The organism is Pseudomonas sp. WS 5532 (genome assembly GCF_012985445.1).
In the GTDB taxonomy this organism is placed as follows: domain Bacteria; phylum Pseudomonadota; class Gammaproteobacteria; order Pseudomonadales; family Pseudomonadaceae; genus Aquipseudomonas; species Aquipseudomonas edaphica.
This window is the reverse complement of the sequence record NZ_JAAQWK010000020.1, coordinates 57,672-115,342: the sequence shown is the minus strand read 5'-3', so window position 1 is coordinate 115,342 and position 57,671 is coordinate 57,672. Positions and strand designations below refer to the sequence as shown.

Genomic DNA, 57,671 nt, shown 5'->3' with positions numbered 1-57,671 from the left:
GGGTAGCACCAGCAAATCCGCCTGCTGGCAACCAGCGCCCAGCAAGCACAAGGCCGAGTTGATCGTGCTCACCAGGTTCAGGTTCAGCAGGCTGCCGAGCACCGGCGTCAGTGGACCCAACAAGTCGTTTACCGCCGTGTTCAGCCCCGACAACGCACTTAATACCGGCAAGCTCACGGTCACTTCAGTGCGCACCTGGGCGGTACGTACGTAAATTTTATTTGGCCCTGTAGGGTTGGCCGCCGCCAGCACCGGGTTGCCGATCGCTGACAACTGTGGCGGTTCGATCACTTTGACCTGGGTGGTGATATTGGCCAACCCCAGCACACTCACGGGCAAGGTCGCCGCCGCCGCGCTCTGGCTATTGGACAGTTGCACCACCCCTTGGATCAGTTGGAACACCTGCAAGTTGGCATTCAGCGCCGCAGCGGTGGTGCCGGTCTGCAATTGCAGAATCTGCCCGACGGTCAACGGTGCCTGGTTGATCGCGGCGACTTGCAAGCTGCCCAGGGCGGTGATCACGTCCGCCGTTGCGCCGTTGGCGGTCAGTACGGTGACCGCGGCCTGGATCAATTGCGCGGCGGTGACGTTGGTGTTGAGCAGCTGGGTGTAGTTACCGGCGGCCACGTTGAGGTTGACCGCCAGTTGGTTGAGGTAACTGAGCAGGTTGATATTGGTATTGAGCAAACCATTCCACCCGGCGACCGTCAGGTTGACGTTACCGCCGAGCAAGCCACTGAACAGCGGGTTCAACAGGCTCGCACTTGCGGTGTTGACGCTGGCCAGGGTGCTGTTGATGGTCAGTTGGGCCGAAGGTGGCGTGGGCACCGCCGCTACGGCGGTCGCGGTCAATACGGTATTGATGCTCACCGGATTGCCGGAGAACAACGCCCAAACCCCGGCGGCCACGCTGGTGGTCACGGTTTTGCTCACCACCACTTGAATCGCCGATGACACTGCAGGGTTGGCACTGAACATGCGCCGGCCCGACGCGCCGGTGGTCACGGTGCCGCATTGGGTCACCAGGGTATTGCCGCTGCCCACCACAAAATGATTGCGCGCCACACTCTGCCCGGCAAACGCCGCCGCGCTCAACCCGCTCAGGCACGTGCCGCTGCGGCTCACCGCTTCCAGCGCCGCCGTGTCTGCCACGCCTTGCAGCTTACGCTTCTCCAGGTACAGGCGGCCGCTGTCGATCATCAGCAATGTAAAGGCCAGCGCCACCGCCAACACGCCGGCGGCCATCAGGCCGATTGCGCCACCTTGCCTGGAACCAAGTCGGGGAGACATCGAGCACTCCTGTGCCGGCGAGTTGCCGAGCGCTTACTCTCCTGGGATGCTATTGAGTGTAGACAAGGGCTGGAGGTGGTGAAGATCAAAAATGTGGGGCTTGCCCGCGATGGCCATCGATATCTGTACAACCGGTTATTGGCAAGTGGGCTGTTGTGGCGTGCAGGCTTGTCCTGCGTTGGGTCGCGAAGCGGCCCCAGTATAGGCACTGCAGTTTTCCTGAAAGAACTCAGCGTCCGGGTTTGGGGCTGCTTCGCGGCCCAACGCAGGACAAGCCTGCTCGCCACAGGAGAAATTGGCTGCCTTCAAACGTTGTGTAGATACCTGTGCCACGATGGCGGCGGATCAGTCAATGCATCGGTGACTGACAGACCGCTATCGCGGGCAAGCCCGCTCCCACAGGGTTTGGCGGTGGTCTTTAGTGCGGTGGGTAGTTGGAGAGGATCCTGGTCACCGTGCTGCGAATGGCATCACTGCGATCCTGCGGGTTCGGCGTGCTGGCCATCATCTGCTCGTCGCTGCCACGCCATACCAGTTTGCCGTCCTTGCCGTCGAGCAGGTCGATCTGGATGGTCGCCACTTTGTAGGTGATGTTGCGCGTTTCGTTGTACATCGGCCCGCCCCAGTAGCCATTCCACGGGCCGCCCCAGGCGCCGCCGTAGTTGGTGGTGACTTGTTGCTGGCGCTCTTCGACGATCAGGTAGGCCTGTACATTCAGGTCGGCCCTGGTGCCTGCAGCGGCGGGGCGCAGGCCGCGCTGGTCGAGTTGCTCGCCCACGGCCTGGCGAATGCGTTGCTCGGTGAGGTCGCTCTTGATCCGTGGATCATCCGGGCGGTATTGCAGGGCCGGGTCTTTCCAGGCCCAGTTGCGGTACGCGCCAAAATCGCGGCTGGCATCAAAGTCATGGTTGACCTGGCTGGTCTGGCAGCCACTCAACAAGACCACTACAGCGAGTGCAGCAAGGCGACGAAGCATGAGGGTTCTCCAAAAAATGGAATAAGCCTGAGATGAGAATAGCTGCTAACTGGGTGGATAAGCGCTCATTGCCTTCTGCATCGCTTCGCGCAACGCATCAGCGCGTTCGCTCAGGCTACCCTGGCTGGTGGTTTCGGCGCTGGTGCTCCATACCGGCTGGCGCGTGCGGGCATCGAACAGGCTCACGCGGGCCACCGCAACTGTCACTTCATAGGTGCGTACCACCGGCACCGTGTTGTACATGCCGTAGCCATTGCCATAGCGGTTATAGCCACCGTAGCCGTAGCCATAGTCGTCCTGCACCTGGCGCAGGCGTTTTTCCAGACGCACGTCAGCAGTTACCAGCAGGTCGGGGGCGCGGCTGTCATGCAAAGGGCGCAAGCCGCGCTGATCTAGAGCGCCGCTGACCGCTTCGGCTATTTGCGCCGAATCCGCCCAGGCCGTCCCCGCGGGCAACTGGCCGTTAAGCCAGCCCCAACTGCGGTAGGCGCCATAGTCGCGCATCGGCGCCGGGTAGGCGCTGGCATCAAAGGTATTCGCTGCCTGGGCCGGAGCCGGCGGCATCGGGGCCGAGGCGGCCACGTAGGGGTTGGGCGTGGAACAGGCACCCAAGCCGAGGGATAACAGGATCAAACAGAGACGACGCATTTCGACCTCCGCAGACTGGGCCGCTTAAACCGGACGGCAGATCCAGTGCAAATAACGCCCAAGTCCGGCAAAGCTTGGGTGACGACGGTGAGCGAGTTCCATCTCCAACAAGTCCTGCAGATTGGCGCGAGCCTGGAACTCCATCGGCATATAGTCGTGGAACACCCGCACGCCGCTTTGGCTTTCGACCTGCCAAAGCCCTTCGAGTTGCGCCGCCAGTTCCCGTGGGTCGAGCGGTTGTTGCGGGGTAAGGCTTTGCTTCTCGCCGGCCATGTCGTTCTTGCGCATTTTGCGGAAGTGGCCTTTGAGCAGGTTGCGGTAAATCAGCGCATCACGGTTGTAGAACGCCAGCGACAACCAGCCGCCGGGCACCGTGAGCTGGTGCAGCACCGGCAGGATCGCGTGAGGTTCGGCCAGCCATTCGAGCACGGCGTGGCACAGGACCAGGTCGTAGGGCTCGGTGAGTTGGCCGAGCAATTGCTGCCAGGGCGCATGGATAAAAGTCGCGGTCTGCCCGGCGTCGGCAAACCGCTGACGGGCGCCTTCAAGCATCGGCTCGGCGGGCTCGGCCAGGGTCACTTGATGGCCGCGCTCAGCCAGCCACAGCGACATATGCCCCAGGCCCGCGCCGATATCGAGTACGCGCAAAGGGCGCTCGGGCAAGGCTTCAGTCAGGTCGGCCTGCAACACTGCCAGGCGAATCGCGCCTTTGGCGCCACCGTAGATCTTCTCGGCAAAGCGCGTGGCCAAATGGTCAAAGTGACGGTCACTCATGGGCAAACCGCCGTTCGCTGTCGGCCAGTTTGGCGCGTACCACTTCGTTCATGTCCAGGCCCAGCTCACTGCACAGCAACAGCAGGTACAGCACGATATCGCCGACTTCCTGCCCGGCGTGGGTGAGTTTGTCCGCCGGCAGTTGGCGCGACTGGTCTTCGGTCAGCCACTGGAATATTTCCACCAGCTCGGACATTTCCACACTGGCGGCCATGGCCAGGTTTTTAGGGCTGTGGAAGCGCTTCCAGTCGTTGGTATCGCGAATACGGTGCAAGCGTTCGGTGAGGTGTTCGAGGTTCATGCGGGGGCTCCTGAAGGTGTATAGCTTCGGGCGGATGCCGGGCGAAGGCAAGTGAATCCCTGTAACGCGTAAACCTCTATGCTAAAAGGGAACTCGCTTGGTGTAATAACGACCAAAGGCTCAGCGACGCCCACCTCTTCATCAGGACACACACATGCAGGTAGAAAGCTTTTTCGAATGGTTGGGCCAGGCACTGGGGTCCGTCATCCGCTTTATCGTCGACGGGCTCAGCGGGCTGTTCGGCGCCTTGACCCACGCGGGCGGCAACTTTATTGAAGGCCTGTCGCGCACATTGGGCATGGACACCTCAATCATCAGCATTGCCGCCCTCATCATCGGGTTGATGTTGCTGTACTCGGCGGTGCGTGCGTTTATGCGCGCCTCGATCATTATGGGAATTATCTGGTTGATGCTGGGTTTGTGGTTGCTCAGCTGGGTTGTGCATTAATACTTGAAAACACTCACCCTGCTGACAGATTGGCGCGACCGCCGCACCCATCGCCGCGTCTGGGCATTGGCGGCGCCGATGATCTTGTCGAACATCTCGGTGCCGCTGGTGGCCCTGGTGGACAGCATGGTCATCGGCCACCTGCCCCACGCCCATCAACTGGGCGCTGTGGCCGTGGGCGCCAGCCTGTATACCTTCCTGGCCTGGGCCATGGGCTTTCTGCGCATGGGTTCCACCGGGTTTGCCGCACAAGCCGCCGGGCGCGGGGATGGCGCGGCGCTCAGGCAAATCCTGCTGCAAGGTTTGTTGCTGGCGCTGGGGCTGGCCATGCTGCTGGGCACGGTGGGCATTCCGCTGAGCCATCTGGCCCTGGAGTGGATGCAGCCCTCGCCCGAGCTGAACCAACTGACCCGCGATTTTTTCCACACCCGCTTGTTCGGCCTGCCCGCCGCGCTGGCCAGCTATGCCTTGGTCGGCTGGTTCCTCGGCACGCAAAATGCGCGTGCGCCGCTGGCGATTCTGCTTACCACCAACCTCGTCAACATCGCCTTGAACCTGTGGTTTGTACTCGGTCTGGATTGGGGTGTGGTCGGCTCAGCACGCGCCTCCGTTATCGCCGAATGGACCGGCGCCCTGCTCGGCCTGGCCCTCACGCAAAAAGCCCTGCGCGCGTATCCCGGGCATATCGCCTGGGCCGCTTTGCAGCGCTGGCAAAGCTGGCGGCCGCTGTTGGCGGTGAACCGCGATATTTTTATCCGCAGCCTGGCGCTGCAGTCGGTGTTTTTCATGATCACGGTGCAAGGCGCACGCCTGGGCGATGCCACCGTGGCGGCCAATGCGCTGCTGCTCAACGGTCTGCTGTTGACGGCCCACGCCCTCGACGGTCTGGCCCACGCAGTGGAAGCGCTGTGCGGGCACGCCATCGGCGCCCATGATCGCCAGGCATTGCGCCGCTCGCTGGTGGTCGCTTGTGGCTGGTCATTGATCGCCAGCCTAGGGTTCGCCCTGCTGTTCACCTTCGCCGGGCACTTGTTTATCGCCATGCAAACCGATATCCCCAGCGTGCGCGAAACCGCCGATATCTACCTGCCTTACCTGGCCGTACTGCCGTTGATTGCGGTGTGGAGCTATTTACTGGACGGCCTGTTTATCGGTGCAACCCGCGCGCGGGAAATGCGTAACGGCATGCTGTTGACGGTGGTGATTGTGCTGCCATTCGCATGGGCCTTGCAGGGCTTGGGCAATCATGGGCTGTGGGTCACCTTCCTGCTGTTCATGGCCCTGCGCAGCCTGACACTGTGGGCAATTGCCTGGCGCCTGAACAAACAGGACCGCTGGCTCAGCGCCCGTTAGTAAAGAATGGCCGGTTTGCAGCGTAAGAAAAACTCACAACTGCGCGTGGAGCCTTTGCAAGGGCTACAACCACAGAGGATCCGCCTGGCCCACTCTCGCGAGCCAGAAGGAAACAGGAGCCTGCGTGAACACAGTACTTCCCCGCATTCCCCTCGGCGCATCCGACGCTCCGACATTGGCACCCCAGCCTGAAACGCCCAGCCCCTCGGCACCCACGCCTGACATTGGGCAACAGACACATACGTTGTTCAACGAAGCCAATGTACTGATCAAACGCGAAGTGGAAACCTGGCAAGACAGTGCCGGCAACTATCACTCAGCCAGCATGACTCACATCGTCACCGGCGATCAGGCAGACAATATAAAGATCACAGCCCATGACAGCAGGACATTGACGGCCATCATCAATGGGAAAACCTACCCCTTCCCAATGCCCGAAAGCACAGACCTGCACATGATAAATATTGAGACCCAGGGCGGAAATGACTCGGTGGTCATTGGCCCTGGCGTTAAGGCACCTGTTCGGATCATCACGGGCGACGGCAATGACCGGGTCAAGACCGGCGCCGGCTATGCACGGGTCAATGGGGGCAGCGGCAACGACTCCATTCACCTGGGTAGCGGCGGCGGAATCGCCTTGGGTGGTGACGGCGATGATCGGATGCGCGCAGGCACGGGCAGTGCCGTGCTGAGCGGTGGCAAAGGCAATGACGTGCTGCATGCAGGCAAGGGCGCCAATCACCGACTGGTGTATTTGAACGGCGACCAAGGCAATGACCAGCTGTATGCAGGCGCAGGCATCAACGTTTTAAATGGAGGCCGCGGCGACGATAAACTGGTGGGCGCCCGCAAGACCACGTTTTACGCAGGCGCAGGCCATGACGTGATTCACTCCACGAGTAAAAAAGATCGCATTTACGCCAAAGCGTCCGACAAGATTCATCACAATGGGCCTTCAAACGTCACGTTTATGGAGGTCAAGAACGTCGGGAGTAAAGGGCTGAAGATAGAAGGCAAACCCGAGTTCATCGACGCCGTGCAAGACGTTCTCGACCAGCTTCGAGGTTCGCCTGTCGGCCAGCGGATGCTTGAGCAAATGGACGACTTCGTGGACGACATAAGGTCTCCCGTCACCCTGCGAGAGTCTGCCGACATGAACGCCAGTTACTACTACTTCCGCAACGCCTACAGCGACGCGCTTTCCGCTTGGCAATCTTCGCAGTTTCAAAGCGAATCAGAATTGGGCTACATCAAAAATGAGGTGCCCGGTGCAGTCGCCACTCACGCCGAAATAGAGCTTCAAACCTTCCACTTCGGCCAACAGCTGTCGACCACACCGATGCTTGCACTCCAGCACGAGTTGGCCCATGCCTTCAATGGCGCCACTGGCACCTACCAACCCGGAAACCAACAGGCTTTTGGCCTCGATGGAAGCCCCATTGAGCGCTACGGTCAGCCGGTTTTCGTTAATAACGTCGAGTACCAAGCACTCGGCCTCGCCATTGAGGACGGGGAGCTGTTCGATCACGACAACAACCCGCTCACCCGGCCAACCACCCTCAATCCATCGCCCTTCACCGAGAATGCGCTACGCCAGGAAATGGGCGTGCCCTTGCGTGATCGCTACCTATGGGATGAGGCGCCGCACGCAGTTTAATCAATAGACGGGAGCCAACCTGTCAGTTCTCACAGGTTACAAACCCGACTTTCCGGCGTTGAATGGAGATCACCGCTGAAGAGCCTTCAGCTTAAGGCTGCGATCTTATTGCACTCAAGGAAGAACCCACATGAGTAACAACACCTACTTGATTATTGGCGCGTTGATAGTGGTCGCATTGATCGCCGCCGCTGTTATTCGCTCGTCCAAGAAGAAACCAGCCACCCCCCCTGTCGAAGCCGTCGCCGAGCCGTCCGTTCAGGTTCCCCCCGTCACTCCGGACACGGGCGAATGGACACTCAAACTGGACGACGCTCCGTCAACACTCCCAGCGCAGCCCGCCATCCAGAAAGGCGTGGAGGTTTGGAATCAAACGGATTTCCACGTCTTCGTGACACAACAAGGCATAAGAGCGACGCTGCCACCCCAGGGTCGAACACTGATGGACAATAGCGCTAGTCTGACAGTCAGCCCTTCAGCGCAAAACACGCTGCAGTCTGTAGCGCTGGAGGAAACCAGCCCCGAGAGCTCAGCGCAGTACACCCTGATAATCCGGTAAAGCCAGCCTCACTGGCCTGGAGTGGAGCGAATAAACGCCGTGACCCGATCCAGCACCGGCGCCAGCCAGCGCAATGGCTTGGCAATGGACGCCACTAATGTCGCGTGGCTGGTTCTGGTGAAATAAAACGCCTCGACTGGCACACCCGCTTCACGCAGCTTGTTAGCCAACCCGCCCGTATTGCGCGTGGGGTTGACCAGCGTGTCGCTCACCGAGGCGATCAACAGGCTTGGTGGAGCGTCGTAACTGACGTGGTTGATGGGCTGGGAATCGGGCGGTGAGTCCGGGAAGAAAAACACAGGGCGCACATCGCGGTTTTCAATCGGCAGGAAGTCATAAGGCCCGGCCAGGCCGATCCAGCCCTTGAGCATCGAGGGTGACAGGTTCACTTCTTTGAGCCAACGCGCATCCAGCGCCAGCATCGAGGCGTTGTACGCGCCGGAGCTATGGCCCATCAGGTAGAGCTGCTTGGGGTCGGCGCCATATTCGGCGATGTGCTGATGAGTCCAGGCCACCGCTTGGGCGCCGTCCTGGAGAAAAGCGGGGTAACGCACTTGCGGGTAGAGCCGATAGTCCGCGATGACCACCACAATGCCGCGTGAAGCCAGGGCTTCGCCGACGAAACCGTAGTCATCCTTGGAGCCGCTGTTCCAGCTGCCACCGTAGAAAAACACCACGACAGGGGCATTGGGCAAGGCAGTGACGGGACGGTAAATATCGAGTTTCTGGCGCGGGTCGGGGCCGTAGGCAATCGATGAGGTTTTGGTGAACGTGCTGGAAGGGGTCAGTGCGTTGAGCACTTTGATCGGCGAGCAGGCCGAGAGGAATGCGGCGACTGCCAGGGTTAACGCTTGCAGCCATTTGCTCGACATCGTTCAGACCTCACACAGAAGGTACGACCAAACGAAAATCCAAATGTGGGAGCTGGCTTGCCTGCGATAGCGGTGTGTCAGCCCTGAATGTGCGGACTGATACACCGCCATCGCGGGCAAGCCCGCTCCCACACTGGATCTCTGTTACTTGAAGATCTTGGTGGGAGCAGTGTACTTACGAGGACAGGTAGGACGAACGCGTCAGCCCCAGACGCAACGCATCCAGGAACTGCGTACGCTCGCTGGCACTGATCTTCGCGCTGGCGCACTTGTCGCGGTAGTGCGTCATCAACTCCTCCGGCGACAAGTGCACGTAGCGCAGCATGTCTTCGATGGTGTCGTGGGTCTCGATCCCGGCGCTGTACACCGAACCGTCTTCACGCTGGTAGATGTTTACCGAGTCGGTGTCACCGAACAGGTTGTGCATGTCACCGAGAATTTCCTGGTAAGCGCCCACCAGGAAGATGCCCAGCAAGTAGTCTTCACCTTCGTTCAAGCCATGCACCGGCAGGCTGGTCTCGATGCTCTGCTCGTCGACGTATTGCTTGATCTTGCCGTCGGAGTCGCAGGTCAGGTCTTGCAGCACGGCGCGGCGCAGCGGCTCTTCGTCGAGACGGTGCAGCGGCAGAATCGGCAGCACCTGGCCGATCGCCCAGGTGTCCGGCAGGCTCTGGAACACCGAGAAGTTGCAGATGTATTTGTCGGCCAGCTTGTCGTTGAGCTCGTCCAGCACTTGGCGGTGCGAGCGCTGGCGGGCTTTGAGCGAGTTGTGCAGGCGACGGCACACGGCGAAGTAACACTGTTCGGCCAGGGCTTTTTCCGCCAGGGTCAGCTTGCCGTCGGCGTACTGTGTAGCCACGTCGCTCATGTAGTGAGTGGCGCGCCAATACGTCTCGGTGACCATCTCGATGTCGGTCGGGCCCAGCAGGTCCACCAGCCATTGCACGGTTTCCGGCAGGCTTTCCTTGTTCTCGATCTGCGGCACGTCGTCGTTGTGTTTTTCAACGTCGGTGACCTGTACCACCAGCATGGCGTGGTGGGCGGTCAGGGAGCGGCCGCTTTCGGAGAAGATGTGCGGGTGCGGCAGGCTCTGCGCGTCGCAGAATTCCTTGAGCATGCCCACCACTACACCGGCGTAATCGTCCATGTCGTAGTTGATCGAGCTGGCATTACGCGAGTGCGTGCCGTCGTAGTCCACGCCCAGGCCGCCACCCACATCGATGTGGTCGACCGGCAGGCCGAGGTTGCGCAATTCGCCGTAGTAACGAATGGCTTCCTTGAAACCGTGCTGGTAGTCGGCCAGGTTGGCGATCTGCGAACCCATATGAAAGTGCAGCAGGCGGATGCCCTGGTCCAGGCCGGCAGCGCGGAAGCGCTCGACCACCGACAGCAATTGCGCCGCCGACAAACCGAACTTGGACTTCTCGCCACCGGTGTCGGCCCATTTGCTCGACGCCAGCGACGACAAACGCACACGCAGGCCAACCTGCGGCTTGACCTTGAGGCTCGCAGCCTCTTCGATCACCAGGCCGACTTCGGATTCTTTCTCGATCACGATAAACACATTGTGACCAAGCTTCTGGCCCATCAGCGCGAGGCGGATGAACTCACGGTCCTTGTAACCGTTGCAGACGATGGTGCCGCCCTTCGGCGCCAGGGCCAGCACGGCCAACAGCTCAGGCTTGGAGCCGGCTTCCAGGCCGATCGACACGTTCTGGGTGGCGATGATGTTCTCGATCACCGCTTCCTGCTGGTTCACCTTGATCGGGTACAGCGCGGTGTACTTGCTCTGGTATTCCAGGCGCTCGATGTTCGAATCGAACGCACCGGTCAGTTGGCGTACACGGTCTTGCAGGATGTCGGGGAAACGCACCAGCAGCGGCAAGGACAGGCCGCTTTTGCGCAGCTCGTCGACTTGCTCGTAGAGATCAACCGGCGTGCTGTTCGGGCCGTTCGGACGGACTTCAACGCGACCGGCATCATTGATCGCGAAATATCCGGCCCCCCAATGGCGAATCCCATAAACACTGCGGCTGTCCGCAACTGTCCATTGGCTGCCATCGTCTTTGCGTGTGCGTCGTACGGACATCGAAGTCCCCTATATAAAGTCGAAGATCACCACGCCCTTCTTGCAAGGCTGGCGAAGTCTAAAGAATGAAAATGACGATTTGCCTGTAAGGAAGGTAGACCCCACTCGCAGGACAGAGTTTAGACACCGGTCAGGAACAGGCTCTGTGAAAACCATGGAGACGACAGTTCGCGTTCAGCAAAGGGCCATCGGGGTGGGTTTCACAGAGGCTGCTAGCCGCCGGATTTCTTCGCTTTGTAACCCAGCTTGATCAGCTCGGCCAACAGCAACTCGACGTGATCGCCCTGGATCTCGATGACACCGTCTTTCAACGCGCCACCGGTGCCACAGCGCTTTTTCAGCGTGGTAGCCAGTTCCTTCAGGGCTTCTTCAGCCAAAGGCACGCCAGTGATGGTAGTCACCGTCTTGCCGCCACGGCCTTTGCTCTCGCGTCGTACGCGGGCAATGCCGTCGCCTTCAGGGATCAGGGTCTGTTTGCAGGTACACGAATCCACGGGCTGACGACAGTCCGGGCAGTGTCGACCTGCGTCGGTGGAAAATACCAGGCCACCAAGGGCGGCGAAGGATGCGGCTTTTTTGGCCACCGGCAATCCTCTTGGGAGGACAAAGACTGATCGGAACCCGGCTCTCGTTACAAAAGGCAGCTTACCGACCGCGAAGCCCCACTCAGGCAGGGGCAGCGCTACCGAAACGCCAAGGCGGTTCGGGTGAAAAGGCGCGCAGTGTAACGGCAAAAAGCCGCCTTGCTAAGAGCCAAATAGCGCCAATTTATGCAACTTTAGCGACGTGAGGCCAGATAGCGCCGCAAGCCCTCTTGAGCATCCGGGCAGTAAGGCTTTTGTTGAGCTTCCTGCAGGACCGTTTCAATGGGCAGAAACCGCGCTTCCATGACCTCCTCGGGCTGTAAGCGCAATGGGCCATCCCAGACTGCCGAGTAAGATTTGCACCACAGCCGGCTGCCCTCCTCCTCAAAGTAGAAGTGGTCGTGCTCGACCAGTTCCACACCGCCCACGCCGAGTTCCTCTTCCAGCTCACGGGCAGCCGAAACCGCGTAGGTCTCGCCCGCCGCCACCATGCCACCTGCCGCCGTGTCCCAAAAGCCGGGATACAGGGCTTTGCTCAGGGTGCGTCGATGCACACACAGTTCACCGGCGGAGTTGAACAGGAAGATAAAGGTGCAACGGCCGATCAGGCCGCGCTGGCGCAGGTCGGACCTGACAAGGTCGCCGAGCAGGTTGTCCTGCTCGTCCACCCAGCAGATCAGTTCAGCATCAGAGGCCACACGGTGTGCGACCTCCTTTTGAGAAGCGTCCATCATTACCCCTGGTTGAGGAGCTGACGCAAGTCGATCACTGCAGCGTTTGCCCGGGAAATATAGTTGGCCATGACCAACGAGTGGTTGGCGAGGATGCCAAAGCCACTGCCGTTAAGAATCATAGGGCTCCACACCGGCTCCTGCGAGGCTTCCAACTCGCGAATGATCTGACGCACGCTGACGGTGGCGTTTTTCTTGGCCAGCACGTCGGCGAAGTCGACTTCAATCGCGCGCAACAGGTGAGACAAGGCCCACGCCTGGCCACGGGCTTCGTAGAACACGTTGTCGATCTGCATCCATGGGGTTTCCACCACTTCTTCATCGACCTGCGGCACTTCACCCGGCGCCAGGGCTTCGGTTTTCAGTGCGGTGTTGAGCTTCACCCGACCCACACTGGCCGACAGGCGTTGCGACAACGAACCCAGGCGCGTGGCGACATCACCCAGCCAGTTGTTCAGGTTGTCGGCGCGGGCATAGAACAGCGCGCCCTTCTGGTTCGGGTCGGACAGTCGTGCCTCGTAGCGGCTCAGGGAGTTGATGCCTTCCTGGTATTCCGACTCGCTGGACGGCAGCACCCAGCTCTTGTTGTCGAAGTTAAAGCGCGGTTCAGCCTTGGCCAAATCCGCGTCTTCAGCCGACTGCGACTGTGAACGGGCGAAGTCTTTACGCAAGGCGCGGGTCAGGTCACGCACCTGCACCAGCACGCCATATTCCCAGCTCGGCATGTTATCCATCCACAGGCCTGGCGGGAAACGGTCGTTGGAAATGTAGCCACCAGGCTTGTTCAGCAAGGTGCCGACCACGGTCTTGAGGGTTTCGACGGTGGTGTAGCCAATCACCATCTGCTTGCCTTCCTTCTCGGCGGCAAGCTGGGCGTTTTGCTGGACCGGGAACAGCGCCGGCTCTTCGCTCCAGTACCAACCCAGGCCGCCGGTGACCAACAGGTACAAGGCCAGCACGCTGAGCAGCGCTTTGCTCATCAGCAGGTTGCGAAAGTAGCCGCGTTGGGTCGACTTTGGCTCAGGGGCGGGGCCTTTGGCACTGCCTGCACGGTTTTTCCAGTCCAGCATGGCGATATCCTTTCAATCACTTGAGTTCATGCACGTCAATTGTCCGGGTGCGGTCAAACACTCCGACCACAACCCTACCCCATCGTGCCCATCGGCGCGGGGCTTTTAACCGAAAGTGGCAGGTGGGAGACGTTCGACTATAAAGGATGCACGCTTTTTACGCAGCGTGACCATTGGGTCGGTAACTGAATCCCCAAGACTTGCACTTAATTGACGTATGACACTCATGCAACAGAAAAGAGGTGCTAGCATAGAGCCATCAGTCGACCTCAGCATGCACCCTCACTAGTAGTCAGGATATGACCGAGCCAGAAGACCCCAGCCGTGAGCGTCTCAAGCACCATTTTGCCCAGCGGGTAATTCATCAGGCACGTCAAATTCTTGAGATCTGGCAACGCCTGCAACGCAGCGAATGGTCGAACACCGATTTGTCCGAACTCAGCGAAGCCAACCTGCGCCTGCTGCGCTTTGCCGAGCGTTTCGAACAGCCGGAACACGGCCAACTGGCACGACACATCGGCGAATCGCTCAAGGTGGTGGACGAAAATCGCGGCCGGCTGAGCAGCCAGGTCATCACCGAACTCAACCGCCTGATGCAACGCCTGTCCCGCACCGGTCTGCGCCAGGGTGATCAGCTGGAACAAACCTTACTGCCGCCGATGCGCAAGCCCATCTACGTGATGCTGGCCGATCACGACCGCGCCGAACGCCTGGCCAAGCAGTTGGAATTCTTTGGCATGAGCGCCCAGTCCCTGGACAGTGTGCCGGCGTTTCGTGCCTCCCTCGCCGAGCGCCTGCCGTCGGCGATTGTGATGGATGTGGACTTCTGCGGGGCGGGCCTGGGCCTCAAGTTGGCCGCCGAAGCCCAGGAAGGCCTCGAGCAAAAGCTGCCACTGCTGTTTTTCAGCTTGCACGAAACCGACACGCCAACGCGCCTGGCCGCCGTGCGCGCCGGTGGCCAGGAGTTCCTCACCGGCACCCTGGAAGCGTCGAGCCTCTTGGAAAAGATCGAAGTGCTGACCTGCGTCGCGCAGTACGAACCTTATAAAGTGCTGATCATCGATGACTCGCGGGCACAAGCGCTGCACACCGAGCGCCTGCTCAACAGCGCCGGCATCGTCACGCGCACCTTGATCGAACCGATCCAGGCCATGGCCGAACTGGCGGATTTCCAGCCGGACCTGATCATCCTCGACATGTATATGCCTGCCTGTACCGGCACCGAACTGGCCAAGGTGATTCGCCACAACGACCGGTACGTCAGTGTGCCGATCATCTACCTGTCGGCCGAAGACGACCTGGATAAACAGCTGGACGCCATGAGCGAAGGCGGCGACGACTTCCTCACCAAGCCGATCAAGCCGCGCCACCTGATCACCACCGTGCGCAACCGAGCCGCCCGTGCCCGTAACCTCAAGGCGCGAATGGTGCGCGACAGCCTGACCGGGCTATACAACCACACCCATATCCTGCAATTGCTCGAAGACTGCAGCTTCCGCGCCCGCCGCGAGAACAAGCCACTGAGCTTTGCGATGCTCGACATCGACCACTTCAAGCGCGTCAACGACAGCCACGGCCACCCCATGGGCGACCGCGTGATCAAGAGCCTGGCGCTGTTTCTCAAGCAACGCCTGCGCAAGACCGACTACATCGGGCGCTACGGCGGCGAAGAGTTCGCCATCGTGATGCCCGACACCGACCTGGAGTCGGCCTGCAAGGTACTGGACGAAATCCGTGGGCGCTTTGCCGAAATTCACTACCCGGCCCAGCCGCAGGATTTATGGTGCACCTTCAGCGCCGGGCTGGTGGAGCTGTGCGACGGCTCCGACAGCCTGATGATGGCTGCCCAGGCCGACGAGGCGCTGTACCGCGCCAAGGACGCAGGACGCAACCGCGTGCAAGCCGCTCGTACATCAAAGCAAAGTGCCACCTTTTCACCGGAATCCACCGAATCCGTCATAACTTTGTAATGGAAACGCAATAACTTCAGGCACTTATCTTTTGCTGTCGGTTGAAACCACGCATGCGCCTGAAGCTGCTGACCAATCTCAATACCCTTCTGCTGGTGGCCGTGTGCCTGGCCCTTGGAGCGACGCTATGGTGGTCGCAACGTGCGCTGGAACGGCCGTATCTGCTGATGGAACGCTACCTGGGCCTGTCGCAGACCTTTCAGAACCAGGCCGCACGCAACATTGATGATTACCTCTCCAGCGGCGATGCCCTGCGTTTGAGCAGCGCCAGTCAAAGCCTGGAAAACCTGTTGCAGCATCTTGACGAATTGCCGGCAGAACCTGGGCAAAACCTGCGCCCCAGCCTGGTGGATCTGGACACCTTCAGCAAAACCGACCTGCTCGCCGCCGGCAAACTGGCGGGCGACCCGCAAGCCCTGTTGCTGCAAGCCGAACGTGAGCTGGGCGCGAACCTTGAGCAACTGAGCCAATACGCCACGGGCGTCAACTCACCAGACGCCGCTCGCTACCTGCCGCCCTTGCTGGCCGCGTCCCAGCACCTGGGCAAACTGTCCCTGGCCCGCGACAAACTGGTCAGCAGCGGGCGCGCGGAGTTGGCCGATGACGTGGAGCGCGAGGTCGCCAGTATCCGCACTCAGGCCGACGTGTTGGCGGGGTTGCCATTGCTTGGTGTCAAGGCCAGCAGTGAATCCAGCGCCGATGATTTTTCCGCCATGATGGGCCTGGAAAACAGCGAGAAAGCCGAAGTTCAGGACACCGGCGTCGACCTCAAGCGCGAACTCAACAGCCTGTTGACCCGCTACCCCGCCGAACTCAAGCGTACCCGCGAGCAAATCCAGCAGCGCACCGCACTGGCCGCCGCCACTCATTTAAAAATCGCCGCCGTGCAACAGGCCATCTCCGGCCTGGAGCCGGTGGTACGCGCCCAACACGCCAGGATCCAGGGCGAAGTTCGCCTGTTACAAGGCGTGATGATCGGCCTGATCCTGCTGATTGCCCTGCTGATCGACACCCTGCAACGGCGCCTGGCGCGGGTGCTGACCAACCTCGCGCCCGCCCTGTCGACCTGGGCCGAAGGTGATTTCAGCCAGCCGATTGCGCTGGGCAAGACCAACCGCGAACTGCACGATATTGAAGCCTCGCTGAACCGCTTGCGCGCTTACCTGGTGGACCTGGTGGGCACCATTCGCGCAAATGCCGAACAAGTCGTCGGCAGCAGCCGCGCCCTGGCCGAGCTGAGCAGTGGCCTGCACGACGGGGCCGAGCGTCAGGCCGGCGATACTGCGCAGATCCGCGATTCCCTGGGCGAGCTGGAAGCCACCATTCAGCAAGTGGCCGGCGATGCCAGCCAGGCCGCCGGTGCCAGCCGCAGTGCAGGCCTGGCCGTGGAACAGGGCCAACGGGTGATCGGCCTGAGCCTCACCGGCTTGCACGCACTGGTGGGTGAAGTGCAGCAAAATGCGCAGATGATCGAAAAACTCGCGGAAGAATCCGCCACCATCGGCGGCGTGCTCACCGTGATTCGCTCGATTGCCGACCAGACCAACCTGCTGGCCCTCAACGCCGCCATCGAGGCTGCGCGCGCCGGGGAAGCCGGGCGTGGGTTTGCCGTGGTGGCTGACGAAGTGCGCACCCTGGCCCAGCGCACGGCGGGCGCCACCGCTGAAATCCAGGGTTTGATCACCGGCCTGCAAAGCGCCGCCCATCAGTCGGTGCAGGGCATGCGCGCGCAGGTCGAACACGCCGAAGCCACCGCCCAGCAGGCCCAGGCGGCCGACGGCGCGTTGGATGAAATCGTCGGGGCGATCCAGACCATTTCCGACACTGCCGTGCGCATCGCCGATGTGACCGCGCAGCAGAGTGGCGCCGTCAGTGAGATTCGTGACAACAGCGAGCGGATTCACCAGCTGGGCGAGGATAATTTGCTGCGAATCGGCCAAGGCCGCAGCCAGGGTGAGCATCTGTTGGAACTGGGTGGGCAACTGAACACTGCCGTGCAGGCGTTTCGCGTCTAATGCGATCGAGATCGTGCCCACGCTCTGCGTGGTCATGCATCCTGTGACGCTCCGCGTCACGACTTTAGAGCGGGACGCGGAGCGTCCGGGGCGGCATTCCCACGCGGAGCGTGGGAACGATCAATCACTGACCAAATCCAGCCTCACAGTCACAAATTTTGCGCAATCATCGCTAATCGTGCCGCCTACTGCATAGAACTGGACAGTCACAAAGGCTTTGCGGCATAGTCGCCGGGTTCTGACGCACCCACATCAATAACAAGGAACAGCCGATGGCGACCTTACTGGTTCTTCACGGACCCAACCTGAACCTGCTCGGTACCCGTGAACCGGGTGTCTACGGGGCGGTGACCCTGGAACAGATCAACCTTGATCTGGAACGCCGGGCGCGTGAAGCCGGCCACCATTTGCTGTACCTGCAAAGCAATGCCGAGTACGAATTGATTGATCGCATCCATGCCGCGCGTGGCGAAGGCGTGGACTTTATCCTGATCAATCCCGCCGCTTTTACGCATACAAGTGTTGCATTACGTGACGCGCTGCTGGCGGTGAGCATCCCATTTATCGAAGTGCATTTGTCGAACGTGCACAAACGCGAAGCTTTCCGCCATCACTCCTACTTCTCCGACGTAGCGGTAGGTGTGATCTGCGGCCTTGGCGCCAGCGGTTACCGACTGGCCCTGGAGGCCGCCCTGGAACAACTTGAACAACCGGCCAAGCGCCCCTGACCGACCCTTGGGAGTTGATGATTCATGGATATCCGTAAAGTTAAGAAACTGATCGAACTGCTGGAAGAATCCGGTATCGACGAGCTGGAAATCAAGGAAGGCGAAGAGTCCGTACGGATCAGCCGCCACAGCAAGACCCCGGCTCAACAGTTCTACGCGCCACAGATGCAAGCACCTGCTCCGGCTGCCGCACCTGCCGCCGCCCCGGCTGCTGCCGCTGCACCTGCCGCCCCAGCCGCGCCTGCGCTGAACGGCTTCGTGGTCAAGTCGCCAATGGTCGGTACTTTCTACCGCACCCCGGCACCGACCTCGCCAGCCTTCGTTGAAGTCGGCGCAACCGTGAAAGTGGGCGACACCATCTGCATCGTTGAAGCGATGAAAATGATGAACCACATCACCGCTGAAAAAGCCGGCGTCATCGAATCCATCCTGGTAGAAAACGGTCAGCCGGTTGAGTACGACCAGCCGCTGTTCACCATCGTTTGAACCGCGGAGCGCCTTCGATGTTGAAACCTGCGAAGAAACTGCAAAAAGTCCTGATCGCCAACCGCGGCGAGATCGCGCTGCGTATCCTGCGCGCCTGTAAGGAAGAGGGCATCAAGACCGTCGCTGTTTACTCGACGGCCGATACCGAATTGATGCACGTGAAACTGGCGGACGAAAGCATTTGCATCGGCCCGCCACTGGCCACGAACTCGTACCTGAAAGTCTCGAACATCATCGCGGCCGCTGAAGTGACCGGCGCTGATGGCATCCACCCAGGCTACGGCTTCCTCGCGGAAAACGCCGATTTCGCCGAACAGGTGGAAAAATCCGGCTTCGCCTTCATCGGCCCTAAAGCCGAAACCATCCGCCTGATGGGCGACAAGGTTTCGGCCAAGGACGCCATGATCGCAGCCGGCGTGCCAACCGTTCCAGGTTCCGACGGCCCACTGCCGGAAGACGAGGCAACCGCCCTGCGCATTGGTCGCGAAGTCGGTTACCCGGTGATCATCAAGGCCGCCGGTGGCGGTGGTGGTCGCGGCATGCGTGTGGTGCACAAGGAAGAAGACCTGATCGAAGCTGCCAAGCAGACCCGCTCCGAAGCGGCTGCCTGGTTCGGCAACCCGATGGTTTACCTGGAGAAGTACCTGACCAACCCACGTCACGTGGAAGTGCAGGTACTGTCCGACGGCCAGGGCCACGCCATCCACCTGGGCGACCGCGATTGCTCGCTGCAACGTCGTCACCAGAAGGTACTGGAAGAGGCACCGGCACCGGGCCTGGACGAAACCGCGCGCCAGGAAGTACTGGCTCGTTGCGTCAAGGCGTGCATCGACATCAACTACCGTGGCGCTGGTACCTTTGAGTTCCTCTACGAGAACGGCCGCTTCTACTTCATCGAGATGAACACTCGTGTGCAGGTAGAGCATCCGGTTTCGGAGATGGTCACCGGTATCGACATCGTCAAGGAAATGCTGAGCATCGCTGCCGGCAACGTGCTGTCCTTCACCCAGGACGACGTGAAGATCCACGGCCACTCCCTGGAGTGCCGGATCAACGCCGAAGACCCGAAAACCTTTATCCCAAGCCCTGGCCTGGTCAAGCATTTCCACGCGCCGGGCGGCAACGGCGTGCGTGTGGATTCGCACCTGTACAGCGGCTACAAGGTTCCGTCCAACTACGACTCGCTGATCGGCAAGCTGATCACCTGGGGCGCCACCCGCGACGAGGCCATGGCCCGTATGCGCAATGCCCTGGACGAAATCGTGGTAGACGGCATCAAGACCAACATCCCGCTGCATCGGGATCTGGTACGCGATGAAGGCTTCTGCGAAGGTGGTGTGAACATTCACTACCTGGAACACAAGCTGGCCAACCAGTAAGTGCTCCACCCAACAAAGCCGCCTTCGGGCGGCTTTGTTGTTTGTGGGCCCGCAAGAACACCGCCGCCCCCATGTGTGCGGGCTTGTGTGGGAGCTGGCTTGTGTGGGAGCTGGCTCCCACACAAGCCAGCTCGCCACAAACTCGCCGCTCGCGTAAACTTGCGCGCTTTCGCGACCCAGCCGTCGCACACTCATTTTTTCAAAGGTGCCCGCCATGCCTTGGCTGCAAGTCCGTCTCGCCATCAGCCCAGAACAAGCCGAAACCTACGAAGACGCTTTCCTCGAAGTCGGCGCCGTGTCGGTGACCTTCATGGACGCCGAAGACCAGCCGATCTTCGAACCGGAACTCAATACCACGCCGCTGTGGTCCCACACCCATCTGCTGGCCCTGTTCGAAGACGGCACCGATGCCGCCGCCGTGCTGGCCCACATGGAACTGCTCACCGGCAGCCCGCTGCCCGAGCACCACAGCGAAGTGATCGAAGACCAGGATTGGGAACGCAGCTGGATGGACAACTTCCAGCCAATGCGTTTCGGCCAGCGCCTGTGGATCGTGCCAAGCTGGCACGCCGCGCCTGAGCCGAATGCCGTCAACTTGCTGCTGGACCCGGGCCTGGCGTTCGGCACCGGCACCCACCCTACCACCGCGCTGTGCCTGGAATGGCTGGACGGCCAGGACCTGAGCGACTGCAACGTGCTGGATTTCGGCTGCGGCTCAGGGATCCTGGCGATTGCCGCGCTGCTGCTGGGCGCCAAGGAAGCGGTCGGCACCGATATCGACGTGCAAGCCCTGGAAGCTTCCCGTGATAACGCCGGGCGCAATAACATTGCTGAAGGCAAATTCCCACTCTACCTGCCGGAAGATTTGCCCCAGGTGCAGGCCGATGTGCTGATGGCCAATATCCTCGCCGGCCCGCTGGTGTCGTTGGCGCCGCAGCTGTCGAGCCTGGTCAAGCCGGGCGGGCGCCTGGCGTTGTCGGGCATCCTCGCCGAGCAAGGCGAAGACGTGGCCGCTGCCTACGCCAAGGATTTCGAACTGGACCCGATCGCCAACCGTGATGGCTGGGTACGCATCAGTGGTCGTCGGCGCTAGAATGAGCGCTTGCCTGAATCGGATGGCCGCATGACCGACAGTTTCGTCACCCAGTGCCCACACTGCCAAGCCCGTTTTCGCGTCAGCCACGCACAACTGAGTGTGGCCCGCGGCGTGGTGCGCTGCGGCTCGTGCCTGCAAGTGTTCAACGCCGCTCGCCAGTTGCTGGAGCAGCGCGGCCAGGTGCCTGCGCCTGAGCAGCCGGCCGTTGCCGAGAAGGCCACTGAGCCGACCGCCGAGGCCCCACGGGCCATCAGCCAGAAGCAGTGGAACGCCGAAGAACTGGACCTGGACAACCTGGACCTGGACGAAGAACTGGCCAAGCTGGAGCGTCGTCAGGCACCGGCTGACCGTCGCCAGCCTGAAGATGCCCTGAGCGCTACGCGCGGCACTGCCAAGGCCGAAGAAGAACAGTGGGCCGCCAGCCTGTTCAGTGAACCGCCCGAGGAGCGCACCCCAGCGCCCGAGGATGAGCCAGAGCCAGAGCCGGCCACTGCGACACGCCAGCGCACCGAACCCTCCATGTCGTTTCGCCTTGACGACATCGACGATGAACCGCCACTGCGCTCGGCGCCCCACGATGAAGATGACGATATCGACCCGCCGTTCACGCCCTTGACCCAGGCCCTGGACGAACCGGAACCCGAAGATCGCCCGCAACCGCGTCGCAAGCGCACGCGCCCCGAGCCAAGTGTTCACGATGACGTACTCCAGGACCTGGAAGACGACCCGCTGCACCTTTACGCCCAAAAGCGCCCGTCCGGTTGGGGCCGCCGCCTGATCTGGATGCTGCTGGTGCTGATCGCCGCCGCAGGCCTCGCAGGCCAGTACATCGCGTATCAATTCGACGACCTGGCCCGCCAGGATGCCTACCGCCCATGGTTTCAGCAGCTGTGCCCGTCACTGGGTTGCACGGTGCCATCGCGGGTCGATATCGCCCATATCAAGAGCAGCAACCTGGTGGTGCGCAGCAACCCGGAGTTTGCCGGGGCGCTGGTGGTGGATGCGATCATCTATAACCGGGCGACGTTTTCCCAGCCCTTTCCGTTGCTGGAACTGCGTTTCGCCGACATGAACGGCAATCTGATCGCCAGTCGTCGCTTCAAACCCGGCGAATACCTGAGCGGCGAATTGGCCGGCGTCAGCGAAATGCCATCGCAGACACCGATCCACATCTCCCTGGATATCCTTGACCCAGGCAATAAAGCGGTGAATTACAGCCTGAGTTTTCACTCGCCCGAGTGAACCGGCGCAGGTTCTGAGGTTTGACGGCAAATTATTGACTTTGCGCTGCGCAACCAAACCGGCGGCGATAAAGAAATAACTGTTCAGATTTTATCCAATTCAGCCTTTATCCAGTCATCGAGAGCGGGTATCATGCCAACCCTTTTTCGAACTCTAATGATCCGGCCCCACAACAGGGAAGTCCTATGTCGGCGGTACGCATCGGCCCATACACATTGCAAAACGGCTTGATCCTCGCCCCGATGGCGGGCGTCACCGACCAGCCCTTTCGTCAGCTGTGCAAGCGTTTGGGCGCGGGTCTAGTAGTCTCTGAAATGGTCACCAGCGACATGAGCTTGTGGAACACCCGCAAATCGCGGATGCGCATGATCCACGAAGGTGATCCCGAGCCCCGCTCGGTGCAGATCGCCGGGGGTGATGCGCAAATGCTGGCAGATGCGGCCCGAGCCAACGTGGAGTTGGGCGCACAGATCATCGACATCAACATGGGCTGCCCGGCCAAGAAGGTCTGCAACAAGGCCGCCGGTTCCGCATTGTTGAAAGATGAGCAGTTGGTAGCCGAGATCCTGCAGGCCGTTGTCGCCGCAGTGGATGTGCCGGTCACCCTGAAGATTCGTACCGGCTGGGACCGGGACAACAAAAATGGCCTGACAGTGGCGAAGATCGCTGAACAGGCCGGGATTACAGCGCTGGCGGTGCATGGCCGCACCCGCGCCGACCTTTACACAGGTGAAGCTGAGTACGACACCATTGCCGCGATCAAGCAGGCGGTGTCGATGCCGGTCTTTGCCAATGGCGATATCGACTCAGCCGAGAAAGCCCGGCGCGTGCTGCACGCAACCGGTGCCGATGGCTTGTTGATTGGCCGGGCCGCCCAGGGGCGGCCATGGATTTTTCGTGAGATCGAACACTTTCTGCGTACCGGCGAAGTCTTGCCGGCACCGGAGTTGATCGAGGTGGAACGTATTCTGCTAGAGCATCTGGCCGCCCTGCACGCCTTCTATGGAGACGTGATGGGAGTACGCATTGCTCGCAAGCATGTCGGCTGGTATCTCGCCACCTTGCCGGGCGCCAAGGAATTCCGCGCTCAGTTCAATCGTTTGGATGAAACGCAGGCACAGGTCGCCACCGTTCGTGAGTTCTTCGCCGAACGTGACAAGAGCCTGGGAACAGGGGATGGAGAGGGGGTGGCCGCATGACGATGATGACCGAGACTTTAGTGAGTGGAACAGCACCCGTGAGCGACAACGTCAATTTGAAACAGCACCTGAACACGCCGAGCGAAGAAGGTCAGACCCTTCGTGGGAGTGTCGAGAAGGCGCTGCACAATTATTTCGCCCACCTTGAGGGCGCTTCCGTCACGGACGTGTACAACCTGGTGCTCTCCGAAGTCGAGGCGCCGTTGCTCGAAAGCGTGATGAACTACGTCAAGGGCAACCAGACCAAAGCCAGTGAGCTGCTGGGCCTCAACCGTGGCACCTTGCGCAAAAAGCTCAAACAATACGATTTGCTGTAAGCATTCAATCAAACCAGAAAGGCGCCCGCGTAAAAACGGTCGCCTTTTTTGCTGACTCCTTTGCTTTTGATGGAAATTGAAATGACCGACCAGACCACCCGCCTGCCGATCCGCCGCGCCTTGATCAGTGTCTCCGACAAGACCGGGATCCTCGAATTTGCCCGGGAGCTGGAAGCCCTTGGCGTGGAAATCCTCTCCACAGGCGGGACCTTCAAACTGCTGCAGGACAACGGCGTGGCCGCAGTAGAAGTCGCGGACTACACCGGTTTCGCAGAAATGATGGACGGTCGGGTCAAGACCCTGCACCCGAAAATCCACGGCGGGATCCTCGGTCGTCGCGGTATCGATGACGCCATCATGAGCGAACACGGCATCAAGCCGATCGACCTGGTAGCCGTTAACCTTTACCCGTTCGAAGCCACCATCAACAAGCCAGGCTGCGACCTGCCGACCGCCATCGAGAACATCGATATCGGCGGCCCGACCATGGTTCGCTCCGCTGCCAAGAACCACAAAGACGTGGCCATCGTGGTTAACGCCAGCGACTACGCGCAAGTATTGGAAAGCCTGAAAGCCGGCGGCCTGACCTACGCCCAGCGCTTCGACCTGATGCTCAAGGCGTTCGAACACACCGCCGCCTACGACGGCATGATCGCCAACTACATGGGCACCGTGAACCAGGCCGCTGAAACCCTGAGCACAGAAGGCCGCAGCCAGTTCCCGCGCACCTTCAACAGCCAGTTCATCAAGGCCCAGGAAATGCGCTACGGCGAGAACCCGCACCAGAGCGCGGCGTTCTACGTTGAGGCCAAGCCTGCCGAAGTCGGCATCGCCACCGCGACCCAGTTGCAAGGCAAGGAGCTGTCCTACAACAACGTGGCCGACACCGACGCCGCGCTGGAATGTGTGAAGAGCTTCGTCAAGCCAGCCTGCGTGATCGTCAAGCACGCCAATCCGTGCGGCGTGGCTGTGAGCCCGGACGCTGAAGGCGGCATTCGCCAGGCCTACGAACTGGCCTACGCCACTGACACTGAATCCGCGTTTGGCGGCATCATTGCCTTCAACCGTGAGCTGGACGCCGAGACCGCCAAGGCGATCGTCGAGCGCCAGTTCGTTGAAGTGATCATTGCCCCATCCGTCAGTGAAGAAGCTCGCGCCATCGTCGCCGCCAAAGCCAACGTGCGCCTGCTGGCCTGCGGCGAGTGGTCAGCAGACCGCGCCGCTGCCTGGGACTACAAGCGCGTCAATGGCGGCTTGCTGGTACAGAGCCGCGACATCGGCATGATCGGCAGCCAAGACTTGAAGGTCGTGACCAAGCGCGCCCCGACCGAGCAAGAGATCAACGACCTGATCTTCGCCTGGAAAGTGGCCAAGTACGTTAAGTCCAACGCCATCGTCTACGCCAAGAACCGCCAGACCATCGGTGTCGGCGCCGGCCAGATGAGCCGCGTGAACTCGGCGCGTATCGCCGCGATCAAGGCAGAACACGCAGGCTTGCAGGTCGTGGGTTCGGTGATGGCTTCCGACGCGTTCTTCCCGTTCCGTGATGGCCTGGACAACGCCGCGAAAGCCGGTGTTACCGCCGTGATCCAACCGGGCGGCTCGATGCGTGATGCTGAAGTGATCGCGGCCGCTGATGAAGCTGGCATCGCGATGGTCTTCACCGGCATGCGCCACTTCCGCCACTGATTGATCGTTCCCACGCTCCGCGTGGGAACGCAGCCAGGGACGCTCCGCGTCCCTCGGACGCAGAGCGTCCGTAGAGGCATTCCCACGCAGAGCGTGGGAACGATCATCCTAACGAGGGTTTTGAAATGAATGTTTTGATCATTGGCAGCGGTGGCCGCGAACACGCCCTGGCCTGGAAAGTTGCCCAGGACCCACGCGTCCAGAAGGTTTTCGTCGCCCCCGGCAATGCCGGCACCGCCATTGAAGCCAAGTGCGAAAACGTCGCCATCGACGTGCTGGCCCTTGAGCAGCTTGCTGATTTTGCCGAAAAAAATGTTTCCCTGACCATCGTCGGCCCGGAAGTACCGCTGGTTGCCGGCGTTGTGGACCTGTTCCGCAGCCGTGGCCTGGACTGCTTCGGCCCAACCGCCGGTGCCGCCCAACTGGAAGGCTCCAAAGCCTTTACCAAGGATTTCCTGGCTCGCCACAAGATCCCGACGGCCGACTACCAGAACTTCACCGAGATTGAGCCGGCCCTGGCTTACCTGCGTGAAAAAGGCGCACCGATCGTGATCAAGGCCGATGGCCTGGCCGCCGGTAAAGGCGTGATCGTCGCCATGACCTTGCAGGAAGCCGAAGACGCCGTACGCGACATGCTCGCCGGTAACGCGTTTGGTGATGCAGGCTCGCGTGTGGTGATCGAGGAGTTCCTCGACGGCGAAGAAGCCAGCTTCATCGTGATGGTCGATGGCAAAAATGTGTTGCCGATGGCCACCAGCCAGGACCACAAACGTGTTGGCGATGGCGACAGCGGCCCGAACACCGGTGGCATGGGTGCCTACTCCCCTGCCCCGGTCGTCACCGCCGACGTGCACAAACGCGTGATGGACCTGGTGATCTGGCCAACCGTGCGCGGCATGGCCGACGAAGGCAATGTGTACACCGGTTTCCTCTACGCTGGCCTGATGATCGACAAAGCCGGCAACCCGAAAGTCATCGAGTTCAACTGCCGCTTCGGCGACCCGGAAACCCAACCGGTGATGCTGCGTCTGCAATCGAGCCTGGTGCTGCTGGTGGAAGCCGCATTGGCCCAGGCCCTGGACAAGGTTGAAGCACAGTGGGACCCGCGCCCGAGTGTCGGCATCGTACTGGCGGCCGGTGGTTACCCTGCCGACTACGCCAAGGGCGATGTGATTGAAGGCCTGGATGCGGCTGCTACGCTGGAAGGCAAGGTGTTCCATGCAGGCACCGCGCTCAAGGACGGCAAAGTTGTAACCGCAGGTGGCCGTGTATTGTGCGCCACCGCAATGGGTGCCAGTGTCGACGCCGCGCAGCAACAGGCGTACAAACTGGCGGCAAAAATCGACTGGAAAGGTTGCTTCTACCGCACAGACATCGGCTATCGCGCCATTGCCCGTGAACGCGGCGAGAACAACTGAACAGCTACGCTTGCGTAGCTATCCGTTCGGCTAGGTAAGGGCCTCTGGCCCTTGCCGTACCCATGTCGCCCCGCGCATAGTTAACCCGTGCATAGTTAACCCGTGCATCAACCTACGAAGGGATTTCGCCGTGCGCTGGCTCAGGATCGCCATAGGTTTTACAGTCAGCTTTCTGACCCTGCTCTGCTTGTTCCCGGCCCAGGCCGCCGCGCAAGGCAGTGGTTGGGCAGTATTGCTTGATGAACAGGCCGACCTGCAACTGAGCGACATCCGCTCCGCCCGCTACACCAATCAATTCAGCCCCATCGAACTCGACCGGATTACCGCCGCGGAGCCGGACGGTGCGTTGTGGGTACGCTTCAAGCTGCAACCCGGCAAGCACGAACAAGTACTGCGGGTATTCGCCCCGGACCTCTCGCACCTGAACCTGTATGTGCTCGACGGCGACATGCTGGTGGAGCAGCAAAGCACCGGTACCCGCCAGCCCCAGGCGGAACGCCCGCTGCCCAGCAGCGATTTCATGCTGCCGATGCCCCAGAGCCAGAAGCCCCTTGAGGTGTACCTGCGCCTGGTCTCGGAACACGAACTGCGCCCCTACATCACCCTGGAACCGGCCGTGCTCGCCGCCGCCGACCAGACCCAGACGCTGATCTACGGCCTGCTGTTCGGCTGCCTGCTGATGCTGATCCTGCACAACCTCACACGCTTCGCCTACCACCGCTCGCGCAGCAGCCTGTGGCTGGCGGCCTGCGAAGTGCTGTTGATGCTGAGCCTGGCGCTGTTGCTCAACCTGGTGGGGCCGTGGCTGCCGAACTGGCACGCGGTGCAGACCCCGGGCGCCTACCTCGCGCTGCTGCTGACTGCGCCGTGCGGGCTGATGTTTGCCTATCGCTTCTTCATGCCCTTGGGCCCGCACCCACTGAACAAGCTGTTGATGGCCGACATCCTGCTGATCGTGCTGTGCGGCCTGCTGCTGTTGTTCGTCAACACCTTGCCGCTGAACATCATCACCTACGCGCTGGTCGCCCTGGCAGGCTTGAGCATGTTGTTTATCTCGGCTTACCATTGGCAGAAAGGCTACCGGCCGGCGCGCTTGTTTGTGGTGGCGATGGTGGTGTTCAACATCGGCACCCTGATCATCCTGCCCGCCCTGCTGGGCCTGACGCTGGTGGCACCGCAAGGTTTGATCGTGACCCTGCTGAGCTTTATCTGCCTGAGCGGCCTGCTGATGAGCCTGGCCCTGGGCGAACGCCAGCGCGCCATTGTCGAAGCACGCTTCAGCCTCAGCCGCGACCTGGCGGCCAGCAATGCCGAGATCGCCGCCAAGGCCGAATTCCTGGCCAAGATCAGCCACGAAATCCGCACGCCCATGAACGGCGTACTGGGCATGACCGAGTTGCTGCTCGGCACGCCGCTGTCGGTGAAGCAGCGTGACTATGTGCAGACCATCCACAGCGCCGGCAATGAACTGCTGACGCTGATCAACGAGATCCTCGACATCTCCAAGCTCGAATCCGGGCAGATCGAACTGGACGACGTGCAATTTGACCTCAACGCGCTGATCGATGACTGCTTGAGTATCTTCCGCGCCAAGGCCGAACAGCAGAACGTCGAGCTGATCAGCTTTATCCAGCCGCAGGTGCCCCGTGTGATCAGTGGCGACCCCACGCGCCTGCGCCAGGCGCTGTTGAGCCTGCTGGAAAACGCCCTGCAAAAAACCGATGAAGGCGAAGTGCTGATCGTGGTCGCCCTGGACGAACGCAGCACCAAGCCACGCCTGCGCATCGCCGTACAAGACAGCGGCCTGCCGATGGATGCCGCCGAACGCGACGCGCTGCTGCACAGCGAACTGCACAGCAAGAACTTCCTCTCGGCTACGCGCCTGAGCGGCCACCTGGGCCTGGTCATCGCCCGCCAGTTGATCCTGTTGATGAACGGCGAGTTCGGCATCAAGAGCGGCAGCCACCAGGGCAGCACGCTGTGGCTGACCCTGCCACTGGACCCGGAACGCCTGGAGCACCCGACGTCCGACCTCGACGGGCCGCTCAAAGGCGCGCGGGTGTTGGTGGTCGATGACAACGACACCTGCCGCAAAGTGCTGGTGCAGCAATGCACCGCCTGGGGCTTGAACGTCAGCGCCGTGCCGTCCGGCAAAGAAGCCCTGGCGCTGCTGCGCACCAAAGCGCACCTGCGCGACTACTTCGACGTAGTGCTGCTGGACCAGAACATGCCCGGCATGACCGGCATGCAACTGGCGGCGAAGATCAAGGAAGACCCGAGCCTGAACCACGACATTCTGCTGATCATGCTCACCGGCATCAGCAATGCGCCGAGCAAGATCATCGCACGCAACAGCGGGATCAAACGCATCCTCGCCAAGCCAGTGGCCGGCTACACACTCAAGACCACCCTGGCCGACGAACTGACCCAGCGCAGCAAGGGCACAATTGCGCCGCGCCCTGCTCTCAGCGCGCCGGCAGCAGTCACCGTGCCCAGTGACTTCAAGATCCTGGTGGCTGAAGACAACAGTATCTCCACCAAAGTGATTCGCGGCATGCTCGGCAAGCTCAACCTCAACCCGGACACCGCCAGCAACGGCGAGGAAGCGCTGGAGGCGATGAAAGCCCAGCGTTACGACCTGGTGTTGATGGACTGCGAAATGCCGATCCTCGATGGCTTCTCTGCCACCCAGCAATTGCGCGCGTGGGAAGTCAGCCACCAGCGTATTCGCACGCCGGTGGTGGCGCTGACGGCGCATATCCTGTCGGAACATAAAGAACGCGCACGCCAGGCCGGCATGGATGGCCACATGGCCAAGCCGGTGGAATTGTCGCAGTTGCGTGAACTGGTGGAGTTTTGGGTGGCGCAGCGTCAGCAGCGGCCGGAACACGCCCCGTCGTGACCTTGAAATGCAGCCTCCTGTGGGAGCTGGCTTGCCTGCGATGGCGGTGTGTCAATCACACACCCTTTGTCTGCTCCACCGCTATCGCAGGCAAGCCAGCTCCCACATTTGCCCGGTTGCGCCTGATAGACTCCGCAAACCTCTCCTATCGCGAGCCGCGCCCATGCTCCACGTGTTATTCAGCGTCTACCTGAAAATGCTGGTGCTCTACAGCCCGTTCTTTGTGCTGTCCTGCTTTATCAGCCTGACCCGTGGTTACTCCAGCAAAGAACGGCGCCGGCTGGCCTGGAAGGTCGCGTTGGCCACGCTGGTGTCGAGCGTGTTGCTCTACCTGTTCGGCCGGGTGATTTTCAGTGTGTTCGGCATCACCGTGGATGCATTTCGCATTGGCGCCGGCAGCGTGCTGTTTATCTCGGCCCTGGGCATGGCCCAAGGCAAGTCGGCGGTGCAGACCGACAATGTGCAGCAGGACGTGACCATCGTACCGCTGACCATCCCGCTCACGGTCGGCCCCGGCACCATCGGTGCACTGTTGGTGATGGGCGTGAGCCAGCCCCACTGGGATGACAAGTTCATGGCCATCGTCAGCATTGCCCTGGCCAGCTTCACGGTCGGTGTGGTGCTGTATTTGTCCAACCGTATCGAACGCATTCTGGGTGACCAGGGCTTGCAGATTGTCAGTCGGTTGATGGGGTTGTTCGTGTGTGCGCTGGCCGCGCAGATCATCTTTACCGGCGTGCGCGGTTATCTGGTGCCTTAAATCCGGTACTTCGCGATTGCCAGTTGCACCTTGTCGCCGGCACTCTCGCGCATCAGCTGGATGGTTTTTTCATTGACCACAGAGGTATTGAGCACCAGGCAAGTCTGGCCGCTGAAAGCCTCGACCGAAGAGCTGTCCCACTCCAGAAACGGCAGGCCCAGCTGTTTGCTCACACCGTGGGTGCTGTAAGTCACCAGCACCATCATCACCTCTCCCGCCGTTTCAGCACAGGACGCCAGGCCGAAATCACCGCCCTGATGCACCGTGCTATTGCGCTTGAACAGCTCAAACGAGGCAGGCTGTTGCTTCAAGGCCAGCAGCGCATCCGCCGCCAGTTTCGGCAACGCCGCCAGCAGCGGCCCTGCCAGCGAGGCCGCCGCCAGCGCGGCGATGATATTCAGCGCCGCCACCTGCACCGTCAGCCCTTTGCCGGAGCTTGAGACCCGCTCAAAAGCGCTGCGCACCGGCAACCAGCCCAGGCTGACCATCACCTTGATAAATTCGTCATACCAGGCCTCACTCCCCCGTTGGACCTTCAACACATCACTCACATAACTGCTGGCCAGCAGGTAGCTTTTACGAATGTATTCACGGTTCAGCGCCGACATGCCCTCGATAAACGAAATCACGCCGTTGTTCACGACGGCTGCATTGCTGTCATCTTCCGCGTCCAGGAACACCGAGCGTTTGGCGCCCGGCGCCCCTGGCAGCTTGTAGGCGGCAATCAACTTGCGCCTTTTGGCACTGATGATCCTTTTGTGATGTCGCTCCATTTTCAGTTCTCCACAAGCACCCCACATGGGGCTTGTCTCCACACTAGTCCAGCCGCTGGCGCGCTTTCCAGACCACAAACATCGCTTGGCGCCCCCGTCGAAAAAACGTCAACCAGCAATAACGAGGCATACCGGTAGACCTTCCTTTTTTTCATCGGCAAAAAAAGAAAAAGCCCCGAGTAACAACAGGTTTTCACCCAGCGTTACTCGGAGCCTTCTTACCTGCCGCAGGCTGATTTCAGGAAGCGGGTTTCTCGCCGTACCAGCGTGGCGTGTACACCCATTCGCCGCCACCGGCGCGGGGGAATACGCAGGTGGTGGACGAGCCGATCAGCACCATGGTGCGCATATCCACTTGCTCAGGCGTCAACTGCCCCAACGTGGTGACGCGCAAAGTCTGGCCAGGGCGGCCAATGTCGCGACCCAGCACCACCGGTGTTGCGGGCGTGCGGTGCAACGCGACGATTTCCAGGGCACGCCCCAATTGCCACGGCCGCGAACGCGAGATCGGGTTGTAGAACGCCAGCGCCAGGTCGGCCTGGGATGCAAGGTCCAGGCGTTTTTCGATAATCGACCAGGGCTTGAGGTTGTCCGACAACGACATCACGCAGAAGTCATGCCCCAATGGCGCACCCGCCTGGGCGGCAGTAGCCAGCGAGGCTGAGACGCCCGGCAGAATGTCCAGCTCGACCTGATGCCAGGCCGGGTCACTGGATTCGTGCAACGCCTCAAGCACCGCCGCCGCCATGGCAAATACGCCAGGGTCACCGGACGACACCACCACCACCGAACGGCCTTGAGCGGCCAATTCGAAGGCATGGCGAGCACGCTGCATTTCTTCGCGGTTGTCGGTGCAGTGTTGCACTTGGTCGTCGCGGAACGGCCCGGCCATGCGCACATAGGTTTCGTAGCCCAGCACATCGGTGCAACGCGCCAGCTCGGCCTTCACCGCCGGCACCATCAACTCGGCTGCGCCAGGGCCAAGGCCGATCACGGCAAGGCGGCCACGGGCACGGCCGACATGCGACAGGTCCAGCGGTTGCTCTGCCACTGTGATCACGATGTCCGCGCCTTGCGCCACTTGCGCAAAACGCAACGGCACACCTAATTCCACTGCGGCTTGCTGCAACGAGGCTTCGGCCATCTGCGTGTCGCTGGCCAGCAGGCACGCCAGGGATTGCACGGCGATACCGGCGTCATGCAAAGCCGTTCGCACGCGCAGAGCTAAATCCACACCTGGCTTACAGGTGACACACACCGTCTTCGGATAAATCAGCAACTCATTGGCAGCCGGCACGCGCTCGGCACTGCCCACGTGAATCGCCAACCGTGCGTGCTGATCCTGCGGCAAATTCGCCTGATCCAGCCACGGCGCCACACCTTCGATGCGCACGCTTTCGCCGGCCAACAGGTCCGAGACAAACCGCTTGCCCAGTTCCAGGTCCGCCAACGCATAACCCGCTGGCGGGTTGAGCAGGCAGGTGCCAAAACGCAGCTCGCCGCTGGTGGTGATCGCTGCGGCGACGCCGAGTGCCGCGCCAATGTCGCGCGCCATCCGGTTCACACCGCCCAGGCCGCCGAGCAACGGCACCACGGCGCTGCCATCTTCAGCCACGGCCAGCACGGCGGGCTCTTCGCCTTTTTCCAGCAGCAGCGGCGCCAGCGTGCGGATCACAATGCCGGCAGCACACAAAGCAATCAGCGGCGTGCCTTGCTGGTACAGCTGGCGCAGGGTCGTGCCGAATTCACTGTAAGCCTGGTCCGCCCCTTCGACCCGCCCGGCCAAGCCGTGGATCAGCGCGCCAGGGTAAACCTGCGCGATCTTGCGCGCCGTCGCCAGGCTGGCCTGGCCGAGAATGACAATCGCCGGGCGCATCAACCTTGCCACCTTTCACCCGGCACGATGATCAGCGAGAAGTACGGCGAAGACGCCGGGTCGACTTGATCCAGCGGCACTATTTTCTGATTAGCCATGGTCGCACGCTCCACGTAGAGCGCACGCTCGGCCAAGCCGAGTTCTTGCAGCACCTGGCGCACCTTGGGGAAATTACGCCCCAGCTTCATGATCACGGCGGCATCGGCATCCGCCAACCGACGTTTGAGGTCGTCGTGGGGCAGCACGCCGGAGAGCACCGACAAACTCTGATTGCGATACACCAACGGCGCGCCGAGCACCGAAGCGCCACCGAGCATTGAGCAGACGCCGGGGATAACCTCGGCTTCATAGCGCTCGGCCAAACGGTCATGCAGGTACATGTAGGAGCCGTAGAAGAACGGATCGCCTTCGCAGATCACCGCCACATCGCGGCCAGCGTCCAGGTGCGCGGCCACATCGAGGCTGGCGTTATCGTAGAAGTCGCTGATGATCTGCTCGTAAGACATCGGTGCCGGCAGCACTTCGGTGGTCACCGGGTACACCAGCGGCATCAAGGTCTGCTGTGCCACCAAGTGGTCTTCGATAATACCGAAAGCATTGCCTTTCTTGCCCTTGGCCACGAAATACGCCACCACCGGCGACTCGCGTAGCAGGCGCAGCGCTTTGAGGGTGATCAGTTCGGGGTCACCGGGGCCAACGCCCAGGCCAATCAAACGTCCGCGTGCCGGCATTATTCGACCTCCGTGGCCAAGGCGTTGACCGCCGCGGCAGCCATCGCACTGCCGCCCAGGCGGCCTTGCATAATCACAAACGGCACGCCACGGCTGTCGGCCGCCAGCATCGCCTTGGATTCGGCAGCGCCGACAAAGCCCACCGGGAAGCCCAGGATCAATGCCGGTTTCGGCGCGCCGGCGTCGAGCATTTCCAGCAGGTAGAACAGCGCCGTCGGCGCGTTGCCGATCACCACCACGCTGCCTTCCAGGTGCGGACGCCACAGTTCCAGCGCAGCGGCTGAACGGGTGTTGCCCAGCTCCCGCGCCAGCTCCGGCACGCTGTCATCGCGCAAGGTGCAGATCACCTGGTTATTGGCTGGCAGGCGCGCGCGGGTCACGCCTTCGGAGACCATGCGCGCATCACACAAAATCGGCGCGCCAGCGGCCAACGCATCGCGCCCGGCCTTGCCTGCACCTTCGGAGAACTGCAGGCCGTCGATGGCGTCGACCATGCCGCAGGCATGAATCACCCGCACCGCGAGTTTTTCCAAGTCAGCCGGGATGCGCTCCAACTTGGCTTCCGCGCGAATAATGGCGAAGGAGTTGCGATAGATCTCCTGACCGTCGCGGATGTAATCAATCATCGGTGTTGCTCCGTGTGCGGCCGCGTAACAGGGCGCCCGCCGCTTCAATGGAAAGAGTGCGTGCGTGCAGCCGGCCGAAACCGGGTTGGGCTGCCTCGCGAAAATAGACGTCGTAGTGGCCGGGGCTTACCGCCAGCAAGGTGACCGGCGCGGTGTGTGCGGCAGCGCAAGAGCGTGGGCAGCCGGACAGATGTACGTCGTGGCCGGATTGCAGCGCAGCCAGTTGCAGCGCATCGGCCTTGGTGTCGGCCAGGCCTTTGCCACAGCCGCTTGAGCCGGTACAGGCGATCATGCGTGCCAGCGGTTGGTCGACTGAGCCAAGGAAGCCCAATTGCTCCAAGCCTTCAGTCACGGCGCCGTGGTTTTTAAGGTTGGGCAGCAGTACGCCCTGCCACGGCGTAAAACGCAACGTGCCGTCGCCGAACTTACTGACCAACTGTGCGACGCCTTTGAGCATGCTTGGGTCCAGACGGCCCAGCGGCGCAACGGCGGCAACGTAAAACAGATCTTTTTGTCGCTGTGGATAAGTGCCCAAGTGCAACAAATCCCCACTGGGCTGGCGTTTTAACCCATCCACCGACAGTAACGGCAGGTTCAGGCGGGCCAATAAGTTATCCACAGCCAGATGACGCATGCGGGTTTGCGTGGGTGTCGCCAGGTCGAGAAACGCTTCCAGCACGGCCACGACCAAGGCATAGCCTTGCTCGAGCGGCACAGCGCCCAAGGGTGCATCCAGCCCCGGACAACCGGCCAGGCCGAAGGCCAATAGTGTTTCGCCATCGCGCTCGAACGCCGACAGCCACAAGTCATGGTGATGTTCGAGCATCGCCAGGGCTTCACCGCCATCCAACTGCACGGCGAACTTGGCCGACAGCTCATGGAAACGTGGATGGTTTTGCAAGGTGGCAAGGATCTGATCGGCCAGCGGGCGAGTGTCGAACAGCATCTGGGGGTCGATACCTGCGCTGGGGCTGAGCATCAGATTGCGCACGTCATCGCCAGCGGCGTTGTTCGGGCCAAGGCCTGCGGCCAGCAGCGCGGCGATCAACGCCTCTTGCTCGGCACCGATCCCGCGAATCTGCAAATTGGCGCGGTTGGTCGCCTCGATCACCCCACCCGCATAGGCCTGCGCCGCGTCCGCCACAGCAACTGCCTGGGCGGCAGTGATAGAACCGCCGGCCAATTTGATCCGGCAAATCCCGCCATCCAGCGCCTGGACGATACGCAGCAACCCCGGACAAGCCGAGGGGCGCAAGGTATTCAGAGCAGGCGTTGGGTTCACGGGGCTACCGGTTGACGGGTAAAGGCGCGGTATTATGCCTGCTTTGTCCGGCGGCATGAAAAGCCTGCCCGTCGGATGTCGTTCAAGGAATTCTTATGTCGCCCTGGCTGACGGTTGTAGGCATCGGTGAAGACGGCTTCAAGGGGCTGGGCAGAAACGCCCGGCATGCCCTGTTGCGCGCCACCCGGATTATAGGCGGCCAGCGCCAGTTGGACCTGCTGCCGGTGTGTATTGGTGGCGAGCGCCAGCTGTGGCCAAGCCCGTTTTCCCTGGAGCCGGTGCTGGCGCAACGCGGCGAGCCTGTGTGCGTGCTGGCCAGCGGCGACCCGATGTTCTATGGCGTAGGCGCCAGTCTGGCGCGCCAGGTGGCGGCTGAAGAACTGCTGATTTTACCGGCGCCGTCCTCCGTGTCATTGGCGGCGGCGCGTTTGGGCTGGCCATTGCAGGAGGTGGTGACGTTATCCGTGGTGGCGCGGCCTTTGGCGGCGATTAATGCGCACCTGGCCAGTGGCGTGCGGTTGCTGGTGTTGAGCAATGACGGGCGCAGCCCTGCCGCGATTGCCGCGCTGTTAGCCGAGTCCGGTTTCGGGCTCAGCCGGTTGAGCGTGTTTGAACACTTGGGCGGCGTAGATGAACAGCGCATCGACGGGCTGGCTGCTGATTGGCAACACGCTTCGGTTGCGGATCTGAATCTCGTCGCCATCGACTGCCTGGCCGACGCCCACACCCCGCGCCTGTCACGCCTCGCCGGGCTGCCGGATTCGGCCTTCAAACATGACGGCCAACTGACCAAGCGCGATGTACGCGCCATGACCCTCGCCCGCCTCGCGCCAATGCCGGGCGAATTGCTCTGGGACGTGGGCGCGGGCAGCGGCTCCATCGGCATCGAGTGGATGCGTGCGCATCCGAGTTGTCGCGCACTGGCGATTGAAGCCGACGCAGGTCGCCAAGGGCTGATCGAACATAACCGCGATGCCCTCGGCGTGCCCGGCCTGCAACTGGTTCGAGGCAAGGCGCCGGACGCGTTACTCGGCCTGGAAGCACCGGACGCGATCTTTATCGGCGGCGGCGTCACCCGCGACGGTGTGCTCGACACCTGCTGGCAGCACCTGCGCCCTGGTGGGCGTTTGGTCGCCAATGCGGTGACCCTGCAAAGCGAAATGACCTTGATGGCGTGGCGCGCGCAACACGGCGGCGAGCTGACGCGCATCCATGTGGCCCAGGCCCAGCCGTTGGGTGAGTTCGACACCTGGCGCCAGGCGCTGCCGATCACCTTGCTGGACGTGGTCAAGCCGCTATGAAACGCATCCTGTTGTTGGGCGGCGTCACCGAAGCGCTGGCCATCGCCCGCACGCTGGGGCCGGAGCATATCTATAGCCTGGCTGGGGTTGGGCGCGTGCCCACTGACCTCACCTGCCAAGTGCGCGTCGGCGGCTACGGTGGGCATGCAGGCTTGGCGCAATTTGTGCGCGATGAGCAGATCAGCCTGATCCTCGATGCCACCCACCCGTACGCGGCGCAGATCAGCCAGAACGCTGCCACGGCGGCAACAGTGTGCGGCATTCCCTGCTGGGCGTTGCGGCGCCCGGCGTGGCAGCCGCAGGCGGGTGATGACTGGCGCGAGGTGAGGGATTGGGCTGAGCTGATCGAAGCCTTGAAACCCTTCAAACGTCCGTTGTTCACCTTGGGGCGTGAGCCGTTGCAGCACCTTGACGAAATCCCCGCCGATCAATTCTGGACGCTGCGCGCACTGGATGTGTATCCGGGCAATGAGCGCTGTGAAGTCATCGGCGCGCGTGGGCCGTTTCTGATTGAGGACGAGCGCGCGTTGTTTGAACGGCGTGGAATTGATGTGTTGATCAGCAAGAACAGCGGCAGTGCGGCGACCGAGCCGAAGCTGGAAGTGGCACGCGAGCTCGGGGTGCCGGTGTTGGTGTTGAAGCGGCCGGTGTTGGCCGGGGTGGATCGAGAGCTTTTGTCGCCCGCAGAAACAATCGATTCATTGGCAGATTTTCTTCGATAGATCAGGATCGTTCGCAGCCTCTGGCAATTCTATTTGTTACCTCAAGGGACGGCGATGAACCAACAATACGAAGTGCTACACTCCAAGAATAATTCAAGCCAGACTCAATTATATTCAGGAGCTGACATGATAGAAGTTAAAGAGGCCGTACAAGTCGCCAAGGCGGCAGCAAACGACTTCCTCGGGCAAGAAACGGAATTGCAAGACCTCATGCTTGAGGAAGTCGAGCTAAATTCAAGCGGTAAAACATGGGTAATCACGTTGGGCTTTAATGTTCCAACCCCTGATAAATATGAAAGGTTAGGCGCGTCCTTAGCCGGACGAATGCAGACCAGGAAATACAAAACATTCATCATCGACGCGGAGACAGGTGAGTTCCGCTCCATGAAGATCCGCGAAGTATGATAGATGCCTATATCAAGCAGTACCGTAGAAAGGGAATTATAGTCGACACCAACTTGCTACTCCTGGCGCTGATAGGTGGAACGCCCAGCGTTGTAGAGTTCAAGAGAACTCGGGGCTATACCAATGAAGACTACCGCCTTTTGCTCACAATGATTGATCAGTTCGAAAGACTTGTTTCCACGCCTCACATTCTTGCAGAAGTCAGCAACCTGACAAATGGATTGTACGGGAGCAAGTTGCACGATTTTTACGCGACATTAAAAAACTCACTTTCAACAATTATTGAAATTCACTCCCCAGCCTTGGACATAAGTCGCGATTATGAGCTGTCGCCCTACGGCCTTACTGATGTCGGAATTATCGCACTCGCTAAAGATAACTATCTAGTTTTGACTGATGACCTTAGAGTCGCCGGCTTTGCTCACCAACATTGCGTCGATGTTGTGAATTTCAACCATATACGGGAAGCAAGTTGCGAGTTCTAAACCAATAGACGATCACTCCCACGCACGAGCGCAGGAACGATCGGTCATAGGACTGTTAACTACTCGCGACTGTCGGCCGCCTTGCACCTTCCTGCACCCGGTCAGCCAGCAACTGCGCCAGCTCAATCAACTGCGCAACGCCCAGCAATTCCTCTCGCTTCGGGCCATCCAGGTCAAACGCAAGGTCGCAACTCAGCGCATTAGCCGAGGCGAGTGTTTCGCTGAGGTTGACCAGCAGGTCTTCGGTGCTGATTCCGTCGGCTACGGTGAATAGCCGTACGGGGGGATTTGGGGTGGGTTTGATCATTGTGAATTTCCTTAATCTAAATGGAGCCGCCACTGATCGCCGCGATGCGATAGAGGGTGGCAGCTGTGCGCAGGTTCGCGGACCGGAGATTAAGGAAACCGGCATACCCGAAGGTATCCCGCGCACAGCCACCATAGCGCCGCACAGTAGACGATAAAAAAGCGTCAACTGAAAGGAGGCAATGCTTAATCAATCCGGGCCGCGACGCCCGACCGCTGCGTGTGCAGCGGTGTACGCAGACTAGAGATCTACCTTCCTAGGGACAACCTTAAATCCCTGTCGGACGTTTCCGTAGACGACCACTACATTTAGGTTATGTACAGGCTCAACTAGAAGCGGCCTACATGAGCAGGACATTGCTCGTACAACCAGCAAGCTCAACATCCATAGCCAAACACACACCAAACTGTGGGAGCTGGCTTGCCTGCGATAGTATCGCCTCGGTACTGCAGGAAAACCGAGTTGTCCGCATCGCAGGCAAGCCAGCTCCCACAGGGTTCAGCGTCACGCTGGAGATTGCAACCCGTCGGTAAAATTGGCAATCCGTGGTTCCCGGCTATCATGAAGGCAACCACTGCGACACCAAACCACACCGCCGCTTTTTACTTATGCCCCCCGATCAGGCTAAATACCCACCTGATCGCTTAACCCTACGGATTGTCCGCCATGGCCCGTCAACGCTTTGCAATTGTGTGGATCGCCTGCTTTGCAGTGCTGTTCAACGCCTTTGCCATGCCGCTGGCCAGCTCGATGCAACAGTCGCAAGACCCCGTGCGGCAATTGCTGTGGGGCAGTTTCTGTTCCTCCAATGGCGCCAGCCTCAAGACCATTGCCTTGGGCAGGTTGGACATCCCGACGCCGCCCCAGGAAGATCATTCCGCCATGCAGCATTGCTGGTGTTGCTCGGGCTCACCGCCATTAGTGGCGTTGCCGGGGCATGTGCCGCAGCTGTATGTCACACGTTTTGATGCCGTGCCGGGCCTGTCGCCGCCCGCACTGCAAGCCCCTACCCCGCGCCAGCAATGGCCGAGTCTTAACCCCCGCGCCTCTCCAACGGTCTGATTTCTTCGCAAGTGAACTGCGTTTAGAACCGTTCTGGAGAACTGCCATGCTTAAATCTTCCCTGCTGCTGGCTGCATTGTTGCTGCCGGTGTTCAGTGCTGCCAATGCCGATGACTACAAGGCCGGCAGCCTGCTGGTCAGCGATCCCTGGTCCCAGGAATTGCCGCCGAATGCGCCGACTGTCGCTGCCTATTTTGTGATTCATAACCAGGGCGAAAGCGCTGATCGTTTGCTTAGCGTCGACACGCCTGTGGCGGCCAAAGCCGAGCTGCATGAGCATGTGATGCAGGGCGATTTGATGAAGATGCAAAAGGTGAAAACCGTTGCCGTACCGGCCAAAGGTGATCTGACCTTCGCACCGATGGCCTACCACGTGATGCTGCTGGACCTGAAAGACCGCAGCCAACTGCGCGACGGCCAACACTTCCCACTCACCCTGAACTTCGAAAAAGCCGGCCCGGTGCAGGTTGAGGTCTCGGTACAAAAAGCGCCGCCGATGGCCGGCCACGAGCATATGCACGCCCAATAGGCCAACGTAAATGGGCGCCCCTCGCGCCAGGTTGTCGCCACACCGCCGCAGGCCCATGAGCCTGGCGCGCGGCAGTTGGATCAGCCTGTTCGCCATGCTGATGATCTTTATCGGTCCGCTGATTTCCCAAGCGATGCCGATGGATCATCACGCCGGTATGTCGATGCAAATGTCCATGGACATGCCGTCGACCAGCCATGGCGAGCACACGCCAGCTCCCAGCGAACACCACGCCCTCTGGGCAAAATGCGGTTATTGCGACCTGCTCTTCAGTTGCCCGGCCCTGCCCGGCAGCGTGTCCCATGTCAGCCTCGGCACCCCGCCACCGGCGAATGCCCTGACGCCCGCCACCCGCCTGGGTCACGCCCGGCAGAGCATCTTCCCTGGCGCCCGCAGCCGCGCCCCGCCTATCGCTTCGTAAGCACTTCACAGCATCACTTCACACCGGCCGACTTTAGACAGACAGCCGCAGGCTGCTGGCCGTGTTGTTTACGATTGATTGATGGAATTTGTCATGTCCAGGTTTTCTGCTGACTCCCGATTGGGATGTACCCCCGTTCTCGCCGTTCTGTGTGGCGCGCTGTTGGCACCACACGCGCAGGCTGAAGATCACGAGTTGAGCCCCACGGTGATCACCGCAATCGCCCCCAGCTCACCGCTGACCGTTGTCACCAACCCCAAAGACCCACGCCAACCGGTGCCCGCCAGCGATGGCGGCGACTACCTCAAGACCATCCCCGGCTTCGCGCTGGTGCGCAACGGTGGCACCAATGGCGACCCGGTGCTGCGCGGTATGTTCGGTTCACGCCTGAATATCCTCACCAATGGCGGCATGATGCTCGGCGCCTGCCCAGGGCGGATGGACGCGCCCACCTCGTATATTTCGCCGGAAACCTACGACAAGCTCACCGTGATCAAAGGCCCGCAAACCGTGCTCTGGGGGCCTGGCGCGTCAGCCGGCACCATCCTGTTCGACCGTGAGCCCGAGCACTTCGGCGAGCTGGGCACACGGGTCAATGCCAGTGTGCTGGCCGGCTCCAACGGGCGCTTCGACAAGGTGGTCGATGCCGCTGCCGGTGGGCCTTTGGGCTATGTGAGGGTGATCGGCAATCAGGCCCACGCCGATGACTACAAGGACGGCAATAACAACACCGTCGCCTCGCGCTACGACAAGTGGAATGGCGACGTGGCCGTCGGTTTCACCCCCGATGCCGACACCCTGCTGGAGCTCACTGCCGGCCGTGGCGATGGCGAAGCGCGCTACGCCGGGCGCGGCATGGATGGCTCGCAGTTTCTGCGCGAAAGCCTGGGGCTGCGGTTTGAAAAGTCCAATATCGGTGAGGTACTGGATAAGGTCGAAGCGCAGGTCTACTACAACTACGCCGACCATGTGATGGACAACTACAGCCTGCGTACGCCGTCGGGCACCGGCATGATGGCCGGGCCGATGGCTTCCAACGTCGACCGCCGCACCCTCGGTGCACGCATCAAGGCGACCTGGCGCTGGGCCGATGTGCAACTGATCAGCGGCCTGGATGCGCAGACCAACGAGCATCGCCAGCGCAGCAGCATGGGCATCGACACCTACAAGGAACTGCCACGGGTCAAGGATGCCAATTTCCACAACTACGGCGTGTTCAGCGAGCTGACCTGGTACGCCGCCGACCGCGATCGGCTGATCACCGGCGCCCGCCTGGACCGCGCCTCGGCCAAGGATTTCCGCCAAACCACCGGTTCGGGAATGATGGCGCGCCCCAACCCGACCGCCGACAACACTCGCGCTGAAACCTTGCCATCGGGCTTTGTGCGTTATGAGCACGACCTGGCCGACACACCCACAACCGTCTACGCAGGGCTCGGCCATTCGGAGCGTTTCCCGGATTACTGGGAGCTGTTTTCGCCCAACACCGGCGCGGTCGGTTCGGTAAATGCCTTCGACGGCGTGAAGCCGGAGAAAACCACCCAACTCGACTTCGGTGCGCAGTACAAAACCGCCGACCTTGAAGCCTGGGCCTCGGGCTATATCGGCCGGGTGCAGGACTTTATCCTGTTCGACTACAAGCCCGGCATGATGGGCACCACGTCCCAGGCCCGCAATGTCGACGCGCGCATCATGGGCGGTGAACTGGGCGCAGCGTACAAACTGACCCAGCACTGGAAAGCCGACGCCAGCCTCGCCTACGCCTGGGGCAAGAACACCAGCGACGGCAAGGCGCTGCCGCAGATGCCACCGCTGGACGCGCGTTTGGGCCTCACCTACAGCCAGGACGACTGGAGCGCCGGCGCCTTGTGGCGTGTGGTCGCGGCGCAAAACCGCATCGACCAGAACAAGGGCAACGTGGTCGGCAAGGACTTCGACAAAAGCAGCGGTTTTGGCGTGTTCTCGCTGAACGCGGCGTACCGCATCAATAAAAACTTCAAGGTCAGCACGGGCGTCGACAACCTGTTCGGCAAAGCCTATGCCGAGCATTTGAACCTGGCGGGTAACGCAGGCTTCGGCTACCCGGCCAACGACCCGCAAGCCATCAAGGAGCCGGGGCGTACGCTCTGGACCAAAGTCGACATGAGCTTCTAAAAGCATCGCGGGCAAGCCCGCTCCCACAGGGAAATGCATTCCAAATGTGGGAGCTGGCTTGCCTGCGATAGCGGCCTGACAGACAAAAAATATCTAAAGCCTTGCGGAGCCTAATGATGACCACCCCAAAAATTTCCTTCTACAACCTGGCCTGGCGCTGGCACTTCTACGCCGGCCTCTTCGTCGCCCCGTTCATGGTGCTGCTGGCCCTCACCGGCATCATCTACCTGTTCAAACCCCAGCTCGACCCGCTGATGTACGGCAACCTGCTCAACGTGCAAAGCGCCGAGCACGCCCTGAGCGCCGACGAACAACTGCAACGCGCCCAGGCAGCTTTTCCCCAGGGCAAAATCAGCAAATACCTGCCACCCGCCGACGCCACCAGCAGCGCGCAATTCGTGATGCACAACGATGGCCGCGAAGTGACGGTGTTCGTCGACCCGTATCGCGGCACCGTCCTCGGTGAACAGGATGCCCAATACAACCTGCAAGCCATCGCCCGCGCACTGCATGGCGAGCTGATGATCGGCACTGTGGGGGATCGCCTGGTGGAACTCGCCGCCGGTTGGGGCGTGATGCTGGTGGTATCCGGCGTGTACCTGTGGTGGCCACGCGGCAAGTCTTCGGCGGGCGTGTTGTGGCCACGGCTCAACAGCCGTGGCCGAGTGTTCTGGCGCGATATGCATGCGGTCGCCGGTTTCTGGGGCGCGGCATTTTTGCTGGTGATGCTGCTCAGCGGCATGACCTGGACCGGCTTCTGGGGCAAACAATACGCCGAGCTGTGGAATAAGTTTCCCGCCGCGATGTGGAACAACGTGCCGCAGTCCGACCAGCAAGCGCGCAGCCTCAATACGGCCAGCCAGCAGACTGTGCCATGGGCAATGGAGAACACGCCAATGCCCATGTCCGGCGACCACGCCGAACATATGAACCACGGTGCGATGCATTCAGGTCCCGCCGCGCCGACGGTACGCCTGCAACAAGTGGTCGACCTGGCCAACGCACGCAAGGTCGAACCCGGCTACAGCATCACGTTCCCCACCACCGCCGAAGGCGTGTTCACCGTCGCGGTGTTCGCCAACGACCCACGCAATGACGCGACCCTGCATGTGGATCAGTACACCGGAAAAGTGCTCGCCGATGTCCGCTGGGAACACTACAACCTCGTCGCACGCGCCACCGAAACCGGTGTAATGCTGCATGAAGGCAAGATGTTCGGCTGGGTCAATCAACTGATCGTGCTGGTGATTTGCCTGATGATTTTACTCAGCGCGGTGAGTGGCGTGGTGATCTGGTGGAAGCGTCGGCCACACGGTGGGTTGGGAGTGCCGCCGTTGCGCCATGACCTGCCGAAGTGGAAAACCGCGATGGTGATCATGTTCGCGCTGGCGATCATTTTCCCGTTGGTGGGTGCATCGCTGATCGTGGTGTGGGCGCTGGATCGCCTGGTGCTGGCGCGCCTTTTCAACCAACGTGAATCTGCCTCAGGTTCTGCATGAAGCAAGCGAGATGCCCACGCCAGAGGCTTTCTGTAGCCTTGCGCGACTTTTGTCGCGCAGCCAATAAGTGTTAACTTATAACACTTTCTGCGTTATCGTTGCTCGCCGCGCCCTGCGGTGAGCACCCCTCTCAAGAAGCGATTGATCGACCGATGAACAAGTACCTCGCGTCCGGCCTGTGCCTGCTCGCCCTGCATAACAGCGCCCAGGCCCTGACTCTGCCCGCCAGCCCCGTGACCGCGCCCGCCGTGGATGACGAGCGCGTTGACCTGAACACGCCGACCACCGCCGGTTCGCGCTTGAACCTCACGGCCTTGCAAACCCCGGGCAGTGTCGAGAGCCAGACCGGCGAAAAAATCCGCGAGCGCGGCGACGCCAGTGTGCAGTACGCCATCTCCCGCGCCACCGGCATCAGCCGCACCGGCTCGCCGGGCGACGGCGGCACGTCGTTGCAGGCCCGTGGTTTTACCGGGCAGAGTTCGGTGCTGCAGCTGTACGACGGGCAGCGCATGTTCGACGGCGCAGGCACTTCCACCTTCCCGGTGGACACCTGGTCGGTTGAGCGCGTGGATGTGCTGCGCGGCCCGGCCTCGGTGATGTACGGCCAGGGCGCCACCGGCGCAGTGATCAATACCATTGCGAAAAAGCCGTTCAGCGGCGAGATCGAAAACCACCTGCGCCTGGGCTACGGTTCCGATGACCGCCAGCAGCAAGCCCTGGACAGCGGCGGCTCGCTGACCGACACACTGAGCTACCGCCTGAACGTCAACCGCCTGCGCAGCAACGGCTTTATCGCGCGAGGCGACTCCGCCAGCGATTTCGTCAGCGGCGCGCTGCGCTGGCAGCCGGCCGACACCCTGAGCTTCACCCTGGCCCACGACTATGGCGACCAGAGCCCGCAGAACTACTACGGCACGCCACTGATCAACGGCCAGTTGCACAAAGGCCTGCGCGACAAGAACTACAACGTCAGCGACGACAAACAGCACTACAACGACCAGTGGACGCGCCTGACCAGCGAGTGGCAGATCAACGACAACGTCACCGCCACCAACGAGCTGTCGTACCTGAAAAACCAGCGCCGCTGGCAGAACGCCGAGAGCTACAACTTTGTGAATGGCGGTTTGGTGCGCCAGGACTACCTGGGCATCAAGCACAACCAGGAACAGCTCGGTGACCGCCAGACGTTCACGTTTAAACACACGCTGTTGGGCCTCGACAGCCAGACGGTGACGGGCGTTGAATACAACCGCATTCGCTTCCGCCTGGCCAGTAACGCACCGTTTAACGACGTGCCAGGCGGCGGCCAGCCGGTGGATATTCAGTACCCGGTGCCGCAGCCGTTTGAAAGCAGCAGCCCATTCATCCCCCAAGCGGTCACCACCACCAAACAACTCGCAGCCTTCGCCGAAAACCGCCTGCAATTGACCGACAAACTCTCGCTGATCACTGGCGCGCGCCGCGACTACCTGCACATCGATAGCAATGATCTGACGGCTGCGAACACAGATTCCGACAAGACCCTGACCGGCAACAACTGGAAAGCCGGCCTGGTCTACGCGATCACACCGAGCACTTCGGTCTACGGCCAGTACGCCACCAGCACCGACGGTGTCGGCAGCCTGATCAGCCTGAGCCCGAGCCAGCAGCAGTTTGGTTTGTCCACTGCCAAACAGGCCGAAATCGGCTTCAAGCAGGCGTTCTGGGACGCGCGTGGTGAATGGACCCTGGCGGCCTATCACATCGTCAAAAAGAAACTGCTGGTGAGCATCCCCGGCACCACCCTCAAGGAGCAAGTCGGCCAGCAATCCTCCAACGGCCTGGAAGCCAGCCTGGACCTGCAACTGCCCAACGCCTGGCAGCTGCAAGCCAATGCGGCCATTGTGCGGGCGCAGTACGACGACTTTTCCGAAGTGGTCAACGGCCAGGCTGTTTCCCGCGACGGCAACCGCCCGGTGGACGTGCCCAACCGCACCGCCAACCTGTGGTTGAGCAAGACGGTGACCGATGACATTCGCGCCGGTGCCGGTGTGCGTTACGTCAGCGCCCGTTATGCCGACACCGCCAACAGCAGCGAAGTGCCGAGCTACACCGTGGCCGACGCCAGCGTATCGTGGAGGGCCATGCGCAATACCACCCTGGGCCTTGAGCTGAACAACCTGTTCAACCGCACCTACGCCGTCAGCCAGTACAACAATGGCCAACAGTGGATACTGGGTGAGCCGCGCTCGTTCTTCGTCACGGCGGACTACACCTTCTAACTGATACACACGCTCCCTGTGGGAGCTGGCTTGCCTGCGATGAGCATAGGTATCTACACAACCGGTTAACACGAAGTCTGTGGCAGGTGGGCTTTTGTGGCGAGCAGGCTTGTCCTGCGTTGGGCTGCGAAGCGGCCCCCGTACAGGCACGGCAATTTTGCTGAAAGTACTCAGCGTCTGTTTTTGGGGCTGCTTCGCAGCCCAACGCAGTACAAGCCTGCTCGCCACAGGAGAAATAGGCTGCTTTTAAAAGTTGTGTAGATACCTATGGCTATCGCAGGCAAGCCAGCTCCCACAATTTACTGTGTTGAACTTGAGAATATTGATGGCCTCACTCACCCTCACCGACCTTGGTTGGACCCCACCGGGCCACGACCACTGCAATCATCGCTTCCAGCTGCGAGATGCCAGCCTGCAGGTCGGTGCGGGGGAGTTTGTCGGGCTGATCGGCCCTAACGGCAGCGGCAAGACCAGCCTGTTGCGCTGCGCTTATCGCTTCAGCAAACCCGAACGCGGTGACGTGCTGCTCGAACACCAGAATGTGTGGAAACAAAGCGCCAAATGGTGCGCACAACGCATCGCGGTGGTGCTGCAGGAGTTCCCGGACACCTTCGGCTTGCGCGTCGACGAAGTGGTCGGCATGGGCCGCACGCCCCACAAAGGTTTGTTCGATGGCGACACACTGCACGACCAGCATCTCATCCGGCAGGCGCTGGAATCGGTCGGTATGCACGGCTTTGAAGACCACGCGTTCGCCACGCTCTCGGGCGGTGAAAAACAGCGCGTGATCCTCGCCCGCGCCTTGGCGCAGCAGCCGCAATTGTTGATCCTCGACGAGCCGACCAACCACCTCGACCCACGCTACCAGTTGGAGCTGCTGCGGCTGGTCAAGCGCTTGAACATCGGCACCCTTGCAAGCATTCATGACCTGAACCTGGCCGCGGCTTTCTGTGACCGTTTATACGTGATCAACCATGGGCGCATTGTCGCCAGCGGCACGCCTCACCAAGTGCTGACCGCCGAGTTGCTGCGTGATGTCTTCGGCGTCGAAGCCTTGATCGACGCTCACCCTTTGGCCGGCTACCCCCGAATCACCTGGATAACCCAACCATGATCCTGCGCTCCCTGTTGTCTCTCGCGTTGCTATTCGGCACTGCCCAAGCGTTTGCCGAAGCCACCCATTACCCGGTGACCGTCAAAAGCTGCAACCGCGACGTGACCTTTCAGGAAGCGCCGAAATACGCGGTCAGCCACGACATCAACATGACCCAAATGATGCTCGCCCTGGGGCTCAAGGATCACATGGCCGGCTACAGCGGCGTCACCGGCTGGAAGTCGGTGACGCCGCAAATGGCCGACACTCTCGTCGGACTGCCGGAGCTGGCGAGCAAGTACCCGTCGGTGGAAACCCTGCTCAACGCCAACGTGGATTTCTTCTTCGCCGGCTGGGATTACGGCATGCGCGTGGGCGGCGATCTCACGCCGCAAACCTTGCAGCCACTGGGCATCAACGTCTACGAGCTGACCGAGTCCTGCGCCTTCGTAATGAAGCGCCCGGCCGCGACCCTGGACGACACCTATAACGACCTGCGCAACCTGGGCAAGATCTTCAACGTGCAGGACCGCGCCACGGCCTTGATCGCGCAGATGCAGGCGCAAGTGGCCGAGGTGCAACAGCATCTGCCCGCCGACAAGCCTAGGGTGTTCCTCTATGACAGCGGCGAAGACCGCGCCATGACCTCCGGCCGCCTGGGCATGCCGCAAGCGCTGATCACCGCCGCAGGCGGGCGCAATATCCTCGATGACATCGACGCCAGCTGGACCCGCGTCAATTGGGAAACCGTGGTGGAGCGCAACCCGCAGGTGATCGTGATTGTCGACTACAGCGAAATCACCGCCGCGCAAAAAGAACAATTCCTGCTGGATAACCCGGCGTTGCAATCGGTGGACGCCATCAAGAATCAGCGCTTTATCGTGATCCCGTATGTGCAGGCAACGCCAGGCATCGACAACGTGCTGGCGGTGGAAACCCTGGCCAAAGGATTCCACGGCGAATGATCAGCCGCCGCTATGCTCTGCTGCTGAGTGCGCTTGGCGCGTTGTTGCTGGTCTCTTGCGTGATCTCGCTGGGGTTTGGCTCGGCGCGGGTGCCGGCGGACGTGGTGTGGCGGATTCTGCTCAACAAGGCCTTCGGCCTCGGTGACGTCAACTGGAGCACCGGCCAGGAACATATCGTCTGGTTGATCCGCGTGCCGCGCATGTTGCTTGGCGCACTGGTCGGCGCCGGGCTGGCGTTGATCGGCGCCGTGTTGCAGGCGGTGACGCGCAACCCGCTGGCCGACCCGCACCTGCTCGGCGTGACCTCCGGCGCCACTCTCGGCGCGGTGGTCGTGGTGTTGCACGTAGGGGAAGTCGTCGGCTTGCTGACCTTACCTATCGCCGCCTTCATCGGTGCGCTGCTGAGCATGCTGGTGGTGCTGGCCGTGGCCAGTCGTAACGGCCGCCTGGAGAGTGATCGCCTGCTGTTGTGCGGCGTAGCCGTGTCATTCGTGATGATGGCGGTGGCCAACCTGCTGCTGTTCATGGGCGACCATCGCGCCGCCTCGGCGGTGATGTTCTGGATGCTCGGCGGCCTGGGCCTGGCGCGCTGGGAACTGTTGGCGATCCCCACTGCGACTGTGCTGCTGGGGCTGTTGATACTGGTGGGCATGGCGCGGCCGCTGAACGCATTGATGGCCGGCGAACAGACCGCCGTGACCCTGGGCATGAACGCACGTTCTGTGCGTTTGAAGGTGTTCCTGGTGGCGTCGTTGATGACCGGTGTGCTGGTGTCCATCAGCGGCTCCATAGGCTTTGTCGGGCTGATGGTGCCGCATATTGCGCGGCGTCTTGTGGGCGCTGAGCACCGGCGTTTATTGCCGGTGTGCGCGTTGCTGGGCAGCCTGTTCCTGGTGTGGGTTGATGTCGCCGCCCGCACCCTGATCGCCCCCGAAGACTTGCCCATTGGCGTGGCGACGGCGGCGATTGGCGGGCTGTTTTTTATCGGGTTGATGCGTAAGCGCTGAACTCAGAGTTCGTCCCGATTCCGTTCATACCAGAACTCTTCGGGTTCCGGCTCTGCCTCGCTCCACTCCTCACCCAATGGCCCAGCAACTCTCCAGAAGGCATCGGTGACCAGCACTGACAATTTGCCCAAGGTTCGCAATCGCGCAACGAACACACGGGGCACCGGTGCCATACCCGGGGCAAGCAATCGGTCTTCAGATGCCGTAAACGCCGGTACGTACTTGAGCAGCGCACCATTGCGGCAGGACAGATAACAACTCTCGGCGTCAGGGGCATTCGCCCTGGCTACCGACACGTAGTCGTGAAGATCGTCCTTGGCAACGAAGTTACCCAAGAGTTCTTTATCTATCGCTTCAAAGCTGGACGTCGACGCAATGGCTTTATAGAACGCCTGCACAGCGGCGATTTTGTAGGTACTCAGTGTATTTTCAGGCGGTACATCAAACCCGGCATGATCAGCCCAGAACAACAATTCCAGGGTACTGGTACTTCCCGTACCCTGATCTTCCACCGGGTCGAGCGCGACGTACCCCGGCGTTTGCCCCGGCACCAGCACAGCGCCCAGGTACTGCTTGCCCTTGAACGGTGCAACCAAGCCTTGTGCATAGCGGGCCGCATCATCGGTGTAAGTAAACAGCGGGCCGCAGAACGAATGAAAATGCGGATCGTCGGCGAAAGCATGAGGCGCTTTATTCGGCTCCCAATGCTCAGTGACCCTCTCTTTCTTACCCCAGACCTCACTGGTCACCCGAATGTACAACTTCCCCGCGCCCGCAAGGCGGCGCACATAATCACGTACCGTAAGGGAGGCATCGAGCAATTGTGTGCGTTCGATATGTGCCTTGCTCGTCCATGGGTACAACGGCGCCGTTTTGGGAAACTCATACGTGAGCAGCGCACCGTCGCTGCACAACAGATACAGCGTCGGAGCACTGCCGTTACGTGCATAGGTGACAACGTTGAGTGCCTTGGCGATGTACTGGGGCGGGAAAAAACTGCGCGCCATTTCATCATTGCTACCGGCGATGGCCACGGTCGAAGCACAGAGATACAAACCATCAAACACATAGCCCTGTGGCAATTGGCCGTCGATAAAGACCTGTTTAAAATCAGCAAAGTCGTCTCTGACAAGCGCCAGGGTTGCCTTATAGAACGGTTTGTTAGCCGACTTGAGTACGTAACCGAAGGCCACTTCGGTTTGAGGCTTCCATAGGCGTTGAGCGTAACGAACGGCATCGACCGCCCGGGTGAAAATCGGGCTGCAGGGCGCGTCCATGAACACAGCGCGAATATCCCCAGGATGGGTTGGCGGTATATTCGCCACAAAATCCCCCACCAACTTTCTGGGCGGGCCCCATACCCCATCGCCTTCTATCACGCTCAGATTGCCGGCTTTCACCACCTCGGTGATGAAGTCCTGCGGCGAGAGCGTGCCACTGCGAAGTTGCTGCTCAATACTGTTGTCACCGTAATCACCCTTGACCTTGTTAAGTGGCGCGAGACGATCCTTGAGTCGCTCCTCCTCGGCAGAGCCCGACAGGTGGTAACTGAGGATCGAGCCACTGGGGCCAAACACATATTCACGGTTAAGGTGGGCCTCACGACGCAACAGGTTTGACAATACCGCAGTCGGTATCATGGTTTTATAGATGGCTTTTTGGGCGACGGACAACAACAACGGCCCCTCTTGATCTATCAAAGACCGATAGCGCGCAACAATCGTACTGTTCTGAGGGTAAAGCGCTAAATCAGCAGCCCGATCCGGGTATATCCAGTGTAATGCCAACCCTTGAGGTGGAAGCGCCAGTGGTTCAGTCGAGACAAACAGACCATTTCCCAGCCTGAGTATCACCCCGGCAAAACGCCGATAGTATCCGTTGTTCACCCTGGCAGCTGCGTAGCGGGCTGCATCGTCGGCACTCGCGAAGCAGGGGCTTAAACGCCGTGGCGTCAGGGTTGCGTAACTGCTCCAGCTAGGGGCGACCTGACCTTTTTTATCCCAGAACTGGCTGGTACGTACCACATGCAGCATTCCCTTCAGCGCCCACTCACTAAGGAAGCTCTGGGGTGTCTTCTCGCCGGAGTCCAATGCTTGCTGCGCCAGCGTCAACAATGTATCTGCCGGGCCGCCACTTTTGACGTCAAGCCGCGGGGGCTCATACCGCAACAGCGCACCATCGAGGGTGGAAAAGTACACCGACAGGTTGCTCGGGCCACTCCGAATAGCGGCATAAAGAGCAGAGAACAATACTGTTGGCGTGACAAAAAACAGCGTCAACCAGGCGTTCGACGTATTTTGCCCGACACGTGACCATTGCTGCGAGCGAAACAGCCCGTGCAATATAAAACCATCGGGTAGCTGGTAACCCCCCTCGGGCTTAAGTTCAAACAGGCTGTTGAGATTGAACAGTTCGCTCTCACTGACAACGCCCACTACCTCGCTGGCAATGTACTGCTCCTTGTCCCTATGCTTGAGGATGAAAGCAAAACAGGCCGCCTGCGCGAAGTTGCGCGCATGCACGCGTCCGTGCAGGTTACGGGCCGCCTCATCGGCACTGGCAAATACGGCACCGTAGGTGGTGTAGTCAGGTGGGCCCGATCTTGGTGCGTAGGAATAGTTAGGCGTCCAGTCGTTGTAGACCACCGAACGCTGGCCCCATAACGGGTTGCCCAGGATGATCTTGAAGTCCCCCGCCTCGGCCAGCCGCCGGACCCAGTCGGCCGGCCGGATCTGCCCGTTGTCTAGGCGCTTGCCGAGGCTGTTGTCGCCCGCCTGCGGGCCGATATTGGCCAGCAGCAACTGTTCCTGCGCCGAATGATTTGGGGTGTACTCCAACAAGCAATCACTGGCCCCCGACAGGTACGCCACGCGACCGGCCGGAATGATCGAGTACATTTCATCATCGGAGAACACTTGCAGGTTGATCTGCGCCTCCTCATGCGTCCAGCCGCGCCGCGCAACCCAGGACGGGCTCACCATCGACAGAGCGGTATGGGAACCGTAGCGAGCATGCAACACATAAGGCTCCGGCGGGATCAACGGCCCGTTACCGTCGCGTGGAAAAAACAGAGTGAAGGCAAATGGGTTGGCCGCACTGGACACTGGCTCAGTGATAACAAAACGGCCATCTTCGCCCTTGAGTATATAACCGCCGTAGTAGCCGCCACGCCAGTTGTTGATTTGCTCATGGGCATACACCGCGGCATCGCGCGCCGAGAGAAACGAACGGCTAAGGGTTGCCTTGTAAAACGACTCTATCAGGTTCGAGCGGTTATCTACCCTCCCGACCTTGCGCCACAATCCTCCGGCCTGCACCACCGAAAGGTCCGTCGCCGCAATAACCCTGCGCACGTAAGCCCGAGGGCTCAACGTACCGGTGAGCATGGCCGCCTGAGCACCATTATCGTTTAGCTCGCCCGTGTCGGTTTCCCGCACCAGATCGGTGGTGTTCGTGGCTGCGGGCACCCTGAAGCTCAACAGCGATGAATCCGAGGCCAGCATGTACAGCGACAACCCACGGGCCGGGCTCTGGATGTCCTGGCTTGCGCGCGCTTGACGGGTGGCGGCCACCACCTGCGCCGGGGTGAAAAACGTACTGGCCAGCCAGGTTTCCCGGGCGGCAATTTCGTCGGTCTCGTACCAACTGCTGAAGTAAATGGCTTCCAGCCGAAATTGCGAAGGCAAGCGCAGCTTGCCGTCTGGGCGTTTTGGAAACACCAGGTTTGGCGAAAACAGTGGATCACCCTTGGGCAGTGCCAACGTCGCAACATACGCGTCATCACGGGAGTGCTTGAGTACAAAGCCACACCGGCCGCCCTCGCTCCCCGCCAGCGAAAGTGCACGCAACACCGCAAGCTCAGGCCGTGAAAACACCTGAGTAAAAAACGGTTGTTGCGGTGCAAGGGTCGCCGGCGTTCTGATCCGCCATGTGTTGCTTATACGCCCGCGAACGCCTCCCCATACCGGGTTGGCAATCACTGTCCACAACTCACCCGCCGCAGCCAGCAACCGGATGGGATGCTCGAAATCACTGCTGGTTTCACCCGGCCCGCCGCGCAGTTGCAGGTCCAGCGTTTTTTCAGCGATCGAGCCACTGCTGACATACTTGAGCAGCACATCATCTGGCCCGGACAAATAGTGGACTTTGGCGAACGTTCTTTTTTCAAAGCTGAAGAGTTGATCGGCACCGGAATAGAAGTTGTTGAACACCTGCACCTGGTCCGCCGTGAAGTGTGGAAGTGCGCGCTTGATGCCCTCAGCATCGGCGGGATGAGAGTGGTAAAAGGCCTCGGCCTGGTAATCATCAGGGGCGATGAACTTGCCCTCACTGTCACGGGCCAACATGCGCCCGTGATCAAATTGAACGCGCTCTCCTGCGATGGGATCTGTGGCGTAGAAGCGATTGCCGCGCTTGAAGACCACACCACCATACTCAATGTCACGACGCTGGCCGATCACCGCATGCGCCCAACGCGCCGCATCATCGGCGGTGATAAAGGCCGGACTGAACACCGGTAAGGGAATGCCAGAAAAGGGTCGCCAGTTCGCCTCGACCGTGCCGGTTTTGTCCCAGAGTTGGCTGCCCTTGCCGGGAGCGCTGGCCTTGAGCACCGTCAATTGTCCCGCCGCCGCCAGGCGCTGCACGAACTCACTCGGTTTGAGGCTGCCGGCGATCAAGGTCGAATCGATTTGGTTATCCACAATCGCGCCGTCAGGCTCAACACGATAAAGCTGCGCTTCGATAGCCGAGAATGAACAGGTGTAGCGCAACACCGCGCCATCTTCGGTGTTAAGAAATATCGACAGCCCGGACTGCTTGAGCAGTTCAGGCACCAATCGCCCCTGGTAAAGGTGCCGGACCAGTTCCGGGGGTGAAAAGAAATTGCGGTACAGCCATGGTTGCCGGGTCTGGGCCAATGCCGCATAGCCCGCCTTGCCCAGGCAAACACCGATCAAGTGAAAATGCGCAGGCAGGCGATGTTTGCCGTCCATGTCCTTGGGAAAAACCTCTTGCACCGAGGGCTGGCGGTCGACCGTGCCAGAAGGCTCGGTCACCCCATACAAGTCCTGGGTATCATGCTTGAGCAGGAACACATACTGGGCCGCCCCTGGCATAGCGGCCAAACGCGCCCGAGCGTGGCTGAGCGCATCGGTGAGGCTCGCCTGCACGGGGCCACAGGGCGGCAGCTCCTGGGTTTTGGTTTTGAAGGCCCGGTAGGGCGTCCATGTGTGGGGCACCTCTCCCGTAGAGCCGCCCCACACGGCGTTGGACACGACAATCGACAGCTGGCTGACGCTGGCGACTTTCTTGAATAGATTCTCCACCACACCGTCATAGCCTTCGGGCCTGCCGAACGGTTCCTTGTCCCGCAGCCACACGGCAAAACGCCGCTCGGCCTCCGAACGGGTGGGGACGTGCTTGAACAACGAACCATCAGGGCCGGACACATAGAAGGCGCTGAAAAATACCGGATCCAGAATATTGCCGATCAAGTCAGGCTCGGAATAAAAGCTGTTCAGCGCCTTGATCTGACGATCTGAAAGCTCAGGGTTGTTGCTTTTGTACTGGGTGAAAAAGTCCGGGTGCGAGTGATACTCCGCCACGCACCGATAGCCCTCGGGATGCAGGAGCCGCTTATTACTGTCCTCGTTGAGAACCGTGCCCACATCAAAAAAATTCTCGCCGCCCTCAATGGGGTCGGTCGCGTAAAACAGATCGTCGGCCAGGCTTTGCATAATGACCCCGCCATACTCCTTGTCCTGCGCGCCACCCATCTGGTGATGGGCATACCGGGCCGCATCATCCATGCTGACAAACCCCGGCCCAACCGGGGGCAACTCCACCTCTGGCTTGGGGTCTGCCCCAAACCAGCCACGTTTGACTCGTGCCATCGCATCACCTTCCTATGACAGGCTTCATGGCGCCAGGATTGGCGGCCATAAAGCCCATCTTCGGCAATGGCAGGCGACCTGGGGTGCCAAATAGGCACCCCAACAAGTACGCCCTCACGCGATGCCCCGTTTTGAGGCTCGCCCTGCACGGGGCCGCTTTAGCGGCGCCACACTGGTGCGCCATGCGACAGCGACTGGCGCCTTAGCGCCCTGAAACCGGTACTGCACGGCGCAGGCACAGCCTTTGCAAAGCCCTGTGTATCTGCCCCACAACACTATCGGTTTACGGAGATCGCACCATGAAGCGTCGTAGCTTGATCAAGGCTTTCACTTTGTCGGCATCCATTGCCGCCATGGGTTTGACCTGGACCATCCAGGCCGCAGAGACCATCAAGGTCGGCATCCTGCACTCGCTGTCCGGCACCATGGCAATCTCCGAAACTTCGCTTAAAGACATGGCCTTGATGACCATCGACGAGATCAACGCCAAGGGCGGTGTGAACGGCAAGATGTTGGAGCCAGTGGTGGTGGACCCGGCGTCGAACTGGCCGCTGTTTGCCGAAAAAGGCCGGCAGTTGCTGACCCAGGACAAGGTTGCCGTGGTGTTTGGCTGCTGGACCTCGGTGTCACGTAAATCGGTATTGCCGGTGTTCGAAGAACTCAACGGTCTGCTGTTCTATCCGGTGCAATACGAAGGTGAAGAGATGTCGCCGAACGTGTTCTATACCGGTGCAGCGCCTAACCAGCAGGCGATCCCGGCCGTGGAATACCTGATGAGCGAAGAAGGTGGCGGCGCCAAGCGTTTCTTCCTGCTCGGTACCGATTATGTGTACCCACGCACCACCAACAAGATCCTGCGTTCGTTCCTGCATTCCAAAGGCGTAGCGGATAAAGATATTGAAGAGGTCTATACCCCGTTCGGCCATAGCGATTACCAGACCATCGTCGCCAACATCAAGAAGTTCTCGGCCGGCGGCAAGACCGCAGTGATCTCCACCGTGAATGGCGACTCCAACGTGCCGTTCTACAAGGAGCTGGCCAACCAGGGCTTGAAAGCTACCGATGTACCGGTGGTGGCGTTCTCGGTGGGTGAAGAAGAGCTGCGCGGCATCGACACCAAGCCACTGGTGGGCAACCTCGCGGCCTGGAACTACTTCCAGTCGGTGGAGAACCCGGTGAACAAGAAATTCGTTGCGGACTGGAAGGCCTACGCCAAAGCCCACAACCTGCCAGGCGCGGACAAAGCCGTGACCAACGACCCGATGGAAGCCACCTACGTAGGCATCCATATGTGGGCACAGGCGGTTGAGAAAGCCAAATCCACCGATGTCGACAAAGTCCGTGAAGCCATGGCTGGCCAGACCTTCGCCGCGCCGTCGGGCTTCACCCTGACCATGGACAAGACCAACCACCACCTGCACAAGCCGGTGATGATCGGTGAAATCCAGGCCGACGGGCAGTTCTCGGTGGTATGGCAGACCGAGAAGCCGATCCGCGCCCAACCGTGGAGCCCGTACATTCCGGGTAATGACAAAAAGCCGGACTATGCCGTGAAGAGCAACTGATCCGAGGGGTGTCGGCCCTTAAGGCTGACACACACCCTGTGGGAGCTGGCTTGCCTGCGATGCAGACAACTCGGTGTATCTGATACACCGCCATCGCAGGCAAGCCAGCTCCCACATTTGTTCGAGCAAGGCCCAAGACTATGCCCACTGCCCTTTACCG

49 protein-coding genes (2 of these 49 cut by a window edge) are annotated in these 57,671 nt (G+C 60.8%); 32 read left to right on the top strand and 17 right to left on the bottom strand.

Features of this window, described 5'->3' with window-relative positions; translation table 11 throughout:
* From HBO23_RS26660 to HBO23_RS26640, 5 genes are all read right to left on the bottom strand, one after another.
* Positions 1-1,290, bottom strand: partial view of a pilus assembly protein TadG-related protein gene (locus tag HBO23_RS26660; protein WP_170040366.1) — the 5' portion only. 687 nt of this gene lie to the left of the window's left edge; the window shows 1,290 of its 1,977 coding nt (coding positions 1-1,290); its start codon is at positions 1,288-1,290; its stop codon lies off the left edge, out of view.
* A 418-nt stretch (positions 1,291-1,708) separates the two neighbouring features.
* Positions 1,709-2,266, bottom strand: coding sequence for a DUF4136 domain-containing protein (locus tag HBO23_RS26655; protein WP_099548144.1), 558 nt, complete (start codon positions 2,264-2,266; stop codon positions 1,709-1,711).
* A 45-nt stretch (positions 2,267-2,311) separates the two neighbouring features.
* Complete coding sequence (locus tag HBO23_RS26650) at positions 2,312-2,914, bottom strand: DUF4136 domain-containing protein (RefSeq protein WP_017136730.1); 603 nt, start codon at positions 2,912-2,914, stop codon at positions 2,312-2,314.
* 24 nt (positions 2,915-2,938) lie between these two features.
* Positions 2,939-3,688 carry a methyltransferase domain-containing protein gene (locus HBO23_RS26645; RefSeq protein ID WP_099548143.1) on the bottom strand — a complete coding sequence of 250 codons (750 nt, stop codon included), beginning with the start codon at positions 3,686-3,688 and terminating at the stop codon, positions 2,939-2,941.
* Entirely contained in the window at positions 3,681-3,989 is a 309-nt protein-coding gene (locus tag HBO23_RS26640) for a MazG-like family protein (protein ID WP_017136732.1), read from the bottom strand. Before HBO23_RS26640 ends, HBO23_RS26645 begins: the two co-directional genes overlap by 8 nt.
* 154 nt (positions 3,990-4,143) lie before the next feature.
* On the opposite strand from HBO23_RS26640, the gene HBO23_RS26635 reads away from it, so the two are divergent.
* The 4 genes from HBO23_RS26635 (at position 4,144) to HBO23_RS26620 (ending at position 8,006) form a co-directional block, all read left to right on the top strand.
* Complete coding sequence (locus tag HBO23_RS26635) at positions 4,144-4,437, top strand: hypothetical protein (protein WP_017136733.1); 294 nt, start codon at positions 4,144-4,146, stop codon at positions 4,435-4,437.
* A 3-nt stretch (positions 4,438-4,440) separates the two neighbouring features.
* Positions 4,441-5,790 carry an MATE family efflux transporter gene (locus HBO23_RS26630; RefSeq protein ID WP_017136734.1) on the top strand — a complete coding sequence of 450 codons (1,350 nt, stop codon included), beginning with the start codon at positions 4,441-4,443 and terminating at the stop codon, positions 5,788-5,790.
* Positions 5,791-5,914: 124 nt separating this feature from the next.
* Entirely contained in the window at positions 5,915-7,447 is a 1,533-nt protein-coding gene (locus tag HBO23_RS26625; RefSeq protein WP_170040364.1) for a M91 family zinc metallopeptidase, read from the top strand.
* A 130-nt stretch (positions 7,448-7,577) separates the two neighbouring features.
* The gene (locus HBO23_RS26620; protein WP_170040362.1) at positions 7,578-8,006 is read left to right on the top strand and encodes a hypothetical protein; all 429 of its coding nucleotides are present in this window, start codon (positions 7,578-7,580) and stop codon (positions 8,004-8,006) included.
* Between the two features lie 8 nt (positions 8,007-8,014).
* Here the strand turns inward: HBO23_RS26620 and HBO23_RS26615 are convergent, their stop codons facing one another.
* From HBO23_RS26615 to HBO23_RS26595, 5 genes are all read right to left on the bottom strand, one after another.
* The gene (locus HBO23_RS26615) at positions 8,015-8,878 is read right to left on the bottom strand and encodes an alpha/beta hydrolase (protein ID WP_170040360.1); all 864 of its coding nucleotides are present in this window, start codon (positions 8,876-8,878) and stop codon (positions 8,015-8,017) included.
* A gap of 175 nt (positions 8,879-9,053) precedes the next feature.
* Complete coding sequence (speA, locus tag HBO23_RS26610; RefSeq protein ID WP_017136738.1) at positions 9,054-10,967, bottom strand: arginine decarboxylase; 1,914 nt, start codon at positions 10,965-10,967, stop codon at positions 9,054-9,056.
* Between the two features lie 212 nt (positions 10,968-11,179).
* Entirely contained in the window at positions 11,180-11,551 is a 372-nt protein-coding gene (locus tag HBO23_RS26605) for a translation initiation factor Sui1 (protein WP_012722004.1), read from the bottom strand.
* A 194-nt stretch (positions 11,552-11,745) separates the two neighbouring features.
* Positions 11,746-12,282 carry an NUDIX hydrolase gene (locus HBO23_RS26600; protein WP_170040358.1) on the bottom strand — a complete coding sequence of 179 codons (537 nt, stop codon included), beginning with the start codon at positions 12,280-12,282 and terminating at the stop codon, positions 11,746-11,748.
* A gap of 2 nt (positions 12,283-12,284) precedes the next feature.
* Entirely contained in the window at positions 12,285-13,352 is a 1,068-nt protein-coding gene (locus tag HBO23_RS26595) for a DUF2333 family protein (RefSeq protein ID WP_017136740.1), read from the bottom strand.
* Positions 13,353-13,651: 299 nt separating this feature from the next.
* Here HBO23_RS26595 and HBO23_RS26590 point away from each other — a divergent pair, with 299 nt between their 5' ends.
* The 13 genes from HBO23_RS26590 to HBO23_RS26530 all read left to right on the top strand — a co-directional run bounded on the left by HBO23_RS26590 (position 13,652) and on the right by HBO23_RS26530 (position 30,553).
* Positions 13,652-15,322 carry a PleD family two-component system response regulator gene (locus tag HBO23_RS26590; protein ID WP_017136741.1) on the top strand — a complete coding sequence of 557 codons (1,671 nt, stop codon included), beginning with the start codon at positions 13,652-13,654 and terminating at the stop codon, positions 15,320-15,322.
* Between the two features lie 53 nt (positions 15,323-15,375).
* Complete coding sequence (locus HBO23_RS26585) at positions 15,376-17,337, top strand: methyl-accepting chemotaxis protein (RefSeq protein ID WP_170040356.1); 1,962 nt, start codon at positions 15,376-15,378, stop codon at positions 17,335-17,337.
* A gap of 272 nt (positions 17,338-17,609) precedes the next feature.
* Positions 17,610-18,065, top strand: coding sequence for a type II 3-dehydroquinate dehydratase (gene aroQ / locus HBO23_RS26580; protein WP_017136743.1), 456 nt, complete (start codon positions 17,610-17,612; stop codon positions 18,063-18,065).
* A gap of 24 nt (positions 18,066-18,089) precedes the next feature.
* On the top strand, positions 18,090-18,551 hold the full coding sequence (gene accB / locus HBO23_RS26575) for an acetyl-CoA carboxylase biotin carboxyl carrier protein (RefSeq protein WP_017136744.1): 462 nt from the start codon (positions 18,090-18,092) through the stop codon (positions 18,549-18,551).
* 17 nt (positions 18,552-18,568) lie between these two features.
* Entirely contained in the window at positions 18,569-19,930 is a 1,362-nt protein-coding gene (gene accC, locus HBO23_RS26570; protein ID WP_017136745.1) for an acetyl-CoA carboxylase biotin carboxylase subunit, read from the top strand.
* Positions 19,931-20,144: 214 nt separating this feature from the next.
* Positions 20,145-21,023 (top strand): 50S ribosomal protein L11 methyltransferase, encoded by an 879-nt coding sequence (gene prmA / locus HBO23_RS26565; RefSeq protein ID WP_170040354.1) that lies wholly within the window; start codon positions 20,145-20,147, stop codon positions 21,021-21,023.
* Positions 21,024-21,053: 30 nt separating this feature from the next.
* Positions 21,054-22,268, top strand: a complete 1,215-nt coding sequence (locus tag HBO23_RS26560; RefSeq protein ID WP_017136747.1) for a DUF3426 domain-containing protein — start codon at positions 21,054-21,056, stop codon at positions 22,266-22,268.
* A gap of 185 nt (positions 22,269-22,453) precedes the next feature.
* Entirely contained in the window at positions 22,454-23,467 is a 1,014-nt protein-coding gene (dusB, locus tag HBO23_RS26555; RefSeq protein WP_099548135.1) for a tRNA dihydrouridine synthase DusB, read from the top strand.
* Positions 23,464-23,784 (top strand): DNA-binding transcriptional regulator Fis, encoded by a 321-nt coding sequence (gene fis, locus HBO23_RS26550; RefSeq protein WP_003221275.1) that lies wholly within the window; start codon positions 23,464-23,466, stop codon positions 23,782-23,784. Before dusB ends, fis begins: the two co-directional genes overlap by 4 nt.
* Positions 23,785-23,865: 81 nt before the next feature.
* The gene (gene purH, locus HBO23_RS26545) at positions 23,866-25,473 is read left to right on the top strand and encodes a bifunctional phosphoribosylaminoimidazolecarboxamide formyltransferase/IMP cyclohydrolase (RefSeq protein WP_017136749.1); all 1,608 of its coding nucleotides are present in this window, start codon (positions 23,866-23,868) and stop codon (positions 25,471-25,473) included.
* Between the two features lie 125 nt (positions 25,474-25,598).
* Entirely contained in the window at positions 25,599-26,891 is a 1,293-nt protein-coding gene (purD, locus tag HBO23_RS26540; RefSeq protein WP_017136750.1) for a phosphoribosylamine--glycine ligase, read from the top strand.
* Between the two features lie 130 nt (positions 26,892-27,021).
* On the top strand, positions 27,022-29,793 hold the full coding sequence (locus tag HBO23_RS26535; protein WP_170040352.1) for a hybrid sensor histidine kinase/response regulator: 2,772 nt from the start codon (positions 27,022-27,024) through the stop codon (positions 29,791-29,793).
* A gap of 163 nt (positions 29,794-29,956) precedes the next feature.
* Positions 29,957-30,553 (top strand): MarC family protein, encoded by a 597-nt coding sequence (locus HBO23_RS26530; RefSeq protein ID WP_017136752.1) that lies wholly within the window; start codon positions 29,957-29,959, stop codon positions 30,551-30,553.
* On the opposite strand, the gene HBO23_RS26525 is transcribed toward HBO23_RS26530, so the two are convergent.
* The 5 genes from HBO23_RS26525 to cobG all read right to left on the bottom strand — a co-directional run bounded on the left by HBO23_RS26525 (position 30,550) and on the right by cobG (position 35,898).
* Positions 30,550-31,326: a hypothetical protein gene (locus HBO23_RS26525; protein ID WP_017136753.1), complete on the bottom strand. Its 777-nt coding sequence runs from the start codon at positions 31,324-31,326 to the stop codon at positions 30,550-30,552. The genes HBO23_RS26530 and HBO23_RS26525 overlap by 4 nt on opposite strands.
* Before the next feature lie 238 nt (positions 31,327-31,564).
* The gene (gene cobJ, locus HBO23_RS26520; protein ID WP_170040350.1) at positions 31,565-33,202 is read right to left on the bottom strand and encodes a precorrin-3B C(17)-methyltransferase; all 1,638 of its coding nucleotides are present in this window, start codon (positions 33,200-33,202) and stop codon (positions 31,565-31,567) included.
* Entirely contained in the window at positions 33,202-33,933 is a 732-nt protein-coding gene (locus tag HBO23_RS26515; protein WP_065930618.1) for a precorrin-2 C(20)-methyltransferase, read from the bottom strand. The genes cobJ and HBO23_RS26515 overlap by 1 nt, the downstream gene beginning before the upstream one ends.
* Complete coding sequence (locus HBO23_RS26510) at positions 33,933-34,559, bottom strand: precorrin-8X methylmutase (RefSeq protein ID WP_017136756.1); 627 nt, start codon at positions 34,557-34,559, stop codon at positions 33,933-33,935. The genes HBO23_RS26515 and HBO23_RS26510 overlap by 1 nt, the downstream gene beginning before the upstream one ends.
* Positions 34,552-35,898, bottom strand: coding sequence for a precorrin-3B synthase (gene cobG, locus HBO23_RS26505; protein ID WP_017136757.1), 1,347 nt, complete (start codon positions 35,896-35,898; stop codon positions 34,552-34,554). Before cobG ends, HBO23_RS26510 begins: the two co-directional genes overlap by 8 nt.
* Before the next feature lie 38 nt (positions 35,899-35,936).
* Between cobG and cbiE the strand changes: the two genes are divergently transcribed.
* From cbiE to HBO23_RS26485, 4 genes are all read left to right on the top strand, one after another.
* Positions 35,937-37,142: a precorrin-6y C5,15-methyltransferase (decarboxylating) subunit CbiE gene (cbiE, locus tag HBO23_RS26500; RefSeq protein WP_170040348.1), complete on the top strand. Its 1,206-nt coding sequence runs from the start codon at positions 35,937-35,939 to the stop codon at positions 37,140-37,142.
* Positions 37,139-37,864 (top strand): cobalt-precorrin-6A reductase, encoded by a 726-nt coding sequence (locus HBO23_RS26495; RefSeq protein ID WP_170040346.1) that lies wholly within the window; start codon positions 37,139-37,141, stop codon positions 37,862-37,864. The genes cbiE and HBO23_RS26495 overlap by 4 nt, the downstream gene beginning before the upstream one ends.
* A gap of 126 nt (positions 37,865-37,990) precedes the next feature.
* Positions 37,991-38,269 carry a hypothetical protein gene (locus tag HBO23_RS26490; protein WP_065930623.1) on the top strand — a complete coding sequence of 93 codons (279 nt, stop codon included), beginning with the start codon at positions 37,991-37,993 and terminating at the stop codon, positions 38,267-38,269.
* A complete protein-coding gene (locus HBO23_RS26485) occupies positions 38,266-38,754 on the top strand; it encodes a PIN domain-containing protein (protein WP_170040344.1) in 489 nt (162 codons plus the stop codon). Before HBO23_RS26490 ends, HBO23_RS26485 begins: the two co-directional genes overlap by 4 nt.
* 55 nt (positions 38,755-38,809) lie before the next feature.
* Here HBO23_RS26485 and HBO23_RS26480 read toward each other — a convergent pair whose 3' ends face one another.
* Positions 38,810-39,061 (bottom strand): DUF6124 family protein, encoded by a 252-nt coding sequence (locus HBO23_RS26480; RefSeq protein ID WP_122528293.1) that lies wholly within the window; start codon positions 39,059-39,061, stop codon positions 38,810-38,812.
* 666 nt (positions 39,062-39,727) lie between these two features.
* Here HBO23_RS26480 and HBO23_RS26475 point away from each other — a divergent pair.
* The 9 genes from HBO23_RS26475 (at position 39,728) to HBO23_RS26435 (ending at position 50,052) form a co-directional block, all read left to right on the top strand.
* The gene (locus HBO23_RS26475; protein WP_170040342.1) at positions 39,728-40,123 is read left to right on the top strand and encodes a DUF2946 domain-containing protein; all 396 of its coding nucleotides are present in this window, start codon (positions 39,728-39,730) and stop codon (positions 40,121-40,123) included.
* A 46-nt stretch (positions 40,124-40,169) separates the two neighbouring features.
* Positions 40,170-40,652, top strand: a complete 483-nt coding sequence (locus tag HBO23_RS26470) for a copper chaperone PCu(A)C (protein ID WP_170040340.1) — start codon at positions 40,170-40,172, stop codon at positions 40,650-40,652.
* 10 nt (positions 40,653-40,662) lie between these two features.
* Complete coding sequence (locus HBO23_RS26465; RefSeq protein WP_017136763.1) at positions 40,663-41,073, top strand: DUF2946 domain-containing protein; 411 nt, start codon at positions 40,663-40,665, stop codon at positions 41,071-41,073.
* A gap of 93 nt (positions 41,074-41,166) precedes the next feature.
* Complete coding sequence (locus tag HBO23_RS26460; RefSeq protein ID WP_170040338.1) at positions 41,167-43,227, top strand: TonB-dependent copper receptor; 2,061 nt, start codon at positions 41,167-41,169, stop codon at positions 43,225-43,227.
* Positions 43,228-43,343: 116 nt separating this feature from the next.
* On the top strand, positions 43,344-44,726 hold the full coding sequence (locus HBO23_RS26455; protein ID WP_170040336.1) for a PepSY domain-containing protein: 1,383 nt from the start codon (positions 43,344-43,346) through the stop codon (positions 44,724-44,726).
* 152 nt (positions 44,727-44,878) lie between these two features.
* Positions 44,879-46,987 carry a TonB-dependent receptor gene (locus tag HBO23_RS26450; protein WP_170040334.1) on the top strand — a complete coding sequence of 703 codons (2,109 nt, stop codon included), beginning with the start codon at positions 44,879-44,881 and terminating at the stop codon, positions 46,985-46,987.
* A gap of 325 nt (positions 46,988-47,312) precedes the next feature.
* Entirely contained in the window at positions 47,313-48,101 is a 789-nt protein-coding gene (locus HBO23_RS26445) for an ABC transporter ATP-binding protein (protein WP_099548123.1), read from the top strand.
* Positions 48,098-49,045, top strand: a complete 948-nt coding sequence (locus HBO23_RS26440) for an ABC transporter substrate-binding protein (RefSeq protein ID WP_017136768.1) — start codon at positions 48,098-48,100, stop codon at positions 49,043-49,045. Before HBO23_RS26445 ends, HBO23_RS26440 begins: the two co-directional genes overlap by 4 nt.
* The gene (locus HBO23_RS26435) at positions 49,042-50,052 is read left to right on the top strand and encodes an iron ABC transporter permease (RefSeq protein ID WP_170040332.1); all 1,011 of its coding nucleotides are present in this window, start codon (positions 49,042-49,044) and stop codon (positions 50,050-50,052) included. Before HBO23_RS26440 ends, HBO23_RS26435 begins: the two co-directional genes overlap by 4 nt.
* Positions 50,053-50,054: 2 nt before the next feature.
* Here the strand turns inward: HBO23_RS26435 and HBO23_RS26430 are convergent, their stop codons facing one another.
* Complete coding sequence (locus tag HBO23_RS26430; protein ID WP_170040330.1) at positions 50,055-55,946, bottom strand: DUF4329 domain-containing protein; 5,892 nt, start codon at positions 55,944-55,946, stop codon at positions 50,055-50,057.
* Positions 55,947-56,245: 299 nt separating this feature from the next.
* Here HBO23_RS26430 and urtA point away from each other — a divergent pair, with 299 nt between their 5' ends.
* A complete protein-coding gene (gene urtA / locus HBO23_RS26425) occupies positions 56,246-57,511 on the top strand; it encodes an urea ABC transporter substrate-binding protein (RefSeq protein ID WP_170040328.1) in 1,266 nt (421 codons plus the stop codon).
* A 140-nt stretch (positions 57,512-57,651) separates the two neighbouring features.
* Positions 57,652-57,671: the 5' end (the start) of an urea ABC transporter permease subunit UrtB gene (urtB, locus tag HBO23_RS26420; RefSeq protein ID WP_099548121.1), read on the top strand. 1,483 nt of this gene lie beyond the right edge of the window; 20 of the gene's 1,503 nt are visible here — the first part of the coding sequence; it begins with the start codon at positions 57,652-57,654; its stop codon lies beyond the right edge, outside the window.

Bases quoted from the DNA above. Each gene is read 5' to 3' on its own strand.
- HBO23_RS26600 (WP_170040358.1), bottom strand. From the start codon at position 12,282: ATGGACGCTTCTCAAAAGGAGGTCGCACACCGTGTGGCCTCTGATGCT.
- HBO23_RS26465 (WP_017136763.1), top strand. From the start codon at position 40,663: ATGGGCGCCCCTCGCGCCAGGTTGTCGCCACACCGCCGCAGGCCCATG.
- HBO23_RS26530 (WP_017136752.1), top strand. From the start codon at position 29,957: ATGCTCCACGTGTTATTCAGCGTCTACCTGAAAATGCTGGTGCTCTAC.
- accC (WP_017136745.1), top strand. From the start codon at position 18,569: ATGTTGAAACCTGCGAAGAAACTGCAAAAAGTCCTGATCGCCAACCGC.
- HBO23_RS26440 (WP_017136768.1), top strand. From the start codon at position 48,098: ATGATCCTGCGCTCCCTGTTGTCTCTCGCGTTGCTATTCGGCACTGCC.
- aroQ (WP_017136743.1), top strand. From the start codon at position 17,610: ATGGCGACCTTACTGGTTCTTCACGGACCCAACCTGAACCTGCTCGGT.
- urtA (WP_170040328.1), top strand. From the start codon at position 56,246: ATGAAGCGTCGTAGCTTGATCAAGGCTTTCACTTTGTCGGCATCCATT.
- HBO23_RS26495 (WP_170040346.1), top strand. From the start codon at position 37,139: ATGAAACGCATCCTGTTGTTGGGCGGCGTCACCGAAGCGCTGGCCATC.
- HBO23_RS26435 (WP_170040332.1), top strand. From the start codon at position 49,042: ATGATCAGCCGCCGCTATGCTCTGCTGCTGAGTGCGCTTGGCGCGTTG.
- HBO23_RS26430 (WP_170040330.1), bottom strand. From the start codon at position 55,946: ATGGCACGAGTCAAACGTGGCTGGTTTGGGGCAGACCCCAAGCCAGAG.
- HBO23_RS26620 (WP_170040362.1), top strand. From the start codon at position 7,578: ATGAGTAACAACACCTACTTGATTATTGGCGCGTTGATAGTGGTCGCA.
- HBO23_RS26460 (WP_170040338.1), top strand. From the start codon at position 41,167: ATGTCCAGGTTTTCTGCTGACTCCCGATTGGGATGTACCCCCGTTCTC.
- HBO23_RS26510 (WP_017136756.1), bottom strand. From the start codon at position 34,559: ATGATTGATTACATCCGCGACGGTCAGGAGATCTATCGCAACTCCTTC.
- prmA (WP_170040354.1), top strand. From the start codon at position 20,145: ATGCCTTGGCTGCAAGTCCGTCTCGCCATCAGCCCAGAACAAGCCGAA.
- purD (WP_017136750.1), top strand. From the start codon at position 25,599: ATGAATGTTTTGATCATTGGCAGCGGTGGCCGCGAACACGCCCTGGCC.
- HBO23_RS26640 (WP_017136732.1), bottom strand. From the start codon at position 3,989: ATGAACCTCGAACACCTCACCGAACGCTTGCACCGTATTCGCGATACC.
- HBO23_RS26650 (WP_017136730.1), bottom strand. From the start codon at position 2,914: ATGCGTCGTCTCTGTTTGATCCTGTTATCCCTCGGCTTGGGTGCCTGT.
- cobJ (WP_170040350.1), bottom strand. From the start codon at position 33,202: ATGCGCCCGGCGATTGTCATTCTCGGCCAGGCCAGCCTGGCGACGGCG.
- HBO23_RS26595 (WP_017136740.1), bottom strand. From the start codon at position 13,352: ATGCTGGACTGGAAAAACCGTGCAGGCAGTGCCAAAGGCCCCGCCCCT.
- HBO23_RS26615 (WP_170040360.1), bottom strand. From the start codon at position 8,878: ATGTCGAGCAAATGGCTGCAAGCGTTAACCCTGGCAGTCGCCGCATTC.
- HBO23_RS26655 (WP_099548144.1), bottom strand. From the start codon at position 2,266: ATGCTTCGTCGCCTTGCTGCACTCGCTGTAGTGGTCTTGTTGAGTGGC.
- cobG (WP_017136757.1), bottom strand. From the start codon at position 35,898: ATGCCGCCGGACAAAGCAGGCATAATACCGCGCCTTTACCCGTCAACC.
- HBO23_RS26525 (WP_017136753.1), bottom strand. From the start codon at position 31,326: ATGGAGCGACATCACAAAAGGATCATCAGTGCCAAAAGGCGCAAGTTG.
- HBO23_RS26445 (WP_099548123.1), top strand. From the start codon at position 47,313: ATGGCCTCACTCACCCTCACCGACCTTGGTTGGACCCCACCGGGCCAC.
- HBO23_RS26590 (WP_017136741.1), top strand. From the start codon at position 13,652: ATGACCGAGCCAGAAGACCCCAGCCGTGAGCGTCTCAAGCACCATTTT.
- dusB (WP_099548135.1), top strand. From the start codon at position 22,454: ATGTCGGCGGTACGCATCGGCCCATACACATTGCAAAACGGCTTGATC.
- HBO23_RS26450 (WP_170040334.1), top strand. From the start codon at position 44,879: ATGAACAAGTACCTCGCGTCCGGCCTGTGCCTGCTCGCCCTGCATAAC.
- cbiE (WP_170040348.1), top strand. From the start codon at position 35,937: ATGTCGCCCTGGCTGACGGTTGTAGGCATCGGTGAAGACGGCTTCAAG.
- HBO23_RS26515 (WP_065930618.1), bottom strand. From the start codon at position 33,933: ATGCCGGCACGCGGACGTTTGATTGGCCTGGGCGTTGGCCCCGGTGAC.
- HBO23_RS26475 (WP_170040342.1), top strand. From the start codon at position 39,728: ATGGCCCGTCAACGCTTTGCAATTGTGTGGATCGCCTGCTTTGCAGTG.
- fis (WP_003221275.1), top strand. From the start codon at position 23,464: ATGACGATGATGACCGAGACTTTAGTGAGTGGAACAGCACCCGTGAGC.
- HBO23_RS26635 (WP_017136733.1), top strand. From the start codon at position 4,144: ATGCAGGTAGAAAGCTTTTTCGAATGGTTGGGCCAGGCACTGGGGTCC.
- HBO23_RS26455 (WP_170040336.1), top strand. From the start codon at position 43,344: ATGACCACCCCAAAAATTTCCTTCTACAACCTGGCCTGGCGCTGGCAC.
- accB (WP_017136744.1), top strand. From the start codon at position 18,090: ATGGATATCCGTAAAGTTAAGAAACTGATCGAACTGCTGGAAGAATCC.
- HBO23_RS26490 (WP_065930623.1), top strand. From the start codon at position 37,991: ATGATAGAAGTTAAAGAGGCCGTACAAGTCGCCAAGGCGGCAGCAAAC.
- HBO23_RS26480 (WP_122528293.1), bottom strand. From the start codon at position 39,061: ATGATCAAACCCACCCCAAATCCCCCCGTACGGCTATTCACCGTAGCC.
- HBO23_RS26560 (WP_017136747.1), top strand. From the start codon at position 21,054: ATGACCGACAGTTTCGTCACCCAGTGCCCACACTGCCAAGCCCGTTTT.
- HBO23_RS26485 (WP_170040344.1), top strand. From the start codon at position 38,266: ATGATAGATGCCTATATCAAGCAGTACCGTAGAAAGGGAATTATAGTC.
- HBO23_RS26645 (WP_099548143.1), bottom strand. From the start codon at position 3,688: ATGAGTGACCGTCACTTTGACCATTTGGCCACGCGCTTTGCCGAGAAG.
- purH (WP_017136749.1), top strand. From the start codon at position 23,866: ATGACCGACCAGACCACCCGCCTGCCGATCCGCCGCGCCTTGATCAGT.
- HBO23_RS26470 (WP_170040340.1), top strand. From the start codon at position 40,170: ATGCTTAAATCTTCCCTGCTGCTGGCTGCATTGTTGCTGCCGGTGTTC.
- HBO23_RS26585 (WP_170040356.1), top strand. From the start codon at position 15,376: ATGCGCCTGAAGCTGCTGACCAATCTCAATACCCTTCTGCTGGTGGCC.
- speA (WP_017136738.1), bottom strand. From the start codon at position 10,967: ATGTCCGTACGACGCACACGCAAAGACGATGGCAGCCAATGGACAGTT.